At 40.9% G+C, this 57671-nt stretch carries 50 protein-coding genes (1 of these 50 running past the window's edge); 34 read left to right on the plus strand and 16 right to left on the minus strand.

Features of this window, described 5'->3' with window-relative positions; all coding sequences use genetic code 11:
* Positions 1–143: 143 nt before the first annotated feature.
* The 4 genes from WA256_RS14030 to nadC form a co-directional block, all read right to left on the minus strand.
* Positions 144–1370 carry a type II secretion system F family protein gene (locus WA256_RS14030; RefSeq protein ID WP_130166796.1) on the minus strand — a complete coding sequence of 409 codons (1227 nt, stop codon included), beginning with the start codon at positions 1368–1370 and terminating at the stop codon, positions 144–146.
* 11 nt (positions 1371–1381) lie between these two features.
* Complete coding sequence (locus WA256_RS14035) at positions 1382–2692, minus strand: O-antigen ligase family protein (RefSeq protein ID WP_335992434.1); 1311 nt, start codon at positions 2690–2692, stop codon at positions 1382–1384.
* Positions 2693–2734: 42 nt separating this feature from the next.
* Entirely contained in the window at positions 2735–3181 is a 447-nt protein-coding gene (locus tag WA256_RS14040) for a pilin (RefSeq protein WP_130166798.1), read from the minus strand.
* A 492-nt stretch (positions 3182–3673) separates the two neighbouring features.
* Positions 3674–4522 (minus strand): carboxylating nicotinate-nucleotide diphosphorylase, encoded by an 849-nt coding sequence (gene nadC / locus WA256_RS14045; RefSeq protein ID WP_130166799.1) that lies wholly within the window; start codon positions 4520–4522, stop codon positions 3674–3676.
* 187 nt (positions 4523–4709) lie between these two features.
* On the opposite strand from nadC, the gene ampD reads away from it, so the two are divergent.
* From ampD to WA256_RS14100, 11 genes are all read left to right on the plus strand, one after another.
* Positions 4710–5252 carry a 1,6-anhydro-N-acetylmuramyl-L-alanine amidase AmpD gene (ampD, locus tag WA256_RS14050; RefSeq protein WP_130166800.1) on the plus strand — a complete coding sequence of 181 codons (543 nt, stop codon included), beginning with the start codon at positions 4710–4712 and terminating at the stop codon, positions 5250–5252.
* A 21-nt stretch (positions 5253–5273) separates the two neighbouring features.
* Complete coding sequence (gene ampE, locus WA256_RS14055; protein ID WP_130166801.1) at positions 5274–6125, plus strand: beta-lactamase regulator AmpE; 852 nt, start codon at positions 5274–5276, stop codon at positions 6123–6125.
* 454 nt (positions 6126–6579) lie between these two features.
* Positions 6580–7329: a pyruvate dehydrogenase complex transcriptional repressor PdhR gene (pdhR, locus tag WA256_RS14060; RefSeq protein ID WP_036965924.1), complete on the plus strand. Its 750-nt coding sequence runs from the start codon at positions 6580–6582 to the stop codon at positions 7327–7329.
* Between the two features lie 84 nt (positions 7330–7413).
* Positions 7414–10080, plus strand: a complete 2667-nt coding sequence (gene aceE / locus WA256_RS14065) for a pyruvate dehydrogenase (acetyl-transferring), homodimeric type (RefSeq protein WP_062566172.1) — start codon at positions 7414–7416, stop codon at positions 10078–10080.
* A gap of 9 nt (positions 10081–10089) precedes the next feature.
* Positions 10090–11988, plus strand: coding sequence for a pyruvate dehydrogenase complex dihydrolipoyllysine-residue acetyltransferase (aceF, locus tag WA256_RS14070; protein ID WP_130166802.1), 1899 nt, complete (start codon positions 10090–10092; stop codon positions 11986–11988).
* Between the two features lie 188 nt (positions 11989–12176).
* The gene (gene lpdA / locus WA256_RS14075; RefSeq protein ID WP_054562783.1) at positions 12177–13601 is read left to right on the plus strand and encodes a dihydrolipoyl dehydrogenase; all 1425 of its coding nucleotides are present in this window, start codon (positions 12177–12179) and stop codon (positions 13599–13601) included.
* A gap of 199 nt (positions 13602–13800) precedes the next feature.
* Entirely contained in the window at positions 13801–14460 is a 660-nt protein-coding gene (locus WA256_RS14080) for a tRNA-uridine aminocarboxypropyltransferase (protein WP_062566192.1), read from the plus strand.
* Between the two features lie 785 nt (positions 14461–15245).
* Positions 15246–16250, plus strand: coding sequence for a Fe(3+) ABC transporter substrate-binding protein (locus tag WA256_RS14085; protein WP_062566170.1), 1005 nt, complete (start codon positions 15246–15248; stop codon positions 16248–16250).
* 77 nt (positions 16251–16327) lie between these two features.
* Complete coding sequence (locus WA256_RS14090; RefSeq protein WP_062566169.1) at positions 16328–17962, plus strand: ABC transporter permease; 1635 nt, start codon at positions 16328–16330, stop codon at positions 17960–17962.
* The gene (locus WA256_RS14095; protein ID WP_062566168.1) at positions 17959–19002 is read left to right on the plus strand and encodes an ABC transporter ATP-binding protein; all 1044 of its coding nucleotides are present in this window, start codon (positions 17959–17961) and stop codon (positions 19000–19002) included. Before WA256_RS14090 ends, WA256_RS14095 begins: the two co-directional genes overlap by 4 nt.
* Before the next feature lie 61 nt (positions 19003–19063).
* A complete protein-coding gene (locus tag WA256_RS14100; protein ID WP_054562779.1) occupies positions 19064–19963 on the plus strand; it encodes a Dyp-type peroxidase in 900 nt (299 codons plus the stop codon).
* Here the strand turns inward: WA256_RS14100 and argR are convergent.
* Entirely contained in the window at positions 19960–20427 is a 468-nt protein-coding gene (gene argR, locus WA256_RS14105; RefSeq protein ID WP_054551012.1) for a transcriptional regulator ArgR, read from the minus strand. The genes WA256_RS14100 and argR overlap by 4 nt on opposite strands.
* Positions 20428–20652: 225 nt before the next feature.
* Between argR and mdh the strand changes: the two genes are divergently transcribed.
* On the plus strand, positions 20653–21588 hold the full coding sequence (mdh, locus tag WA256_RS14110) for a malate dehydrogenase (RefSeq protein WP_054562778.1): 936 nt from the start codon (positions 20653–20655) through the stop codon (positions 21586–21588).
* Between the two features lie 90 nt (positions 21589–21678).
* Here mdh and ispB read toward each other — a convergent pair whose 3' ends face one another.
* Entirely contained in the window at positions 21679–22650 is a 972-nt protein-coding gene (gene ispB / locus WA256_RS14115; protein ID WP_054562777.1) for an octaprenyl diphosphate synthase, read from the minus strand.
* A 410-nt stretch (positions 22651–23060) separates the two neighbouring features.
* On the opposite strand from ispB, the gene rplU reads away from it, so the two are divergent.
* From rplU to WA256_RS14140, 5 genes are all read left to right on the plus strand, one after another.
* Positions 23061–23372, plus strand: a complete 312-nt coding sequence (rplU, locus tag WA256_RS14120; RefSeq protein WP_036965957.1) for a 50S ribosomal protein L21 — start codon at positions 23061–23063, stop codon at positions 23370–23372.
* A gap of 16 nt (positions 23373–23388) precedes the next feature.
* On the plus strand, positions 23389–23646 hold the full coding sequence (rpmA, locus tag WA256_RS14125) for a 50S ribosomal protein L27 (protein WP_054551015.1): 258 nt from the start codon (positions 23389–23391) through the stop codon (positions 23644–23646).
* A 162-nt stretch (positions 23647–23808) separates the two neighbouring features.
* Positions 23809–24963, plus strand: coding sequence for an Obg family GTPase CgtA (gene cgtA, locus WA256_RS14130; protein WP_054551016.1), 1155 nt, complete (start codon positions 23809–23811; stop codon positions 24961–24963).
* A 79-nt stretch (positions 24964–25042) separates the two neighbouring features.
* Entirely contained in the window at positions 25043–25522 is a 480-nt protein-coding gene (folA, locus tag WA256_RS14135) for a type 3 dihydrofolate reductase (protein WP_082401652.1), read from the plus strand.
* Between the two features lie 79 nt (positions 25523–25601).
* A complete protein-coding gene (locus WA256_RS14140; RefSeq protein WP_062566166.1) occupies positions 25602–25979 on the plus strand; it encodes a DUF3718 domain-containing protein in 378 nt (125 codons plus the stop codon).
* Between the two features lie 360 nt (positions 25980–26339).
* On the opposite strand, the gene WA256_RS14145 is transcribed toward WA256_RS14140, so the two are convergent.
* From WA256_RS14145 to lptD, 7 genes are all read right to left on the minus strand, one after another.
* The gene (locus tag WA256_RS14145) at positions 26340–28355 is read right to left on the minus strand and encodes a methyl-accepting chemotaxis protein (protein WP_063528039.1); all 2016 of its coding nucleotides are present in this window, start codon (positions 28353–28355) and stop codon (positions 26340–26342) included.
* Positions 28356–28496: 141 nt separating this feature from the next.
* Entirely contained in the window at positions 28497–29312 is an 816-nt protein-coding gene (locus WA256_RS14150) for a symmetrical bis(5'-nucleosyl)-tetraphosphatase (protein WP_335992442.1), read from the minus strand.
* 6 nt (positions 29313–29318) lie between these two features.
* A complete protein-coding gene (apaG, locus tag WA256_RS14155) occupies positions 29319–29708 on the minus strand; it encodes a Co2+/Mg2+ efflux protein ApaG (protein WP_054550996.1) in 390 nt (129 codons plus the stop codon).
* Positions 29692–30498 carry a 16S rRNA (adenine(1518)-N(6)/adenine(1519)-N(6))-dimethyltransferase RsmA gene (rsmA, locus tag WA256_RS14160; RefSeq protein ID WP_335992444.1) on the minus strand — a complete coding sequence of 269 codons (807 nt, stop codon included), beginning with the start codon at positions 30496–30498 and terminating at the stop codon, positions 29692–29694. Before rsmA ends, apaG begins: the two co-directional genes overlap by 17 nt.
* Entirely contained in the window at positions 30495–31487 is a 993-nt protein-coding gene (pdxA, locus tag WA256_RS14165) for a 4-hydroxythreonine-4-phosphate dehydrogenase PdxA (RefSeq protein WP_054562772.1), read from the minus strand. The genes rsmA and pdxA overlap by 4 nt, the downstream gene beginning before the upstream one ends.
* 5 nt (positions 31488–31492) lie before the next feature.
* On the minus strand, positions 31493–32785 hold the full coding sequence (surA, locus tag WA256_RS14170) for a peptidylprolyl isomerase SurA (protein ID WP_055021167.1): 1293 nt from the start codon (positions 32783–32785) through the stop codon (positions 31493–31495).
* Between the two features lie 36 nt (positions 32786–32821).
* Positions 32822–35068, minus strand: coding sequence for an LPS assembly protein LptD (gene lptD, locus WA256_RS14175; protein WP_054562770.1), 2247 nt, complete (start codon positions 35066–35068; stop codon positions 32822–32824).
* 103 nt (positions 35069–35171) lie between these two features.
* Between lptD and WA256_RS14180 the strand changes: the two genes are divergently transcribed.
* From WA256_RS14180 to djlA, 3 genes are read left to right on the plus strand one after another with little or no spacing between them, the layout of a single operon-like run.
* Complete coding sequence (locus tag WA256_RS14180) at positions 35172–36173, plus strand: aminoglycoside phosphotransferase family protein (protein WP_269407622.1); 1002 nt, start codon at positions 35172–35174, stop codon at positions 36171–36173.
* Positions 36170–36826 (plus strand): N-acetylmuramate alpha-1-phosphate uridylyltransferase MurU, encoded by a 657-nt coding sequence (gene murU, locus WA256_RS14185; protein WP_063528268.1) that lies wholly within the window; start codon positions 36170–36172, stop codon positions 36824–36826. The genes WA256_RS14180 and murU overlap by 4 nt, the downstream gene beginning before the upstream one ends.
* 23 nt (positions 36827–36849) lie before the next feature.
* Positions 36850–37722 carry a co-chaperone DjlA gene (gene djlA, locus WA256_RS14190; protein ID WP_062566162.1) on the plus strand — a complete coding sequence of 291 codons (873 nt, stop codon included), beginning with the start codon at positions 36850–36852 and terminating at the stop codon, positions 37720–37722.
* On the opposite strand, the gene WA256_RS14195 is transcribed toward djlA, so the two are convergent.
* Complete coding sequence (locus WA256_RS14195; protein ID WP_062566161.1) at positions 37705–38640, minus strand: DUF3530 family protein; 936 nt, start codon at positions 38638–38640, stop codon at positions 37705–37707. The genes djlA and WA256_RS14195 overlap by 18 nt on opposite strands.
* Positions 38641–38720: 80 nt before the next feature.
* Positions 38721–39374: a bifunctional tRNA pseudouridine(32) synthase/23S rRNA pseudouridine(746) synthase RluA gene (rluA, locus tag WA256_RS14200; RefSeq protein WP_082401641.1), complete on the minus strand. Its 654-nt coding sequence runs from the start codon at positions 39372–39374 to the stop codon at positions 38721–38723.
* 133 nt (positions 39375–39507) lie between these two features.
* On the opposite strand from rluA, the gene WA256_RS14205 reads away from it, so the two are divergent.
* Positions 39508–39738, plus strand: a complete 231-nt coding sequence (locus tag WA256_RS14205) for a hypothetical protein (RefSeq protein ID WP_062566160.1) — start codon at positions 39508–39510, stop codon at positions 39736–39738.
* 55 nt (positions 39739–39793) lie between these two features.
* Here WA256_RS14205 and rapA read toward each other — a convergent pair whose 3' ends face one another.
* Positions 39794–42688, minus strand: coding sequence for an RNA polymerase-associated protein RapA (gene rapA / locus WA256_RS14210; protein ID WP_335992446.1), 2895 nt, complete (start codon positions 42686–42688; stop codon positions 39794–39796).
* 299 nt (positions 42689–42987) lie between these two features.
* Here rapA and WA256_RS14215 point away from each other — a divergent pair, with 299 nt between their 5' ends.
* The 13 genes from WA256_RS14215 to WA256_RS14275 all read left to right on the plus strand — a co-directional run.
* Positions 42988–44352, plus strand: a complete 1365-nt coding sequence (locus tag WA256_RS14215; protein WP_335992448.1) for a PhoH family protein — start codon at positions 42988–42990, stop codon at positions 44350–44352.
* Entirely contained in the window at positions 44352–45734 is a 1383-nt protein-coding gene (locus WA256_RS14220; RefSeq protein WP_062566157.1) for a PhoH family protein, read from the plus strand. The genes WA256_RS14215 and WA256_RS14220 overlap by 1 nt, the downstream gene beginning before the upstream one ends.
* A gap of 194 nt (positions 45735–45928) precedes the next feature.
* Complete coding sequence (locus WA256_RS14225) at positions 45929–46291, plus strand: hypothetical protein (RefSeq protein WP_076920056.1); 363 nt, start codon at positions 45929–45931, stop codon at positions 46289–46291.
* A gap of 207 nt (positions 46292–46498) precedes the next feature.
* Entirely contained in the window at positions 46499–47536 is a 1038-nt protein-coding gene (locus WA256_RS14230) for a hypothetical protein (RefSeq protein ID WP_135923573.1), read from the plus strand.
* Positions 47533–47850 carry a hypothetical protein gene (locus tag WA256_RS14235; RefSeq protein ID WP_135923574.1) on the plus strand — a complete coding sequence of 106 codons (318 nt, stop codon included), beginning with the start codon at positions 47533–47535 and terminating at the stop codon, positions 47848–47850. The genes WA256_RS14230 and WA256_RS14235 overlap by 4 nt, the downstream gene beginning before the upstream one ends.
* A gap of 12 nt (positions 47851–47862) precedes the next feature.
* Entirely contained in the window at positions 47863–48210 is a 348-nt protein-coding gene (locus WA256_RS14240; protein WP_135923575.1) for a hypothetical protein, read from the plus strand.
* Between the two features lie 157 nt (positions 48211–48367).
* Entirely contained in the window at positions 48368–48721 is a 354-nt protein-coding gene (locus WA256_RS14245) for a hypothetical protein (RefSeq protein ID WP_335992453.1), read from the plus strand.
* A 107-nt stretch (positions 48722–48828) separates the two neighbouring features.
* Positions 48829–49326 (plus strand): DUF411 domain-containing protein, encoded by a 498-nt coding sequence (locus tag WA256_RS14250; RefSeq protein ID WP_016708256.1) that lies wholly within the window; start codon positions 48829–48831, stop codon positions 49324–49326.
* On the plus strand, positions 49326–50753 hold the full coding sequence (locus tag WA256_RS14255; RefSeq protein WP_135923577.1) for a TolC family protein: 1428 nt from the start codon (positions 49326–49328) through the stop codon (positions 50751–50753). The genes WA256_RS14250 and WA256_RS14255 overlap by 1 nt, the downstream gene beginning before the upstream one ends.
* Positions 50753–52510 carry an efflux RND transporter periplasmic adaptor subunit gene (locus WA256_RS14260; RefSeq protein WP_135923578.1) on the plus strand — a complete coding sequence of 586 codons (1758 nt, stop codon included), beginning with the start codon at positions 50753–50755 and terminating at the stop codon, positions 52508–52510. Before WA256_RS14255 ends, WA256_RS14260 begins: the two co-directional genes overlap by 1 nt.
* A gap of 14 nt (positions 52511–52524) precedes the next feature.
* Positions 52525–55689: an efflux RND transporter permease subunit gene (locus tag WA256_RS14265; protein ID WP_135923579.1), complete on the plus strand. Its 3165-nt coding sequence runs from the start codon at positions 52525–52527 to the stop codon at positions 55687–55689.
* A gap of 88 nt (positions 55690–55777) precedes the next feature.
* The gene (locus WA256_RS14270) at positions 55778–56389 is read left to right on the plus strand and encodes a PepSY domain-containing protein (RefSeq protein ID WP_240704499.1); all 612 of its coding nucleotides are present in this window, start codon (positions 55778–55780) and stop codon (positions 56387–56389) included.
* Positions 56389–57671 carry the 5' portion of a 2Fe-2S iron-sulfur cluster-binding protein gene (locus WA256_RS14275; RefSeq protein WP_045979604.1) on the plus strand. 550 nt of this gene lie beyond the right edge of the window, so only the first 1283 of its 1833 coding nucleotides appear in the window; it begins with the start codon at positions 56389–56391; the stop codon falls past the right edge of the window. Before WA256_RS14270 ends, WA256_RS14275 begins: the two co-directional genes overlap by 1 nt.

The raw sequence follows: 57671 nt of genomic DNA on the forward strand, positions 1-57671 counted from the left end.
ACAGCTTACAGCTTACAGCTTACAGCTTACAGCTTACAGCTTACAGCTTACAGCTTACAGCTTACAGCTTACAGCTTACAGCTTACAGCTTACAGCTTACAGCTTACAGCTTACAGCTTACAGCTTACAGCTTACATCTATGTTTAAATCACCGAACCTAATTGGAATATAGGCAGGTACATAGCAACAATTAAACCACCAACAAGCACACCTAATACAGCCATAATCAGTGGCTCAAGTAGGCTCGATAAGCCATCCACGGCATCATCAACCTCTTGCTCATAAATTGTAGCGACTTTAGCTAGCATGCCATCAAGTGAGCCAGACTCTTCACCAATGGCCACCATTTGTACGACCATATCAGGGAAAATCTTAGCGTTTTTCATCGCCCAGTTCATTAAGTTACCTGAACTTACCTCGGCTTTGATTTCTAAAATTGCATAACGATACACCGCATTGCCGGAAGCACCAGCAGCAGAATCAAGTGCATCAACTAAGGGTACACCGGCAGCAAAAGTAGTTGATAGAGTTCGAGCATAGCGAGCAACCGCCGCTTTATTCAAAATCATACCAATAACGGGTAGTTTTAAAATTGCTCTGTCATTGGCATCTCTGAGTTTTTTACTCTTAAGAAGTGCTTCTTTATATACAAAACCTGCAGCGACAACAGCAATAACTATCATCCACCAGTATTCCTGCATAAACTCAGAAATACCAATCACCATTAAAGTAAAAGCAGGTAACTCAGCACCAAAGCCATTAAAAATATCTTGGAATTGTGGTACCACGAATATAAGTAGAATCGAAGTTACAATTAAGGCAACGACTAATACAGCAATAGGGTAAAACATGGCTTTTTTAATTTTCGACTTTAATGCTTCGGCTTTTTCTTTATAAAGTGCTACTCGGTCAAATATTTTATCAAGGGCGCCTGACTGTTCACCTGAGGCTACTAGGTCGCAATATAAATCATCAAAATAGCGCGGATGTTTTCGAAGAGCTTGAGAAAGTGGTACACCAGCTTTTACTTCATCGCCAATTCCTTCCATTAATTTGGTAACACTTTTATTCTTTGCGCCAGAAGCAATCATTTCTATTGTTTGTATTAAAGGAACGCCTGCAACGAGCATAGTTGCGATTTGACGGGTTATTAGAGCAATATCTTTTGCTGTTATCTTCTGAACTCTTGTTCCAAATAATGGTTTCGGTTTACGCTTTACTTTAGAGGGCGTAATACCTTGCTTTCTAAGTTGAGCTTTTACAAGAGCGATACTTTCACCAGATAGTTCACCTTCTAATTTTTTACCTCTGACGCTAACGCCAACCCACTGAAAGGTGTCTATCTTTTTATGTTCTGTTTGTTTTGACATTTTCTATCCTATCACTGGAATAGTTCACAATTAGAGAGGGAAACTTGACCATTTGACCAAAAGTTTGGTCCAAATGGAAAATTACTCAAGCAGTTGAAGCTAATAGCTGAAAGAATTAAATAAGCCCCAATAACTATATATATCGAATAATAAATATTACTCATCGGCTTTTCCAGTAAGTTTTTTGTATTTGTTGAACCTAATAAAAAACCTATCGATAAAAACACAAAAGTTTGAGACATTGGCATTACTAGTGTTCCACTAACAAAAGATAGTAATAGCAATGAAATCAGAGTAAGAAATGATATTTTAAACACATTTGTGTGTTTGTTTTCTTTTATGTGTTTTATTGATTTGAAGATTACTTTATTCAAAATGTAAATCAAAGTAATAGTGAAGAGTAATCCCCAATCATGAATTAATGATAAGAATATATTGTGAGGGTGGCTCAAGCTATATTTAGTGTAACTGTATGTGCCAGCTCCATTTCCTACAAAGAGAGTTTTTATATCAAAGCCTCTAATTGTTTCAATCCATATTTCTATTCTGCCTGAACTCGTTTCCCTAAATAAACTTTTATCAAATGAGCTGGGAGGCTGAAGGTATAAGTATAAAATATATAGGGAAATAGATAAAGTTAGGGCTTTAAATATAAAGTTTAACTCTTTTCTTTTAATTATTTTAATGTAATAACCTAAAAATAAAGTAATTAGCGTTGCAAGCAATGCTCCTCTAGCAGAGCTAATAAAGATAATAAGTAAATTAAGAGTTAGAGATATAAGAGCGATACTTTGATACTTCTTGTTTTTTATAAAAAATAAGGAGTAAAAAATAAAAACCAATTGTAACTGGTTGAAAAATCTTATGTTGTAAAATCCTGCAAAAACCCCGTCTGATGGGAAAACTATATTGTCACTTAAATAAAAAAAGAAATTTAATAAAAAGTATCCTGATAAGAATATGCTAATAGCTATTGAAGTTTTAAACAATAAGCTTGAACCTCTTATAGTTTCCATTCCGAGAACTATAATTCCAAGTAGCAATATATAGTGTAAAATTAATAAACTAGAATAAAAGCTGTTCTCACTAAAAAAAACGCTTAAAAAGGCCAAGAAAAAAAGCAGTGCTAGTGTCAGCTGAAATTTACAACTAATTTTAGAGTAATTTACTTTGGTAATGAGGGGGGCACATAAGGCTAATAAAACAATCTGAGCTGCTCTTTTTTCATTGAAAAGCCCGAGGTATAAAGAGTCTAAAAAAGGGATTGAGCAGACTAATAAAAAAATTGGAATATAAAAATTTTTTAGGGAGATTGTTAACATTTTTTGAAGAAGCCCAAAATAGGGCTTCTCATATTAATTTAATTAGCTTTTACGGCAATTTTGAGGAACGTATTTATTCAAAGTAGAATCGCTTATTTCACAAGACCAGCTTACACTTCCAGTAGTGGCTGATGGAGTAAAAACAAGAGTTCCACTATCAAGAGCCGATACAGAAGTTCCTTGTATAGCTGCAGTAATTACACCATTTTCTCCAACAGTTACTGACTCTACATAAGTTGAAGAGATGTTTGAGGCTGTATCAATTCCTACTTTTGCATTGCTGCCACAATCAGCTGCAGATCCTGAAGAAATGATACATTCACTTACTGCTGTTTTAGCTGAACCTGCAAATGTAATTACTTCACTCATTTTAGCTCGCGTTGTGTAATCTTGATACGCAGGCAGTGCTACTGCAGCAAGAATACCGATGATTGCAACTACAATCATTAATTCAATTAGGGTGAAACCCTGTTGCTTTTGTTGTGTCATTTGTTCCTCTCCTAAAGGATATGATGATTTAGTAAGTTTAGCTGTAACTTCAGCGTTGTAAAACCACAGCTCAATTTACAGGATAAATCTTACAGTTTTACTTAAAACTACTTTTATTAACCTTTAAATGTTAACAAAGCAGCAAAAACTTTACTTGTTAAGCGTGTATAAATTTACTTTAGCATCAATAAATGTTTTTGGAAGCTATTTTCCTGTTCAGTAAGCAGTTTTTCAGAACTTTCCTACCTTTGTTTGATGTAAAATAAGCTTAGTTACACATATTTGTACTATTTATAGACACCGCATCCTTGCAGGAACTTATTGAATTGATTGCAATCTTGTGTAGGTTCAGGACGTGCGTATACAAAATAGTCAAAAGCGCTGAAAAGATATTGATTTTTTGTTATCTGTTCGGCTTTTTACGTATTTAATGCTTTTTTTATTTTCTTGTCAACGAATTAGGTAAAACATTAAATACGTATAAGAGAAATTTTAGCCGTTAAATCTCATTGAAAGATCGATTGATTGTAAATTTTTTGTAAGTGCGCCACTTGAAATAAAGTCAACACCGGCCTGTGAATAAGCTTTTAAAGTTTCAAGTGTCATGTTGCCAGATACCTCAAGCTTTGCTCGCTTATCTGTAAGCACAACAGCTTGTTGAATTTGCTCTACCGTAAAGTTATCAAGCATGATGATATCAGCACCTGCTGTGATGGCTTGTTCAAGCTCAGCAAGTGATTCTACTTCTACTTCGACTGGTTTAGTCGGGTGGTTTAATTTAGCTTGAGCGACTGCTTTATCAATACCACCACAGGCTGCAATGTGGTTTTCTTTAATTAGGAACGCATCAAAAAGGCCGATGCGATGATTCGCGCCACCACCACATTTCACAGCGTATTTTTGTAGCGCACGTAAACCTGGAATTGTTTTACGCGTGTCGAGTAGTTGCGTAGTCGTGCCCTCAAGCTCTTTTACATAATGAGCAGTTGTTGTTGCTGTACCTGATAGTGTTTGTACAAAGTTAAGGGCAGTGCGCTCTGCAGTTAAAATAGCACGCGCTGAGCCAGATGCTGTAAAAAGTGTGCTATTTGCGGCTACTTTGTCGCCGTCATTTACGAGTACGTCAACTTCAACAGAAGGGTCAACTTGCTTAAATACTTCTAAAATAATGTCTTTACCACAAAATACACAGTCTTCACGAGTAATTACTTTGGCATTGGCTAGCTCGTTTGCTGGAATTAGTTGCGCGGTAATATCACCGTCACTTGCGCTTTGGTAATCTAAATCTTCATCAAGGGCGAGTTTTACCAGTTGGCAAATTAAAGTGTGAGGGACTGACATGTCGAAAGCTCATTGTTTATTAATAAATTGGCGAAATTTTACTATGTTTAACCCCTTAATAGAAGACAAAGATCGGCCACAGTAAAGTATCCTTACTCTTACTTTAAGTGATTGAATCAAAGCAACTAGACCCTGAGATTTTAACCCTTTACACTATTTAACTTTATTGTCATCGTTAGTTTTTAATATGCATATAAATGAATTGGGCCAATTAAACAATGTGTTACAAAGGCCCTGTACACATTACGATGAGCGCCCTGAGGGCGAGGTGTCATTACTAGTTATTCATAATATTTCATTGCCAGCAGGGCAGTTTGCAACGCCTTATGTTGATGATTTATTTATGGGGGCAATTGATTGTACGGCACACGAAAGCTTTACTGATTTAAAAGGCTTAAGAGTATCTGCGCATTGCTTTATTCGCCGCACTGGTGAAGTTATTCAATACGTGCCTTTTGAAAAACGAGCTTGGCATGCTGGTATCTCAATGTTTGAAGGTCGAGAGCGCTGCAATGATTTTAGTGTGGGCATTGAGCTTGAAGGTACCGACAACCAAGCGTATACCCAAGCCCAGTATAATGCATTACACTTAGTGACTAAGGCGTTGATGGCAAAGTACCCTGAGATAAACCGTTCGCGCATTGTTGGCCATTGTGATATTGCACCGGGCAGAAAAACTGACCCTGGAGCGAGTTTTGATTGGCAATACTATTTTGATTTAGTGTTTTAGTTAAAGGATATAGGTAAAAGCATGATCTTAATTTCAATAATTATTGCTTTGGTAATTGAGCGTTTAGGGGCTCGAGCTAACTACTGGCAAATCGGTTTTTATGCCAATACCTATCTTAAGCACTCGAAAAAACAACTCTCAGAAAAAGGCTTATTTAATTCGCCAATTGGCTTTTTGGTTTGGTTAATGCTGCCTGTCGTTGCCGCAGGTTTAGTTTATCAACTCTCTGATTTTATTATTTGGCAGCTAGCTGTGAATGTTGCTGTGCTGCTGGTGTGTTTTGGCTGTGCTAAGCAACGTGCTCTATATAAGTCTTACTTAAATGCGTTAACCCGCAACGATCAAGAAGCGGCTACCTTATTTGCATTACAGATGGGTCAAAAGAAGACAGAAGATGATCCTCAAGGTGAAACTTTTGGCCAAACTTTAGCTTGGTTAAATTTTCGCTTTTACTGTGCAGTTATTTTTTGGTTTGTGGTTTTAGGTGTACCTGGCGCGGTTCTTTATGCGCTAGTTCGAACCTTTGCTGATAAAGTAAGAGACGACCATCAAGTGGCTTACGCTAAACGTTTTAAACTGATCCATAGCTTACTATTTTGGCTCGATTGGTTACCAGCACGGGTTGCAAGCTTTGGTTATTTAGTGATTGGTAACTTTAATAAAGGTACCAGTTGTTGGCTGAAGTATGTGCTCGACTTTACAGTGAGTAACCGAAAAGTAGTTACGCAAACTGCACTTGCCGCTGAGCAAATTGAGCAGCAACATTTTGGCTGCACTTACGAAGCCACTTGCATGATGAAGCTTGTAAAAAGAAATGTATTGTTCTTTTTAGTGATCATAGCAGCATTAACCCTGTTTGGTGGGTTGGCTTAGCCGCGATTTTTATATCGCGTTTTGATTTATAGGTGTGTACGAGTTTTGACGCGGGGTAAACCCGCTGCTACAAAGCTACTCAATTCAACTAACATCTAAAACCTGACCTCTAAAAGCTTTTGTCGCGGGGGGAAACCCGCTGCTACAAAGCTGCTCAATTCATCTAAAATCTTAAATCTGGCCTCTAGTAGCTTTGTCTATCAATCTGGTCTGACCATTTATTTTTTATTGTTTTTTCCTTCAGAAAAAGCCACTTTAATCCATACTGTTTAATCTTTAGACGAATTACGTTAGGGTGTAACTAGGCGCTGAGCGTAGTGAAATTGACAGAAATACGGGTTTTTGATAACGTATGCGACAAATTTGGTATGACCAATTTACCTTTTTGGTCAAGGCACAAGGCTAAATACCCGATATTTATGGGGTTAGCGCATAACAATGCGGACGTTAATAAATGTCTTTAAAGATTAAAGCAGCAAAATTATCTGATGTTATTTTACAACAACTTGAGAATATGATTCTTGAGGGGTCGTTAGCGCCAGGCGAAAAGCTGCCTCCTGAACGTGAATTAGCGAAACAATTTGAAGTATCGCGACCTTCATTGCGTGAGGCGATTCAAAAGCTAGAAGCCAAGGGGTTAGTAACGCGTCGCCAAGGTGGTGGAACGTTCGTAAAAAATCAGCTTGAAGAGGGGCTCACTGATCCGCTTTTTGATTTGATTAGTAAGCATCCAGAGTCACAATTTGATTTACTCGAATTTCGTCATGCCCTTGAAGGAATCGCAGCATATTATGCAGCTATGCGTGGCACAACGAATGACTTCAAAAAAGTAAAACAAAGCTTTGACAACATTGCGCTCGTTAATGACGACATTGTGCAAAAAGCAAAAGCAATTAATGCATTCCATTTTAGTGTGGCAGAAGCGTCTCATAACGTTGTACTGCTACATTTAGTACGTGGTATGCAGGCCTTGCTAGAGCAAAATGTATTGCAGAATTTAACTGTACTGTTAAAAAAACCACAGATCAGCCAGCAGCTCGCAGAACATAGACGACTGTTGATGGATGCGGTTATTGAAGGAAACCCAGAGCAAGCACGTCTTGCTAGTAATGCTCACTTAGCCTTTATCGAAGAAGCCTTGCTTGAGGCTGGCAAAGAGCATTCGCGGATTGAACGTAGTTTAAGACGCACCAAACAACATTAAGCAAGTGATTAGCTAAGTTTAGTTAACTACTTAATTTAAGATTTATTAAAATAATTAGTATTTTAAACATAAGGAAACCTCCATATGTCTGAAGTCAATAAAATTGACGTAGACGCGCTAGAAACACAAGAGTGGTTACAAGCCCTTGAGTCTGTTGTGCGTGAAGAAGGTGTTGAACGTGCTCAATTCTTACTTGAGCAAGTGTTAGAGCAAGCCCGTTTAGACGGTGTTGATATGCCTACTGGCACAACCACTAACTACGTTAATACCATTCCGGTAGATCAAGAACCTGCTTACCCAGGTGACGTAAACATTGAACGTCGTATTCGTTCAATCATTCGTTGGAATGCGATCATGATCGTATTACGTGCGTCGAAAAAAGATCTAGACTTAGGCGGCCATATGGCGTCTTACCAGTCTTCAGCGGCATTCTATGAAGTATGTTTTAACCACTTCTTCAAAGCACCAAACGATGTAGATGGTGGTGATTTAGTTTATTACCAAGGTCACATTTCTCCAGGTATCTATGCACGTGCATTTGTTGAAGGTCGTTTAACAGCTGAGCAGCTTGACAACTTCCGTCAAGAAGTTGATGGTAAAGGTCTTCCTTCATACCCACACCCTAAGTTAATGCCTGAATTCTGGCAGTTCCCTACGGTATCAATGGGTCTTGGTCCAATTGCATCAATCTACCAAGCTCGTTTCTTAAAATACCTAGACGGTCGTGGCTTAAAAGACACTAAAAACCAACGTGTATACGCTTTCTTAGGCGATGGTGAAATGGATGAGCCAGAATCACGTGGTGCAATCTCATTCGCTGCACGTGAGAAGCTAGATAACCTATGTTACCTAATCAACTGTAACTTACAGCGTTTAGATGGCCCAGTAATGGGTAACGGTAAGATCATTCAAGAGCTTGAAGGCCTATTCAAAGGTGCAGGCTGGAACGTGATTAAAGTTGTATGGGGTAGTGGTTGGGATATCCTACTTGCTAAAGATACATCAGGTAAATTACTGCAGTTAATGAACGAAACTATTGACGGTGATTACCAAACATATAAAGCAAAAGACGGTGCATATGTTCGTGAGCACTTCTTCGGTCGTTACCCAGAAACAGCAGCACTTGTTGCTGATATGACTGATGAAGAGATCTTCGCACTTAAGCGTGGTGGTCATGAGCCGTCAAAACTTTACGCTGCATTCAAAAAAGCGGAAGAAACCAAAGACCGTCCAACTGTTATCCTAGCTAAAACTGTAAAAGGTTACGGCATGGGTGAAGCGGCTGAAGGTAAAAACATCGCGCACCAAGTTAAGAAAATGGACATGACCCACGTTGAGCACTTACGTTCACGTTTAGGTCTACAAGATTTAGTTTCTGATGAAGAAATTAAAGACTTGCCATATCTTACTCTTGAAGAAGGCTCTGAAGAGTACAAGTATCTTCACGCTCGCCGTGAAGCGCTACAAGGTTACACACCTAAGCGTATTCCTAAGTTTTCTGAAAGCTTAACATTGCCAGAAGTTGACGCGTTCAAGCCACTACTTGAAGAGCAAAAACGTGACATCTCTACAACAATGGGCTTTGTACGTGCACTCAACGTATTACTAAAAGACAAAGGCATTGGTAAAAACATCGTTCCTATCATCGCTGATGAAGCGCGTACATTTGGTATGGAAGGTTTATTCCGTCAAATCGGTATTTATAACCCGCATGGCCAAAACTACACGCCACAAGACCGTGACATCGTTTCTTACTATAAAGAAGCAACATCAGGTCAGGTACTACAAGAAGGTATCAACGAGTTAGGTGCAATGTCATCATGGGTTGCTGCTGCAACATCATACAGCACTAACGATTTACCAATGATCCCATTCTACATCTACTACTCAATGTTTGGTTTCCAACGTGTAGGTGATATGGCATGGATGGCTGGTGACCAACAAGCACGTGGTTTCCTACTAGGTGCTACGGCAGGTCGTACTACACTAAACGGTGAAGGTTTACAGCACGAAGATGGTCACAGCCACATTCTTGCTAACACGGTTCCTAACTGTATTTCTTATGATCCGACATTCGCATACGAAGTAGCGGTAATCATGCAAGACGGTATCCGTCGCATGTACGGTGAAGACCAAGAAAACGTGTTCTATTACCTAACGCTAATGAACGAAAACTACCATCAACCAGCAATGCCAGAAGGCGCTGAAGAAGGTATTCGTAAAGGTATCTATAAACTTGAAACTGTGGCTGGCGATAAAGCGAAAGTACAGTTACTAGGTTCAGGTACTATCATGATTGAAGTGCGCAAAGCGGCACAAATCCTGAGCGAAGAGTATGGTATTGGTTCAGATGTATTCTCTGTAACATCATTCAACGAGTTAACTCGTGACGGTCAAGACGCTGAGCGTTTTAACATGCTTAACCCAGAAGCAGAGCAAAAGACTGCTTACATCACGAACGCATTAACAGATGCCGTGACTGTTGCAGCAACAGACTACATGAAGAACTACGCAGAACAAGTTCGTTCATTCGTACCAAGCAGCAACTACAAAGTGTTAGGTACTGATGGTTACGGTCGTTCTGATAGCCGTGAAAACTTACGTCGTCACTTCGAAGTGAATGCTGGTTATGTTGTGGTTGCAACACTATCTGAGCTTGCTAAACGTGGTGAAGTTGAGAAGTCAGTGGTTGTTGAAGCAATCAAGAAATTCGACATCGACACAAACAAAGTTAACCCGCTATACGCATAAGAGGTTCCAATGAGTATTGAAATTAATGTACCAGATATCGGTGGCGATGAAGTTGAAGTAACCGAAATCCTTGTTAGCGTTGGTGATAAGGTTGAGGTTGACCAATCGTTATTAACGGTTGAAGGCGACAAAGCATCAATGGAAGTACCTGCTGCACAAGCAGGTACGGTTAAAGAAATTAAAGTAGCTGAAGGTGATACGGTAACTACGGGTTCACTTATCATGATCTTCGAAGGTGAAGAACAAGCTGCGGCTCCTGCAGAGGCTAAAGAAGATACGCCAGCTCCAGCAGCTGCGCCTGCAACTTCTGCTACACAGGAAGTAACTGTGCCAGATATCGGCGATGATGAAGTTGAAGTAACTGAAATCATGGTTGCGGTAGGTGACACGGTTGAAGAAGAGCAATCTTTATTAAGCGTTGAAGGCGATAAAGCATCAATGGAAGTACCTGCTCCAATGGCGGGTACGGTTAAAGAGATCAAAATCGCGACTGGCGATAAAGTGAAAACGGGCTCTCTAATCTTCGTTTTTGAAACAGCTTCAAGCGGTTCAGAAGCGCCTGCTGCAGAACCAGCACCAGCTGAAGCAGCGCCGGCAGCAGCGGCATCAAGCACTAAAGAAGTAAACGTGCCTGATATCGGTGGTGACGAAGTTGAAGTAACCGAAGTGATGGTTGCTGTTGGCGATAAGGTTGAAGAAGATCAATCAATCTTAAACGTTGAAGGCGATAAAGCATCAATGGAAGTACCAGCACCATTTGCCGGTACTGTTAAAGAAATCAAAGTAGCTGCTGGGGATAAAGTATCAACTGGCTCACTTATCTTTGTATTTGAAGTAGCGGGTAGTGCACCAGCTGCAGCGGCACCTGCTCCTGCAAAAGCTGAGGCAACTCCTGCACCTGCAGCAAAAGCGCCTGCAGCTGAAAAGCCTGCATCAGCACCTGCAAGCAACGAAGGTTTTGCAGATAACAAAGCGTATGCACATGCATCGCCTGTTGTACGTCGTTTAGCGCGTGAGTTTGGTATTAACCTAGCAAACGTAAAAGGCACGGGTCGTAAGAATCGTGTTGTGAAAGAAGACGTACAAAACTACGTGAAAGATCTTGTGAAGAAAGTTGAGTCAGGTCAGCTATCTGCAGGTAAAGGTAATGCCGGTGGCGGTGAGTTAGGTCTTATCCCTTGGCCTAAGGTTGATTTTGCTAAGTTTGGTGAAATCGAAGAGAAGAAACTTTCTCGTATCCAGAAGCTATCAGGTGCTAACTTACACCGTAACTGGGTGCAAATCCCGCATGTTACACAGTTTGACGAAGCTGATATCACAAGCCTTGAAGCATTCCGTAAAGAGCAAAATGCCCTTGCTGAGAAGAAAAAGCTGGGTGTTAAAATCACACCACTTGTATTTGTGATGAAAGCAGCGGCGAAAGCATTGGCTGAATTCCCAACGTTTAACTCTTCACTGTCTGAAGACGGCGAAAGCTTAATCTTGAAGAAATACATCAATATCGGTGTTGCAGTTGATACGCCAAATGGTCTAGTTGTTCCAGTGTTCAAAGATGTTGATAAGAAAGGCATCATTGAACTTTCTCGTGAGTTAATGGATATTTCTAAGAAAGCACGTGACGGCAAGCTAACTTCATCTGATATGCAAGGCGGTTGTTTCACAATCTCAAGCCTTGGTGGTATCGGTGGTACAGCGTTCACGCCAATTGTGAATGCGCCAGAAGTTGCTATCTTGGGTGTATCTAAGTCAGAAATGAAACCTAAGTGGAATGGCAAAGAGTTTGAACCTAAATTAATGGTTCCATTATCAATGTCATACGACCATAGGGTTATTGACGGTGCACTAGCAGCACGCTTTACTGTGACGCTAGCAAGCTACATGAGCGATATTCGTCAATTGGTGATGTAATCGTCTCATAATTTATAAGAATCAAATCCCAGCAAGTTGTTTTTTGCTGGGATTTTTACCATTGGCAATGATACAATCTTTGCCATAGAACAATCTTGGTATAGATATCTGCTCTCCCTTTCTGCCTTGCAGAAACATGGCAGTTAAACTTAGGGGCAGTGTCCCGTTCAAACATTTAAGGTAATAGCATGAGCAACGAATTAAAAACTCAAGTTGTTGTACTAGGCGGTGGTCCTGGTGGTTATTCTGCGGCTTTCCGTGCTGCTGACTTGGGCTTAGAAGTTACACTGGTAGAATCTCGCAACACATTAGGCGGTGTATGTCTAAATGTGGGTTGTATTCCTTCAAAAGCACTTTTACACGTAGCTAAAGTGATTGATGACGCAGCTGAAATGTCATCTCACGGCGTTACTTTTGGCAAGCCTGAAATCGACCTAGACAAAATCCGTGATTGGAAAGAGTCTGTAATCGGTCAACTAACTGGCGGCCTAGACGGCATGGCTAAAATGCGTAAAGTGAAAGTAGTTAGCGGCTACGGTAAATTCACTGGCAGCAACACACTTGCTGTTGAAGGTGAAGACGGTACAACAACAATCACTTTTGACAATGCTATTATTGCAGCGGGTTCTCAACCTGTTAACTTACCTTTCATCCCTGAAGATGACCGTGTAATTGACTCAACTGGTGCGCTAGAGCTTAAAGACGTTCCTGAGAAACTACTAGTTTTAGGTGGTGGTATCATCGGTCTTGAAATGGGTACTGTATACCGTGCACTAGGTTCTGAAATCGACGTAGTTGAGTTTGCTGATCAATTAGTACCAGCAGCTGATAAAGACGTTATCAAGATCTACCAAAAATACGTTAAGAACAAGTTCAACGTAATGCTTTCTACTAAAGTTGTTGGCGTTGAAGCGAAAGAAGACGGTCTATACGTTTCATTCGAAGGTAAAAACGCACCAGCTGACGCAGTACGTTACGACAAAGTACTTGTTGCTGTTGGTCGTACACCTAACGGTAAATTACTTGACGCTGATAAGGCAGGCGTTAACGTTGATGAGCGTGGTTTCATCAATGTTGATAAACAGCTTAAAACAAACGTTGATCACATCTTCGCTATCGGTGATATCGTTGGTCAACCAATGCTTGCACACAAAGCGGTTCACGAAGCTCACGTTGCTGCAGAAGTTATCTCTGGTCAGAAACACTTCTTCGATCCTAAGTGCATTCCTTCAATCGCATACACAGATCCAGAAATCGCATGGGTTGGTGTAACTGAGAAAGAAGCTAAAGAGCAAGGTTTAAGCATCGAAACTGCTGTATTCCCTTGGGCTGCTTCTGGTCGTGCAATCGCTTCAGCACGTACTGAAGGTCAAACTAAGCTAATCTTCGATAAAGACTCAGGTCGCGTTATCGGTGGTGCTATGGTTGGTATCAACGCAGGTGAAATGCTTGGTGAAATCGGCTTAGCAGTTGAAATGGGCGCAGACGGTGAAGACCTAGCGTTAACTATTCACGCTCACCCAACATTAAACGAATCAATCGGTCTAGCTGCTGAAATCTTCGAAGGTTCAATCACTGACCTTCCAAACAAAAAAGCAGTTAAAAAGAAGTAAGTTCTTTTGACTAATCGTTTTAAAAACCCAGCTCCGGCTGGGTTTTTTGTTTTTTAACTATAAGCTTTAAGATCTAGCTGCTTATAGCTTGCAGCTTAATACTTAGATCAATATCTATTCCCCATATTTTTAGCTACAATACGCGCCGTTTAATTATCTGGTAAATACAGTGGCTACTATCTCAAATAATTCAGTGTTAATGCTTCGTGCTCAGCAAATGACTGAGTCTCGTCGTGAATTCAAAGCGCGAGGAGCAAAGCTAACGCGTTGTGAGCGTTGTTTATTAGCGGAACACTATTGTATTTGTGAAGGCGTTGAGCAAGCTCAGTGTGATGCCGCGGTCTGTTTACTTATGTACCATAATGAGAGTTTTAAGCCGTCAAATACTGGTCGTTTAATTGCTGAAATCGTGCCAGATAACCATGCCTTTAAGTGGGATAGAACAAATCCAGATGACGCCTTATTAAGCTTGTTGGCAGATCCTCAGTATCAGCCTATGGTTATTTTTCCTGCCAGCGATGTTGATGATGAAGAGCGCGTGATCACCGAAGTAACTTCTGTTGAAGGTAAGCGTCCATTGTTTATCTTTTTAGATGGGACTTGGCGCGAAGCAAAGAAAATGATCCGTAAAAGCCCTTATCTAGATAATTTTCCTGTGCTTTCAATTACGCCTGAAAAGCTATCTGATTATCGATTACGTGTTGCCCCGCATGAGCATCAGCTAGGCACCGCTGAGGTGGCTATTATGGTACTTGCCCTTGCGGGTGAGAAAGATGCTACACAAAAGCTTGAGCAACATTTTATTAAGTTTAGAGATGCCTATCTGCTAGGTAAGCGTAATAAGGGACGACCGGAGTAATAATTTATTGTAGGCAAAAGAAAAGCGCGTACTATCTCTAGTCGCGCTTGCGGAATCTTCTTAATTTTTTGCATCCTGCAATTGAATCTAATCAACTCCCTAAACTTTGCCAATCCATGCTATTACACTTTACTTATTGGTTCTGTGTAATATAAGGCAATCCCGCCTTGTTTCCTTGTCAGTCCTTTACATCCTTGCTGGTAAATACTTTACCACTCCCTTACGTGCCATCCTGACACTATCCCTTTATTTGCAAATCCGTTGCGATGCCCTAACGGCCTGTCCTTTATTCCACTTTTTGAACTTCCTGTATAACAACGTCCTGTTGTCATGCCATTCCACATCATCCTGATGTTGTCCGTAGGTTGTCACTCCATTGCGTTACTCTTCCTGAGCCTGTCCTTGATTCCTTATTCTCCTAATGAACCTTATTCCGCGGTATTATGAGTAATGCTTCCTTATCCATCTACTCATTAAGCTTCTTGCTTAGTTGATGTAAGTAATTATAGAGAAATGGGCAAAGCTGAGTAGGTCAAAATCTTACTTAATCTGCTGGTTATTTTATTGTCATTTAAAGTATGTTGTTATATTTCAAATGTTTATCTTGTTTTGTGCAGTGTTTGCTGGTGGTTTTTACTCAATAACTGCCATGTGGGTGAGATATGTCTTACATGTAAATTCCTAAATGGCAGTTAGGTTGATTGAAATATAAGTTTAAACGGGTGCACTTTGCCCTAACTCTAGGTAAAATATTTTGATAATTGTTACTATTTAGGTGCTATAAAATGAAGAAAACAGCCTTAGTATTACTTAGCGCATTATTAAGCGCGCCTACATTTGCTGCAGATGTAGTAAATATTTACTCGTTTCGTCAACCATTCTTAATTCAGCCTATTTTGGATGATTTCACTAAGCAAACAGGTATTAAAACTAACGTGGTTTTTGCCAAAAAAGGGTTAATTGAACGTGTAAAGCGTGAAGGTAAGCACAGTAAGGCTGATTTAGTATTAACCTCTAATTTTAGTGCGCTGATTCAATTAGAGGACTTAGGCTTAACGCAATCAATTAATAGTGATGTGGTTAATGCGAATGTGCCAAGCACTTTTCGCGATGGCGACGGTCAATGGATAGCACTTACTAAACGTGTACGTAATGTTTACTCTGCAAAAGAGCGTGTTGGTGCACTTGCTGAATTAACTTACGAAGATTTAGCAGACCCAAAATACAAAGGTAAGATCTGCACTCGATCTGGTAAACACCCTTACAATTTAGGTTTAGTTGCTTCTATGGTTGCTCACCATGGCGAAGCAAAAACTAAGCAATGGCTTGAGGGCGTAAAAGCCAATTTAGCACGTAAGCCGCAAGGTAATGACAGAGCGCAAGTCAAAGCCGTAAAAGAAGGTTTATGCGATCTGGCGTTAGGCAACAGCTATTATTTTGGCAAAATGATGCAAGATGAGCAGCAAAAATCATGGGCTGAAGCGGTTTATATTAACTTCCCTAACCAAACAAACCGTGGCTCTCATATCAATGTATCGGGCGTTGTTATGACCCGTTATGCTAAAAACCCTGAAAATGCCTTGAAACTGGTTGAGTATATGACCGACAATAAGGCGCAAAATATGTATGCTTCAGTTAATATGGAATACCCTGTAAAGCAAGGGGTTGCATTATCTGAGATGGTTGCATCATGGGGGGAGTTTAAAGAAGATAGCCTTCCTCTTGATGAGATCAGCAAATATCGCCCTGTGGCACTGAAGCTGATTGACGAAGTAAAGTTTGATTTATAACGAGGATATTTCTCGTAACACATTTTTATAAAAGCTGTTTTTTAACAGCTTTTATTTTATCTGGTATTAATCCACTTATGCATGTGAAGTTTTCGCTGTCGCGTTGGCAGCTTATAGCCTGGCTTATTGGCCTGTTGCTTGTTACGCCATTAGGCTTTTTATTATTTGAATCTCTGCAAGGAGATTCAGATGTATTTCAGCACCTTTTCGATACTGTGCTGTGGGATTATACCCGTAATACACTCATACTCATTGCAGGGGTAGGGCTGTTAAGTTGTGTAATTGCATTGCCGCTAGCTTGGCTAACCGCATATTGCGAGTTTCCTGGGCGTAAGCAATTTGAATGGGCATTAATGCTGCCATTAGCAATGCCAACTTATCTCATCGCCTATGTGTATACCGACTTACTTGATTACGCAGGGCCAGTACAAATCACCCTTAGAGACTGGTTTGGTTGGCAATCACCAGACGATTACTGGTTTTTTGATATTCGTACATTAACTGGGGCTATTATTATGATTGCCTTGGTACTCTATCCTTACTTATTCCTTATTTTTAAAACGGCACTCAGAGAGCAGTCTTTTAAACTAGTACAAGCTAGTCAGCTGATGGGTCTATCACCATTACAAAGCTTTTTACGCGTTAGTTTGCCTCTTGGTCGTGGGGCGATTGTGGCAGGGGTTACATTAATCAGTATGGAAGCTATGGCTGATTTTGCTACCGTCAATTACTTTGCTGTAAGTACGCTCACTACCGCTGTATACGATACGTGGCTTGGCTATTACTCATTAACTGCTGCGGCGAAAATCTCAGGCATTATGTTACTGATTTTGTTTTTAACCATCATGGTTGAACGCTTTAGTCGTCGTAATCAAGCCGTGTATGAACGTCAGTCAAGCGTAAACAGCGCAACCTTGTATCGCTTAAAAGGCGGTGCGGCGTGGGCTGCAAGCTTGGCTTGTACCGTTGTGCTAATACTGGCTTTTATCCTGCCGGTTGGGGTGTTAGTTAAATACGCCATTGTTTATGCAGATGAAGCATGGAATGGGGCATTCTTTAATTACGCTTGGCAAAGCTTCAAAGTGGCTATTGTGGTGAGTATTGCAACTATCCTATTGAGCTTATTGGTATTGTTTTATCAACGCATTGCGAAACAAGCTTACCCTTTGATCCCAGGACGTTTAGCAAGTACTGGCTACGCCTTACCTGGTACTGTGTTAGCTATTGCCGTATTGCTCCCATTAACTCAGTTAGATGATGCATTAAACAATTGGCTTGAGCCTTTTGGTTTATCACCAGGGTTACTTCTGAGCGGCACTTTATTTGCGATGATTTTTGCTTATGTTGTACGTTTTTATGCGATTGCGCATGGCGCGCTTGAAAGCAGTTTTTTACGTATTAGCCCTTCATTAGATATGGCTAGCCAATCAATGGGCAAAGGGCCCTTACAAACCTTGTGGCGAGTACATTTACCACTGTTAAAGCGCGGCATTCTAACAGCTGGCTTGTTAGTGTTTATTGAGTGCATGAAAGAGTTACCTGCGGCTTTATTACTCAGACCTTTTAATTTTGAAACCCTGGCAACTCATGTTTTTCAATATGTTAGTGATGAGCAATTGGAGCTTGCGTCAATTTCAGCCTTGTTTATCGTGTTAGTTGGGTTAATCCCTTTGTATTTCGTTAATCGTTCGATGGAGCAAAATCACTCATGAGTCATTTGATAATTAAAGACTTAGCTTATCAGTACAATGCGACTCAGGTGTTGAGTGAACTAAACCTCAATGTAGAACAAGATGAAATCGTCTGTTTGCTTGGCGCAAGTGGCTGCGGCAAAACCACCACTTTAAAGGCAATTGCCGGAATTTTACAGCCTGAGCAAGGCTATATGAGTATTGATTCAAAAGTGGTCAACGATAGTGGACTGTTTGTTGCACCGGAAAAACGTAATATTGGCATGATGTTCCAAGACTATGCGTTGTTTCCTCATTTAACGGTAAGCGACAACATTGCGTTTGGGCTAAGCAATATGAGTAAAGCGCAAAAGCGCGAGCGTGTAGATGAAATGCTTAGCCTTGTTAAACTCGATGGTTGTGCAAAGCGATATCCGCATCAGCTTTCTGGTGGACAGCAGCAACGAGTGGCAATAGCCCGTGCACTTGCTTACAAACCAAGTTTATTATTACTTGATGAGCCATTCTCGAATATTGATACACAAGTGCGTTTTGAGCTTATTGCCGATATACGTCGCATTATTAAAGCTCAGCAGGTTTCTGCGGTATTTGTTACCCACTCGAAGGAAGAAGCTTTCGCGTTTGCCGACACGCTTGCGGTTATGCATGGTGGAAAAATCGCCCAACAAGGCTCTCCTGAGCAGTTATTTAGCCAACCTAACTCAAAGGTGGTTGCAGAGTTTCTTGGTACGGGCATATACTTAACGGCAAAAGTATTAACGCCAACTGAATATGAGACGGCGTTTGGTGTGATTCACTCATTGACACCGAACAATGCAGATTGTCAGCAAGGTCAAGTGTATATAAGACCACATCATATTCAGTTGTGTGAAGCTGCGCACAGTGACGCAAACAGTTTAACTATCTTGCACAGGCGCTTTATCGGTACGCGTTATGTATATCGAATCAATATTGCAGGGCAAGAGTGTGAAGTTGCTGCAGAGCAAGACCGCGTGTTAGCTGTTGAGCAGCCTGTAAAAATAAAAATAATGCCGCACACAGTCAATTTTTTTCATGATTAGTAATAAATAACAATCTTGAATCCTTGGCTTTGTGCAAATAACGAGAAGCTAAGGATTCACTATGGCGCAAGCGCAATCTGGGATTTGTGCTGAAGCAAACTTACATGGTTTGCACCTGTTTTTTAATGTTTACGATGGCCATGATGAGTCATTACGTAAAAAACTAAAACGCGTTAGCGTAATTCAAGATGAGTTTGCTGATCAGTTCTCAGAAGCCATGCTATCGTGTGTGGTTGCCCTTGGTGCTCAGTATTGGCCGCATATTTTGCCCGAGTTTATCCCTAGTCAATTGCAAAGCTTTCCGAATGTGACCCATAGTGAGCATGTGATTAGTGCTCAGCCATTTGACTTGTTTGTGCAAATTCGCTCAGACCGTGAAGATGTAAATCATCTATTTGCTCTGCAAATTCTAAAATTATTAACACCGGATGTTGAGCTGGTGGAGCAGGTCCGTAATTTTCGGTTTTTAGATGGACGTGATTTTAACGGCTTTATTTATGCAGGCGATACACCTCATGGCCGTCAAAAGCGTAGTACAGCACTTATCGATAAACCGGGTCACTTTGAAGACCAAGGCAGTTATATTCATGTTCAGCGCTTTGTGCATGATTTGAGTGTCTGGCAGCATTTATCGTTGTCTGAGCAAGAGCAAATCATGGGGCGCACGCGTCTAGATAACACCTTGATTGTGCCTGCTGTAGAAACCAGTCATGCGGTTCGTAGTGAATTAAAAGATGAGCATGGCCAGCCACTATTGCTAAACCAAAGCATGCCATTTGGTGATGTGCATAAGCAGGGAATTTTAATGGTTTCGTGTGCTGCGCAAGGGGATGCGTTTGAGCAGGTATTAAAGAGTCGTTTGGGGCAGGGCGATTGCTATGATCATTGGCTCGATTTTACTCAAGCCGATATGGGATCTGCGTTTTTCGCCCCGTCAGTAAACTTCTTAAAGCAACTTTAAACGGTATCAAATAAAGTGCGCACGCGATCAAGCGTCACATCGATTTCAGAAATCTTCGCAGGGGCGATAAAAATAGTGTCGTCGCCTGCAATGGTACCGAGTACACCATCCGCCTTACCGAGTGAATCAAGTAAACGAGCAATTAATTGTGCTGCGCCTGGACTGGTGCGAATAATAATCATCATTTCGTTATGCATAATATCAATAACAAGCTGACGCAGTGGGCTTTTCGCTGTTGGCACACCCATTTCAGCCGGTAAACAATAGACCATTTCTTGTTTTGCATTACGAGTACGTACTGCACCGAACTTGCTTAACATGCGAGAGACTTTACTTTGACTAATATTATCAAAGCCTTGCTCTTTTAATGCTTCGACAATCTCACCTTGTGAGCCGAAGTTTTCTTCTTTTAATAGCGCTTTAAACGCTTTGATCAGTGCTTCTTGTTTGTCTTGTGGTTGCATGTTGCCGTTTCTTTATTCATAAAATGTAGGGTAATTCTACACAACTCTGCATATTTATGCAGTATTAGTTTACAAAGTCGTCCAAAATGCTGTGTCTTTACAGGCAAGTTTACAACTATGGTCGAAATTATACGCGAAATAAGCAGGATAAATTTGTTTTTAGTCGCTAATTTCATTATCTTTAGGGCCACAAATATTTCCTACCTCAAATTACGGAGAATTCCAATGAAAGTTGCTGTTTTAGGCGCAGCTGGCGGTATCGGCCAAGCATTGTCTTTATTATTAAAAACAAGTTTACCTGCAGGTTCTGAATTATCGTTATACGATGTTGCCCCTGTTGTTCCTGGTGTAGCGGTTGATCTTTCTCACATCCCAACAGACGTTAAAGTTGAAGGCTTTGGTGCTGACAGCCTAGACGCAGCATTAGCTGGTTGTGATATCGTTCTTATCCCAGCGGGTATGCCACGTAAGCCAGGCATGGACCGTGCGGACCTTTTCAACGTAAACGCAGGTATCATCAAAACATTAGCTGAAGGCATCGTTAAAAACTGTCCTAAAGCGTTAGTAGGTATCATCACTAACCCAGTAAACGGCACAGTGCCAATCGTTGCTGAAGTATTCAAAAAAGCGGGTACTTACGATGCTAACCGTGTATTCGGTATCACAACGCTTGACGTGATCCGTTCAGAAGCATTTGTTGCTGAACTTAAAGGTTTAAGCGCAACTGACGTTAAAGTTCCAGTGATCGGCGGTCACTCAGGTACTACAATCCTTCCTCTTCTATCTCAAGTTGAAGGTGTTACTTTCACTGACGAAGAAGTTGCGGCATTAACTCCACGTATCCAAAACGCAGGTACTGAAGTTGTTAACGCTAAAGCGGGTGGCGGTTCAGCGACTCTTTCTATGGGTGCTGCAGCAGCACGCTTCTGTATGTCTTTAGTTAAAGGCTTACAAGGTGAAGAAGTAGTTGATTACGCATACGTTGCAGTTGAAAACGGTGACGCAGCATACTTCGCACACCCAGTTCGTCTAGGTAAAAACGGCGTTGAAGAAATCCTTTCTTACGGTGAGTTAAGTGCATTCGAAGAGCAAGCTAAAAACGACATGCTAGCTACACTTAACAAAGACATCCAGGAAGGTGTTGATTTCATCAACGGTTAATTCCGACAGATGATAGGCGATTTTTTAAATCGCCGAAAAACAAAAAAGCCTGCAAATGCAGGCTTTTTTAATGGCTCGAATAAATAGCGTTTAGTGATCGCGGGCAACGGCGATACGGGCCAAACTCTCTAGTGCTTGTTTGTACGGTGTATCTGGTAAGAACGCAATACAAGCAATTGCTTTGTCAGCTTCTTGCTCAGCTTTTTGCATTGCAAACTCAAGGGCCTTAGTGTCAGCTAATGCCGCTAGAATGCTCTCTAAGTGGTCCATACCATTACCAAGCTCAATTGCTTCGCGTACTAGCTTAACTTGCTCTGGTGTGCCTTTTTGCATTGCGTAGATAAGCGGTAGGGTAGGTTTACCTTCAGCTAAATCATCGCCAATGTTTTTACCAAGTTGCTCGGCATCAGCGTTGTAATCAAGAACATCATCCACTAATTGGAATGCAGTGCCAAGATGCATACCGTATAAGTTTAATGCTTCAAGGGTTTGTTCGTCTTGCTCGGTAATAATTGCAGCAAGGCCGGTTGCAGCTTCGAACAATTTTGCCGTTTTGCTGTAAATAACCTGCATATAGCTTTGTTCTGTCGTGTCAGGGTCATTACAATTCATTAGCTGTAATACTTCACCTTCAGCGATAACATTGGTTGCATCAGCTAAAATTTGCATGATTGGCATTTTACCTAGGCCAACCATAAGCTGAAATGAACGTGTATAGATAAAGTCACCCACCAAAACGCTCGCTGCATTACCAAACTCTGCGTTGGCTGTAGGCGTACCACGGCGCAAATGTGACTCGTCGACAACGTCGTCATGCAATAAAGTTGCGGTATGAATAAATTCGATGATAGTGGCAAGCGTAATATGGTCTTTGCCCTCATAACCAAGTGCTTTTGCCGCTAAAATGGCCAACATAGGACGAACGCGTTTACCGCCACTGTTTACTATGTATAAACCGAGTTGGTTAACCAATGCGACATCTGAGCGCATTTGGGCATGTATAAGTTGATTGACGTCATCCATTTCATTTTCGATTAACGTCTGGATAGCTTTTATATCCATTGATCTCCGAGCCAATATTTATGGGTATACGGGGCTGATTGTACAACAAAAAAAGCGCTTGCTCGATATTTTGTGATGATTCAGTAAAAAAACACTGTAAAGTTTTTTATTTGAGATCAATTTTGCCAAGATAAATTTATAACCTTGATTAATAAGTGATCAGCTTTTTGAATTTTCAAGGTGCGTATTATTAGCGTAATTTAATTGTCATGAGATCGTAAAAACCGCTTGGCATGTGGTGTTTTTAGGATAGAATAGGGGAAAATATTGAATTGCTCTCAATGCAGCTATTTTTTATTCATTTTATCGAAAAAGAGGCTTGCTAGTTTTTGCACATTAGCGTAAACTTCGCGCCCTATTGAAGAATATTTTAGTTGCGTCGATTTGAGGGCGCACAGACGGAGTTAATTATGTACGCGGTTTTCCAAAGTGGTGGTAAACAGCACCGTGTGACTGAAGGTCAAACAATTCGTCTTGAGAAATTAGACGTTGAAACTGGTGCAGCAGTTGAATTTGATTCAGTACTTTTAGTTGCTGATGGTGAGAAAATCGAGATCGGTGTACCGTTCGTAAACGGTGGTAAAGTAACAGCTGAGGTTGTTTCACACGGTCGCGGTGAGAAAGTTAAGATTGTTAAATTTAGACGTCGTAAGCATTCTCGTAAGCAAATGGGCCATCGTCAATGGTTCACTGAAGTTAAAATCACTGGCATTAGCGCTTAATTAGAGGTACTGAGAAATGGCACATAAAAAAGCAGCTGGTAGTACTCGTAACGGTCGCGATTCAGAAAGCAAACGCCTAGGTGTTAAGCGTTTTGGTGGCGAATCAGTTCTAGCGGGTAGCATCATTGTTCGTCAACGTGGTACTCGTTTCCACGCTGGCGCAAACGTAGGTATCGGTAAAGACCACACTATCTTCGCAAAAGCAGATGGTAAAGTTCAATTCGAACAGAAAGGTCCTTTAAACCGTAAATACGTAAATATCGTAGCTGAGTAATCATCTCGATATTTGAAAAACCCCGCCTTTGCGGGGTTTTTTGTTTTAAGGCACATAATAGTGCGTATAAATATATACCTAAGCGCCTTGGCATTGGGTGCTGAATAGGGCACTTAGGTATATAATAGAGTTATTAACAAGCCAATCTTAAAGTGAGTAATCATGAAGTTTGTAGATGAAGTAGAAATTCGTTGTGACGCGGGTGATGGCGGCAGCGGTGTCGTATCTTTCCGACGTGAAAAATATGTACCAGATGGCGGTCCTGATGGCGGCGACGGCGGCGATGGCGGCAGCGTTTATCTACAAGCCGATGAAAACTTAAATACGTTAATTGATTACCAATTTGAGCGTTTTCATAAAGCAGAGCGCGGCACAAATGGTCAAAGCCGTAACATGACTGGTAAAAAAGGCGCAGATTTAACGCTTAAAGTACCTGTTGGTACACGTATCATTGATGTTGATACTGAAGAGTCATTAGGTGATCTGACTAAGCATGGTCAAAAGGTTGTTGTTGCAAAAGGTGGTTTCCATGGCTTGGGGAACGCACGTTTTAAATCAAGTACAAACCGTGCGCCACGTCAAAAAACACTAGGTACACCTGGTGAAGTTCGCAGCTTACGCTTAGAGCTAATGCTACTTGCTGATGTTGGCTTACTTGGTTTACCAAATGCTGGTAAATCAACGTTTATCCGCAGTGTTTCTGCAGCTAAACCAAAAGTGGCAGATTACCCGTTTACGACGCTTATTCCTAATCTTGGTGTAGTACGCCCAGATGCGAATAAGTCATTTGTAATTGCTGATATCCCAGGTCTAATCGAAGGGGCTTCGGATGGCGCAGGCCTTGGTATTCGCTTCTTAAAGCACTTAGAGCGTTGTCGTGTATTACTGCATATCATTGATGTTATGCCTGTTGATGGCACAAATCCAGTTGATAATGCCTTTGCGATTATTAATGAGCTACACCAATATAGTCCTAAGCTTGCTGAAAAGCCGCGCTGGTTAGTATTTAACAAAATTGACCTATTACCAGAAGATGAAGCTGAAGCGCTGTGTAATGAAATTGCCGAAGAGCTAGGTGAAGAGGTTAATGTTTACCGTATCTCTGCTGCAAATAAGCAAAATACCCAAGCACTATGTCACGACATTATGGCGCTACTTGATAGTATGCCGAAAGAGAAATTCGCTGAAGAAGAGAAAGAAGAAGTTGAATTTAAGTGGGATACTTATCATCAGAAAGCAACATCTCAAGACGATGATGATTGGGATGACGACTGGGATGATGATGACTACGATGTAGAAGTTATCTACCAACGATAAAATTTAAAACTGAAAAGGAGCCATGCGCTCCTTTTTTATTAATAAGAAAAAAGTATTAAGGTTTAGTGTGAAAATTTCAATGATTGCTGCTATGGCAAATAACAGAGTAATTGGCCAAGACAACCAAATGCCATGGCATTTACCCGCCGATCTGCAACACTTTAAAAAAGTAACCATGGCAAAGCCTGTGATCATGGGCCGTAAAACATTTGAATCAATAGGTCGGCCTTTACCGGGTCGTCAAAATATTATTATCACGCGTAATGCTGATTACACAGCTGAAGGTATTGAGGTGGTTACTTCACCAGAGGCTGCGCTGGAATTGGTTGCTGATGTTGAAGAAGTAATGATTATAGGTGGCGGAAATATATACGAACAATTTCTATCTCAAGCAGATCGTCTATACTTAACATTCATCGACCTTGAAGTGGCCGGTGATACGCAGTTCCCAGATTACGAAAGTGTTGCTAATTGGACAGTTGCCGAGCAAGAAAAGCATCAGCCTGATAACAAAAACCCTTACTCGTATACTTTTGTAACCCTGTACAAAAACTCGTAACATTATTGCGGTAAAATTAATTAGTTGGTACAATATTACACAATCTTGGTAAGAAGAAAGTATTACATAAGGGCAAAATATGATGAAGTTACCAAATATGTTACTTGCAGCGGCTGTTGTTTCAGCGTCAGTTGCGTATACAGCACCAGCAAAAGCTGATGATCAATTAGCGGTTTCTATCTGTGAGTACATCGCAGCTGATGATAAAAACCGTTTACGTAGTAAGCTTAAAAGCTCACGTGTGAAAATTCGTAACATCTTTGATGCTGTAAAATGTAACGGCAACAATATGCTTCGTCATGCAATTGAAAGCGGCGCTGCGGATGCTGGTGAATACATCGTTAAGAACTTATCTAAAAGCTCTTTAGAAGACGGTGCAGACATCGCATGGGCAGAATCAAACGGCCACGGTGGTTCTCCACTAATCGCTGTTATTAAAGACCGCGCAGGCCTTTAATTGAAACGCAAATAGAATTTAAGAAACCGCACTCGTTGCGGTTTTTTTATGCCTGAAAAACGCTTCGTTAACTTCATACCTACTCGCAATAATTCGTTATTATTTTGTATTAAATAATGCGCCTGCATGGGTGCGGGAGGCAGGAAAATATTAAGAGTAATCACCTCAAAAGATCATTTAATTAAGCAAATTGATATAAATAGATAGAAAAAAACCGTGTTTGCTTTTACAAACACGGCTTATATATTTGTTAGCTCGTAGCTCGTAGCTCGTAGCTCGTAGCTCGTAGCTCGTAGCTCGTAGCTCGTAGCTCGTAACTCGTAACTCGTAACTCGTAACTCGTAACTCGTTTACAGCTTCTTAAACTTTAAACGCATCCACCGATAAACGTAGTTCTTCCGCTAATTTAGCAACTTCTGAACTTGAAATATTGGTTTGGTTTGCGCCTTCAGCTGTTTGTTCAGCAATTGCTACTATCGACTCTAAGCGTTCGCTAATTTCTTGTGAAACTTGCTGTTGCTCATGAGCGGCTGTTGAAATCTCTTCACTTACGTTATGAGCTTGCGCAACTGCTGCAGTGATTGAATCAAGGGCGGTATTTGCAAGGTCTGATTGCTCAACACATGACTCAGCTTGTTGTTTACCTTTCGACATTGCTGATACAGCAGCCTCAGCGCCAACCTGAAGCGATTCAATCATCGCTTGGATCTCTTGGGTCGATTCTTGAGTCTTGCTCGCTAGAGAGCGCACTTCGTCAGCAACTACGGCGAAGCCTCGGCCTTGTTCACCGGCACGGGCTGCTTCAATGGCTGCATTAAGTGCAAGTAGGTTTGTTTGCTCTGCAATGCCACGAATAACATCTAAGATGCCACCAATTGATGCGCTATCTTTGTGTAGCTTATTGATAACTTGTGAAGCATCATCAACTTCACGGGCAAGTTGTTCGATAGTCGCTTTGTTTTGCGAAGAAATACCTTTAACACGGTCAGCTTCTTTATCAGCGTTCTTGATTTCGCTAAGTGCCTGTTGAGCACTGCTGCTTACCGCTTGTGATGTACTGCTCATTTCCGTGGTTGCTGTAGCAGCTTGTTCAACTTGTGCTTGTTGGTTACGAATAGCTTGGCTTGATTCTTCAGTGATTGCTGAAGTTTCTTCAGAGGCCGCAGCAAGCTGGGTTGAGCGAGAGATAATGCCTTGAATAAGTGTACGTAAACTTTCGATTAGCGTATTACAACTACGTGATAACTCACCGAATTCGTCTTTAGCTGAGTCGTCTAGGCGTTGAGTCATATCACCGCTAGCAACAATATCAAGGATACGGTTTACTTCAGAAAGTGGTTTAGTAATACGGCTAACAGTAATTGCTGCAACAGCAATTGCAATTAAAGTGGCGATAACCATGGCAATCCAAGTCCAGATGGTTGCCGTAGATACGTTACCACTTACATCTTGCTGTAAGTCAAAGGCAAGTACCGTTGCTTGGTCAACAAGCTCTTTAAGTTGTTTTAGGGCCTCAGTGGTTGATTTTTCTGCATTGGCTAGCTCAGCTTGAGTTTGTGCAATTGCATCAATTAAACGCTTTTTATTTGCTGATAGGCTGTTGTTGCCACGTACGTTATTTACAAGGTTTTCAACATAACTGTTTAGGTCGTTATATAAATCAGCATTACTTTCAATGATAGCAGGGCGGATTAGGCCAAGGCTTCGCTCTACTTCTTCTAGATAATAAACTTGTTCGTTTTTAACGATATCTAACGTGTTAAGAGTTTTAACCGTTAGCATATCGGTACTGTTAGTCACTACCGACTGGAAGTTGTTTTCCATGTTGTTAGCAGCTTGGTAGGCACGTGAATTGTTTTCTTCAAGGCCATCAATATCAATTATATCAAGCACAACAGAGTTAGCATCTTCTGCGCTGATCTCAATATCTTCAAGCTGGGTGCGCAGCGTATTGTTAAGTTCAAGTTGAGTTTGTTTATCTTTAAAAAGGTTATCGACAGACTTGGCAAAGCGCTTATAAGTTTGCTCAACTTCTTGACTGCTTTGTTTTAATTTAGGGTCGTTACTCACTATTTGTTGTAGGTCTTGATAAGAGCTATCGTAACGTTTTTTCTGCTCGGTAAAGTTCTTGCGAATAGTTGCTAATTCATCTTGTGATGTGGTGTAAAAGCTAGCTTGCGCTGATTTACTCATCAGGATGAATTCAACCTGCAATTCATAACTTTTATCGAGAGCCGGTAATGACAGCTGATTAACTCGCTGTGTCGATTGATCAATGTTGGTAATTCTGATCAACGAGTTACCACCAATAAATAGCAGGAGTAACGTAATAACAATAAAGCCACCCCAAATACGCTGTCTAACGGTCAAGTTCATATGTAATTCCAGAAAATAGTACTAATCATCACTTATCGGCAAGGTTGCCAATTAGTTAAGTATTTAAATTTAATTAGCTTTAAATTAAATTAACTTTAATTGTTATAAATCTAACAGATGTTCAGCTATTTTTCAGTTTATTTAGATAAAAGAGTGGGATTTTTCGACAAAACAGTCTTTTTGACTGAGTTCCATGAGGCTCATCGCGCCTCCCCATACACAGCCAGTGTCGAGGGCATGAATATTTTCGGCTTTAACTTTACCTTCTAAAGCAGCCCAATGACCAAATGTGATCTGTTGCTTGAGCTTACTTATACTCGGGTGCTCAAACCAAGGGATTATTGAGCTATCTTCACTAATGCTGGTTTTATTGCTGAAATCGAGTTCACCAAGCAAATTAACGAAGCGCATGCGCGTGAAGTAATTAACGATATAACGAAATTTAGCCTCGTTAGGTAGCGTTGATTGCCATTCTAATGGGTGGGGGTCATACATATTGGCAAAGTAATGATGGGCATCATTACCTTGGTAGCAACTTTCGGCAAAGCGAGCGCGTTTTAATGCTTTTTTTATTGACCAATTTGGGTTTAAGCCAGCATGGCTTATCAGCATGTCATAGCGTTCAAGCCAAATAGCTAATGGCTGTTGTTGCAAAAAGTGAATATATTCAGGGAGCTTTGGGCTGTCAAAAACATCTGCAAGCTTATCTTTTGGATTTGCTGGTTTATTTAGATAATGACAAGCAATTAGGTGTAAATCATGATTACCAAGAGTAATAGTTACACTGCCTTGCATAGTATGAAGGCGCTCGAGGCAAGCGAGTGAATCAGGGCCTCGAGCAACAATATCGCCAACTAAGTAAAGGTGATCTTGGCTTGGGTTGAAGTTGACACGTTTTAGTAACGCATCAAATTCACTGTAACAACCTTGTAAGTCACCAATTGCGTAGTCAGCCATTATTACCTAGTGCAAAATGTTTGGGCGGGCTAAACGAAACACCTCGATTGGCGCTTCAAACTCAGTGCCAAATTCGTTACGCATGGTGTAATGACCTTGCATCGTCCCAACAGGGGTATCAAGCACTGCACCACTGGTGTACTTGTAGCTTTCACCTGGGGCAATGGTCGGTGTTTCACCCACAACTCCTTCACCTTGCACTTCCACTTCTTTGCCGTTGGCATCGGTAATTAACCAGTAACGACTCAATAGCTTAGCACTGCATAAACTGTGGTTTTTAATGGTGATTGAGTAAGCAAAAACGTATTTATCTTGTTCAGGCTCTGATTGACCTTCTACATAGAAGGTCTCAACCGACACCTTAATTGGAGAACCTAAATTACTGCTTGTTGTCATAAATCCAATTAGCTATATCAATAAATTGTTGTAAAGACAGGCTTTCAGCACGCAGAGTGATATCAATGCCTATGCTTGTTAGTTCTTCAGCTGTAAGTAAGTTAGATAAACTATTACGCAGAGTCTTACGGCGTTGATTAAAGGCTTCTAAACATACCGTGTTTAATAGCCTAGTGCTTTTAGCTGAACGTTGCTCAGGCTTTTTAGGGATCAAGCGAATAACCGCTGAATCTACTTTAGGTGCTGGTTTAAAGCACTCTGGCGGCACATCAATCACTGGCATTGCGTGACAGTAATATTGTGTCATCACGCTTAAGCGACCAAATGCTTTACTGCCCGGGCCTGCGACCATACGTTTGACCACTTCTTTTTGCAGCATAAAGTGCATGTGCTCTACGTTATCTGCGAACTCAAATAAATGGAATAACAGCGGAGTCGAAACGTTGTATGGTAAGTTACCAAAAATCTTTAACTTTTCGTCAGACTTGATCAAAGAGCTAAAATCGAATTTCATTGCATCGCCTTGATGCACTGTTAACTTTGGCCCTAAGAATGGGTGGCTCGTTAAACGTTCTGCTAAGTCTTTATCTAGCTCAACAACCGTTAGGTGGCCACTTAAATCAGCGACTGGCTCAGTGATTGCACCAAGACCTGGGCCGATTTCTACTAAATTGTCTTCAGGTTTAGGATCGATAGTCGTGACGATTTTGTCGATGATCATGTCATCGTTTAAAAAGTTTTGACCAAAACGCTTACGAGCGCGGTGTCCTAAATGTACTTTATCTGTCATTGATTCTGTGCTTTTTCATGGGCGAGCTTAATTGCTTCGCGGATCGCTAATTCAAAACTACCTACATCAGCAGTGCCTGTGCCGGCTAAATCGAGAGCCGTACCGTGATCTACTGAGGTGCGAATAAATGGCAGGCCAAGGGTGATGTTGACCGAATTGCCGAAACCTTTGTATTTTAGCACAGGTAATCCCTGATCGTGATACATTGCAAGCACGGCATCTGCTTGCGAAAGGTATTTATCTTGGAACAGGGTATCAGCAGGCAATGGTCCAATTAAGTTCATGCCTTGATTATTTAACAGCTCTAACGTTGGCGCTATGGTATCAATTTCTTCAGTGCCTAAATGACCATCTTCGCCAGCATGTGGGTTTAGACCACATACGAGGATACGCGGTTTTTCAATACCAAACTTAGTTTGTAAGTCATGGTTTAAAATGGTGGCAACTTTACTTAAACGTTCAACGGTGATTGCGCGCGATACATAAGCAAGCGGTATATGCGTTGTAACAAGCGCCACACGTAAGCCTTCTGTAGCTAACAACATCACTACATCGGCAGTATTCGATTGCTGCGCAAAATACTCAGTGTGACCGCTGAATGAGATACCAGCTTTGTTGATAATCCCTTTATGCACAGGGCCTGTAACAACAGCTGCAAAGGTACCATCCATATTTTTTTCACTGGCAATGCGCAGTGTATCCAGCACATATTGACCATTGGCGTCATTAAGTACGCCCACTTCAACATCAGAGCCTAAATCTACTTGGTGTAAGTAAACGCTGCCTGCAGGGGCAATGCTTGGTGCTTGGCTGTCATCGAAGTCAATTAAATTGATATCTAAACCAAGCAACTTAGCTCGCTGTTTTAACAGCGCGCCATCAGCAATCACCACCAGTTGGGCATCCCACTGGTGCTGGGCTAACTTGATAAGTAAATCAGGGCCAATACCGGCTGGCTCACCTGGGGTAATTGCAATTCTAATGGTCATAATTTTTATTCTGTTGGGAAAATATCAACGTGCGCTTGTTCACGCATTTCTTGCTGCCAGTTGAAACTTTCTTCTTTAAATTTACGATTAAACAGTAGTTGGTGAGCGCGGTTACGCTTAGCTTGCTCTGTTTTATCAGCTACACGCTTATCAAGTAGCTGTACAATGTGCCAACCAAACTGTGTTCTGAATGGCTCACTGATTTCATTTTTATCTAGAGAAAGCAGGGTATTTTTAAATTCTGGTACATAAGTGCTTGGATCAGTCCAATCGTACTCACCACCTTTTAATGCAGAACCCGGGTCTTCAGAGTATTCTTTAGCAAGTTCACCAAAGTCAGCTTTGCCTTCACGTAGCTCTTTAGCAAAACCTTTTAGCATGTCACGCGCTTTTTCTTCGCTTAAGATGATAGAAGGCTTAATTAAGATGTGACGTGAACGAACCTCTGTTGTTTCAACAACTTGGCGACCACGAACATCTTGCACTTTAATGATGTGGAAACCAGCACCTGAACGAAGCGGGCCAACGATATCGTCTTTTTTATGGCCTTTTACCGCTTCAGCAAATAGTGATGGCATTTCGTTGATGCTCATCCAACCTAGCTGACCACCTTCAAGGGCTTTTGAACCGCTAGAAGATGAAATAGCGATACGCTTGAACTCTTTGCCTTCTTTTAAAAACTCGATAACTTTATCTGCACGAGTTTTAGCACTGGTGATTTCATCAGCTGTTGCATCACTTGGGATATCAATCAAGATATGACCAATATCATACTCTTCGGCATTCTTGCCTTGAGTTTCCATGATTTTAAGAAGGTTATCGATTTCTTGTGGGCTAATGTAAATACGGCGGTCAACGTTCGCACGCATTACTTGTTGCGTGGTGATTTCTTTACGAATTTCTTCACGGTAAGCTGGGTAGCTCTCGCCTGATGCCTCGATAGTGCGACGTAAATCAGCGATTGTACCGCCTTGCTCACGAGCCATATTTTCAAGTGTTTGGTCTAACTGAGAGTCAGAGATTTCTAAGCCCATGCGCTCAGCAAGTTGCATCATCAGAGTTTGGTTTACTAAACGCTCGATTGCTTGAATGCGAAGCGTATCATCAGAAGGTAATTGCTGACCTTGCTCTTGCGCTTGAGTTTTTACGCGATTGATAATGGTGTCTACTTCACTTTGTAAAATAACACCTTGGTTAACTACACCAACGACTTTGTCAATTTCGACAGGTTTTGCGAAAACGCTTTGGCAAAGGCCAACTGTTAATAATGCAGATGCAAATAATTTTTTTAAATTCATACTTTTTCTAATACTCTTGCTAATAGTACTGCGGTACTAGTTATTAAGAAAATACGGTCTACGATAGCCAAAAATACCTTGTTGTAATAATTTTTGTGCATCATAACGGCTTTTACTTCCAAGCCCTTTTAATACGATATTGAAGCCAATACTGGTATCAAAGGTTGCTTGCTCTTGACCAATCGCCTGGTTCAAATCTGTTTCGATTTGACGACGGCCTGTGATTTGAAACGCCCAACAGCACGATTCATACTGAAGACCGCTGAAAACCTCAATACTACGACCACTTTCTAAATCGCGGTGATAGCTGCCAACAAACTGCCAATCCTGCGATAGCGGAATGCTGGTAAATAGACCAACTTGCTCGATTGTATTGCCTGAGACATCATTTGCATAGCGATGGTTCAATTGTACGAGCTGTTTATCGTCACCTTTATAATCTAAGGTGATATTTGATTGAATAATTTCTTTACCATCAGTGTCGTATTGAATACCACCTGATAGATACCAGCGACGGTGCCAATGTAACATGGTTTGCGCTGCGAACAAGGCATTGTAGTTAGTATCAACATTAATACCTTGTGATGTAGGCTTTGCATCATCACTTAAATAGAAGATTTGGCCTGCGCTGAAATTAAATACTTCTTCGTTTTCATTGCTAAATAAGCGAGTAGTCGCACCTAACGTAAATTGGTTCGCAGTGGCAATACGGTCGATACTTGAGAAACGACGGTCTCTAAATAAACCAAAAAAGTCATCTTGTAATTTTGCCGTATCGTAAAGGCCAATATTTGATTGGTCTTTATTTGGTGTATACAAGTACTGAATTTGTGGCTCAAGAGTTTGAATACCATCTTTGAAGAAAAACGCAGTATCACGCTCAAAATTTAATTGGCTGTATAAACGCACTTTTGGCAGGGTGCGGGTGACTTTTTCGTCGTAGTCTGTCCCTGCTAAATCACCATGCTGGTTATATTCAGTATGTAATACGCTGAACTCAGATAAAAATGACCATGCGTATTCCTGATAACCAAAGCTTGCTTTAGGTTCTATGTGAACACGGCTTGCTTCATCAATAACTGCGTCATCATTCGTGAAATAACTAAGCTCACCATCAAGGGTTAAATCAACACCATAAAAATCATACGCATCAGTTTGCGAAAAACTAATTTGTGGCAGTGCCGCATACGATTCGCGGTGATCACCAAGTACTTCAAAACTCTGTAGCTTAATATTGGTGCGCCAAGTGTCACCTAAGTGGGTGAGTGAACCTGTACGGTATAACTGAGTATCTGTGCGAGTCGCGTAGCCAGAATTTAAATCGGTTAAGTAATTATCATCACTAACGTTAGTAATATCGATATTACCGCGCCAGTTCTCACCAAAGTAGCTTTGCTGCTGCCAATGGAATAGATAACGCGAGTCAACATTTGGCTCTTCATCATCTTTATCTAGGTACTCAACGGCAATGAGACCGTTGTTTTGCTCAGTTAAATAACGAAACTCACCAATCATTTGCAAGCCGCGCTTCGACATATAGCGCGGCGTAATGGTGGCATCGTAATTTGGAGCAATATTCCAGTAATACGGAGTGATGGTTTCAATACCGTAGCGGCCTGAACTTGAGAAGTTAGGTGTTAATAAACCTGATTTACGACGGTCATCTAACGGAAACGTAAAATAAGGAACATACAGCACCGGCGTATCAAATACCCGTAATACGGTATTGTGAGTTTCGCCCCAGCCATCTTCACTTGATAAGTCAATTTCGTCAGCTTCAATTGCCCACACAGGTGTTTCGCCCGGGCAGGTAGTAAAGCTTGCGTTCATCAGGTTTAGGCCAGACTCGTTGACTGTTAGTTTTTCTGCGCCACCATGACCAAGTTGGTCGGTGAGCTTATAATCAGCACCAAGCAAGCTTAATTCAGAATTATTTAAATCCGCATTGAGCCCAGAACTATTAATTTGGCTTACTTTATCGCGATAAACGATAGGGCCGGTTGCATTAAGTAACCCACGTTGTTTGTCAATCAGTGCACTTTGTGCGGACAAATTCATCGTTAGGGTGTTAATATCTACATTACCGGTAAATTCTGCGCTTTGGGTACCCAATAGTTCAATATCATCGGATTTGATATCGATCATATTAAGTTCAAGGCCAGGGAGCGGTTGCCAAGCTCTGGTTTGCATTGAAGTGCCACAAAAATTGTGTGTCAGTTCAGTTTCGGCGAACGATGGTGCGCTAAGTACGCTTAGCATCATTATGCCCCAGGTTTTGCTCATTTAATGACCTTAATGCTCTTTGGTTGGATATAAGCTAGACATAATAAAGGAAAACAATGGCAAATACAGTAATTGACTTAGTGAAAAATAGATATCTTACTAAATGAATCGTTATAAAAGTTTACAGCAGTTTTTGAATCCTCATTTTAAAGAGGATGAATATCAATTAGCCGCCATCACAGGGGATGCGAGTTTTCGCCGTTATTTCCGCGTAAATACAAGTGATCAGAGCTATATTGTCATGGACTCAGATCCAGATAAATTAGATAACACGCCTTATATAGAACTCAATAAAGTGTTTTCTCAGCATGGGTTTAAATTACCAAAAATTCTTCAAGCAGATGAAAAGCAAGGCTTCTTCTTGCTGAGTGATTTAGGCAATACTCATTTGGCTGATTTACTGGGCGACGAAGACCGCACTTTACACTACAAACATCTAATAAAGTTAAGTGCACAATGGGCGCAAATCCCGCCAGCCCAATACATGAAAGTATTTGATGGCGAGTTTTTACAATTTGAACTGAGCATTTTCAGAGATTGGTTAGTCGATAACTTTATTGGTGAGCAACTTTCTGTTGATGAACAGCAAATGTGGCAACAAGCTTGTGAGTTATTAGTTAACAATGCCCTTGAACAACCAATTGTTACGGTGCACCGAGACTTCCATAGCCGCAATATTATGCGCACAGGGCAGCAATGGGCAATTATCGATTATCAAGATGCGGTACAAGGGCCAGTGTGTTATGACCTTGTGTCGTTATTAAGGGATTGCTATTTCAAGTTACCAGAGCAAGAGCTAGATTACCTTTTACATTACGCTTATGACGAATTCAGCGAGCAACAGCTATTGCAAGACACCTCATTTGAGATGTTTAAGCGCTGGTTTGACTTAACCGGCGTGCAGCGTCATTTAAAAGCTGCAGGTATATTTTGCCGCTTAAAATTACGTGACGGTAAGTCTGGTTATTTGAATAATGTGCTGCCAACCCTTACATACATTAGTAATGTCAGTAAAGAATACCCAGAGTTAACAGCCCTTGGCCAGTGGATAGAGCAGACTATTATTCCACAGACTAAGCAGCGATTAACGAAAGAGTCCAAATGAAAGCAATGATCCTAGCGGCGGGGCGTGGTAAACGAATGATGCCGCTAACCGAAACGCAACCAAAGCCGATGCTAAAGATTAACGGCAAGCCATTATTAGAGCATCATATTAATAACTTACGTCAAGCAGGCATTACCGATATTGTCATTAACCTTGCTTGGCAGGGCGACAAAATAACAGAGTATTTTGCTGATGGTTCGCAGTTTGGTGTATCGATCACTTACAGCCAAGAGCAGGCTGGGGGGCTTGAAACCGCCGGGGGCATCATTCAAGCATTGCCGTTATTGGGCGAGCAATTTATTGTCATCAATGGTGATGTGTTTACTGATTATGATGTGACTTCGTTGATGCAGCTTCATCTGCAAGTAGGGGAGGCGCATATTGTCCTTGTAGAAAACCCTGCGCATAATCCTGATGGTGATTTTGCACTGAGTCACTTAAGCCCAGATAGTCAAAAGTATACTTTTTCCGGTATAAGTCGCTATCATGCTGATTTCTTTAAAGGTCTCAGCGCAGGTATTCGTCCACTTGGGCCCATTTTGCGAGAAAAGCTCAGTGAACATCAAGTTTCGACTGAGCTTTATTTGGGGCAATGGGATGACATTGGCACACCTGCCAGACTCGACGAAATCAATCAACGTTTCGCTTTGTAATAACAACAGAGGTTTGCCAAATTATGTGGGGAAAAGTACTCGGTTTTTGTTTTGGCTTTATGTTTGGCAAATTTATAGGAGCCTTACTGGGCCTATACCTAGGCCATATGTTCGATCGCAGCTTAAAACAAGACTTTGATAAAGCAGGTGGTTTTTCTGGTTTGTTTAAAGGCGATGATATTAACGAGCGCCAAGCACTTTTCTTTTCTAGCTGTTTTGCGGTGATGGGGCATATTGCCAAATCGAATGGTCGCGTTAGTGAAACGCATATTCGTGCGGCAAGTTTGTTTATGGACGAAATGGGCTTATCGGGTGATGAGCGCAGAGAAGCACAAGATGCCTTTCGTAGTGGTAAAGAAAGCGATTTTTCATTAAAAGAAACCGTTCATGACTTTAAAGAGCGCTTTGCTCGACGCCATGATTTATTGCAACTGTTCCTCGAAATCCAAATTCAAATGGCCTTTTCAGATGGCCACCTTGCAGAGCAAGAAAAGCAACTATTGCAAGAGGTGAGCAAGCAGTTAGGTATTTCACGTACTCAGTTCGCATTTTTATTAAAACGCTACCAAGCCGAATTTGCATTTCGTCAGCAACAACAGCGTTTTTATGAACAGCAGCGTCAACAAAGCCAGCAAAATCGCAGCAGTCATAGTGAACAAAGAGGGCACAGTGTGCCACCGAATAATGGTATGAATCGCGCCCAAGCGTTGGCTCTATTAGGCTTAAACAGTGATGCTTCTGCGAGAGATATTAAAGTAGCCTATCGAAAGCTCATGGCTCAGCATCACCCCGATAAGCTGGTATCGCAAGGTTTACCAAAACATATGATGGAAGTTGCGGTAAAGAAAAGCCAAGATATTCAAGCGGCTTATGAGTATTTAAAAAAGGCGGCGTAAAAAGCCGTCTACCTCTTTAAGCAGCCGCTGGTGCTGCTCAGGCTCTGAAGGCACACCAAATAACTCTCTTTGACGGTAGTCATATTTAGCGTGTTTTCTTACCCAGCGTTTTCTGTCTTTTACACTTTGCAGGGTGTCAGGGTTACCCTCACTATAAAAAATATCCAGTAAGGGTGGGCTGATAGTTGAAAGCGTCGCATTGAGATGCTGGTTACGAACACTGTTAGGTAAATAACTACCTAGGCTAATAAAAGCGTTTAGTTCGTTATTTGGAAAGCTAGCATAATGCTCTATCAATAGCCCCGCACTGGCACCTTGTGCCACCACAATAATATTGCCGCCTTCATCCATTGCACTGTTATACAAGGCATTGAATCTGGCAATTAGCTTTAATTTGTAATCATCAAGCACGGCTTCACTGATATTGGGCTCACCCGTAACAAAATGCGGCGCTTGTTGCGTTTGGGCTGGTGGAGCAGAAGCTGCTTGCTCATCGCTTTGTTCATTACTTTGTGTTGTTGACTCAGGTTCAGAGCTCTCAGGTGACTCGGGCGTTGTCATATCGGCAGGATGCCAATCAATGTCAGGCATGGTCATGGCAAGGGTTGCATAGCCAATTTCGTTTAACTGCTTGCGCAAAAAGTTAATACCAGCATTATTAGTGGGTAAGTGCTGCCAATCAGGAATGATTAGCACAATTCCGCGTTGACTCGCTGTCATCGATTGGCGATATAAGCTAATGAACTCATCTTCACCGGCAAGCAGAGTGCGTACTTCATCGCTTGGTAAAAAGCGTTGAATATCGTTAGTGACCAAACTTGACCAAGGGGTGGGTTTAATAAAATCGGCAGCATTCACATTACCCATCAACGCAAAACAGGCTGCGTAAAGTAAGCGATGTGCGGATTTTAAATTCATGCCGATATTACCTGAGTCTTTAATTAAATCAGTTATTGATTAACTATCGGCAGTATTTATTAAATATTTAGCGAATTGTCTTAAAACTCAGGAGCGGCTTCAAAAATCAATGTTTCACCGCTGGCTGGGTGAGCTAAGGTAAGCATTTCAGCATGCAGTTGTAAGCGAGGAGCCATGGCGAATGCCTCAGGGTGAGCATATAGCTTATCGCCTAAAATAGGGTGACCCAATGACAGCATGTGCACACGTAGTTGGTGAGAACGCCCAGTAATTGGGGTCAGCTCAACACGAGTTGCATTCTGTTCATACTCAAGCACTTTAAAGTGGGTTAATGACGGTTTGCCATTATCGTGATCAACCATTTGCTTTGGTCGGTTCGGCCAATCACAAATAAGTGGCAAATCTACCGATCCTGTTTCTTGCTCAAGCTTACCAAATACGCGAGCAATGTAGCGTTTTGCAGTTTTTCTATCTTGAAACTGAATGCTTAAATTACGATGCGCTTCTTTGTGCATAGCTAAACAAATAATGCCAGAGGTAGCCATATCAAGGCGATGAACAATTTTTGCCGTTGGAAAAACGCGGTTAATGCGAGCAATAAGGCAATCGGCGTGTTTTGGGTCTTTTCCCGGCACAGTAAGTAAACCACTTGGTTTATTCACAATAAGCAAGTCATCGTCTTGATAAACAATACTTAAATAAGGTGTCATTGGGGGATTATAATTGAGTAACACAGCTAGCCTCGATGATATGCAAGGACGCTATTTTAAAGGAGTATAAGCGCATACACAATGCCAGTGCTGGTTTTCGAGTAGCAGCTAAGATACAGTAAATTCAGCTATGGAGTTTAAATAAAAGGACAAGTGAATGTTTCGCCTTGGTTTAATTCGCAGTAAACCTTGTACACGTTGTGGCCTAGAAGTAAATGACCTAGAGCCAGAGTGCCCGCACTGTAAAGGTTTTTCAGACCTACAAGCTGTATATTTGAAGCAAGCTTACAAAGACGATTTAATAAAAAGAAACAATAGCTTAGCTAAGTTATTTTGCAAGCTAGCGGCAGTGGCCGTAATTATTACCCTTGTGGTGTTTTTTGCATAAAAAACGCGATGTGAAAGCACATCGCGTTTGTGGTTTTGAGTTTAGCGCTTCAACGTTAGTGTGAAACGACAATTAAACGAATTGCATCCAGTTTAACTTGGGCTTTTTCGATGTAAGTCGTGAGTTCGCTACGCTGTTTATCAAAGAAGCTAAGCTCTTCATCACGAATATTCGGGTTGATCTGCTTAAGTGCCGTTAAACGAGCTTGTTCTTCACCGAGTGCAGTTTGCATTTTCTCTAGTGATTCAGCACGCAGTGCTTCTAGCTTGGTTTGTGCCATGTCTTGTGCGCTGGTGATCATTGGGTGAATGGCACTTTGTAGCGCGCTGGCTAATTTACTTGCCGTTTGGCGACCAACCGCTGATAACTGTTGATTGAAAGCATCAAAAGCAACATTTTCAGCCAGATTGTTACTGCCCTTATCTAATAAGATACGAATAGGCGTTGGTGGCAAGAAGCGGCCAACTTGAAGTGCTTTAGGCGCCATCGCCTCCGCAATGAAAATAAGCTCAACAAAGAAGGTACCAGCAGGTAGCTTTTTGTTTTTCAGTAACGCCACAGAGGCAGTACCAAAGTCATCATCACAAATCATGTCTAAGCTGCCTTGCACCATTGGGTGATCCCAACTGATGAAATGCGCGTCTTCTTGCGAAAGCGAGGTGCTGCGATCAAACGTTACTGTGATGCCATCATCTTTTAAGCATGGGAAAGATGGATTTAGCATGTGCTCAGTTGGTTTTAAGATAATGGTATTTTCACCTTTATCTTCTTGGCTTACACCAAAGGTGTCGAACACATTGATCATATAACTTGGTAGCGTGAATTGATCGTCTAACTCTTCGATATCAGCTACAAGGCATTCTGCTCGGCCCTGGCCACTTGAATGCAGCTCTAGTAAGCGGTCACGACCACTTTCCATTTGCTTACGAAGCTTGGCATTTTGACCTGCCACTTGTTCTAGTAGTGGGTCTAGCTCTTCTTCGTCGCAATTGTGTGCACCAATAAACTCAAGCAATTCTTCGCCATACTCTTTATACAGCATTTGCCCTGTTGTCGAGGTTGTTTCAAACGCATCTAAGCCTTCGTTGTACCAACGAAGTAACACCTCTTGTGCGGTGTTTTCAAAATACGGCACGTGAATGTTTACGTCTTGAGTTTGACCAATACGGTCAAGACGACCAATACGTTGCTCAAGTAAGTCTGGGTTTAGTGGTAAATCAAACAATACTAAGTGATGCGAGAATTGGAAGTTACGACCTTCAGAACCAATTTCAGAACAAAGTAGAATCTGCGCGCTGTCGTATTCATCGGCAAAGTAAGCCGCAGCACGGTCACGTTCAACAATCGACATGCCTTCGTGGAAAACAGAAGCTTTAATTGCTTCACGCTCACGTAAAATCTGTTCTAGGCTAAGTGCGGTTTCGGCTTTAGCACAGATAAGCAATACTTTTTCGTGTTTAAGGGTTTTTAAGGTTTCGATTAACCAATCAACACGTGGGTCAAATGCGCCCCAGCTAGCATTTTCACCTTCAAACTCTTGGAAGATCTTTTCAGGGAATAGAGCGCGAAGTGCCGTTAGTTCAGCATTTTGAATGCCGCCCATGTTACCCAGTACCGACATCGCCGTTTTATATTGTTTAGGCATTGCCATAGGGTATGCATGAAGCTTACGGCTTGGGTAACCATCAATACCGCTGCGGCTATTTCTAAATAAAATACGACCCGTACCATGGCGGTCCAGCAGCATTGATAAAATTTCGTTGCGCGCCGTTTCATCACCTTGCTCCGCTTTCGCTAAAAGGTCAGTAATGTCGGTTTCTTTTAATAGCTCTTTTAATGTGGCACGAGATGCATCATCAAGGCCTTGTTCACCCAGTAATTGATTAGCAGCTTCAGCAACCTCTTTGTAGTTACTTTCTTCTTCAACAAACGCATCGTAGTCGTAGAAACGATCTGGGTCGAGTAATTGCAAGCGGGCAAAGTGACTGCGGTGACCAAGTTGATCTGGCGTTGCAGTTAATAAGATAAGGCCCGGAATGTCTTGGCTTAACTCTGCCATGCGTTGGTATTCAGTGCTTGGCTTACCATTATTGATACTTAAATGGTGCGCTTCATCAACAACCAATAAATCCCAATCAGCTAGGGTTGCTTGCTCAAACCAGCGTTTTTTCTTGCTTAAGAACTCAAGGCTAGTAAGTACTAACTGTTCTGTTTCGAATACGTTTGGAGAGTCTGCGAATGCTTCATCACAACGTTCTTCATCAAAGATTGAAAAACGTAAGTTAAAGCGGCGTAGCATTTCTACTAACCACTGATGCTGTAAGTTTTCAGGCACAACAATCAATACGCGGCTAGCACGGCCACTGATGATTTGTTGATGTAAAATCATACCTGCTTCAATGGTTTTACCTAAACCCACTTCATCAGAAAGTAATACGCGTGGTGCAAAACGTTTACCCACTTCTTGTGCAATATAAAGCTGATGCGGAATAAGGTTTGCACGCTGACCAATTAAACCTTTTAAAGGAGATTGTTGGCGCTCAAACTGGTGCTGCCAAGTTTGGTAGCGCAGCGTATAGCGGTCAAAGCGGTCCACTTGGCCTGCAAATAAACGGTCTTGTGGTTTATTGAATTTGATAAAGTGATCTAAAAAGGTTTCTTTTAACTGCGCTTTTTCACCATTATCAACGCGAATGCCGTGATAGCATAGTAACTCGCCTTGCTCTTCAACAGACTCGACTTCTAATTCCCACTCTTCAACGCTGCGAATAATATCACCTGGATTAAATGCGACACGAGTAACAGGTGCTTCTGTTAAAGAATAAACTCTGTTTTCTCCACTGGCTGGAAATAAAATGCTGACCTGACGGCCTTCAAGGGCAACAACGGTGCCTAATCCTAAATCTGACTCGGTATCACTGATCCAACGCTGACCTAAGGAAAAATTCATGTATGTCTCGTCTATGAAGAAAAAAGGCGGCTATGTTACCTGTAACGCCATGCTACTTCAAGGCAGTAAACTAGCCGCACACAATTAAATTTAGTCAACCTTTTTAAGCCATTATTAATGGTAAAAATTGTATGTATTTTAACCAGTTAAATAATTGTATATTTGTTTGTCATAAAAAGGACTTTTGTCGTAAATAGACTAAACTGAGTATATACCTGACGAATAAACCATAGCTTCATCCGCCGCTTGTTTAGTTTATTGGGTATAGCATAAAAATCATAAAACGTAAGGAAAGTGCTATGGAAAAAGCTTCGAACCTTGATAGTAAAATGTATGTGCTCGATACCAATGTGTTACTCCACGAACCCCTCGCTTATTTATCTTTCCAAGAACATGATGTTGTTATCCCCATGACAGTATTAGAAGAGCTCGATCACATTAAAGATAGGAAACATGACGTTAGCCGTGACGCCCGTGTTGCTATTCGTGGTTTAGATGAAGTGTTAAAGGACGCTTCGCCAGAGCAAATGTTGCAGGGTGTCGCGCTCCCTAGTAACAAAAAGGCTAAAACAGAATCTCGTGGCCGCTTAATTATCGTTAATGACCATTTATTTGCAGACAGTATTTCGGGGTTACCGGGCAACGAAAACGACCACCGCATCATCAATTGTGCTGTTCATTTACAGAAGCAACACAGCGATAGCAAAGTGGTGCTTGTCATTAAAGACATCAATATGCGCCTAAAAGCGAAAGGGGCAGGGCTTAAATTTGTTGAAGACTACAGAACTGACCAATTAATTGACGACATTGCTTTGCTAACTAGCGGCTATAAAAAAATTGAAGGTGATTTTTGGCAACAGGTTGGAGAATGCGAAACAGAGCAGCAAGGCCGAGATACCTATCATCATGTTGCAAAAAGCACGATTAGCGATGTGTTCTGTAATGAATATATTTTAGATGAAAGCGACCACTTTGCGGCTCGAGTAACAAGCTACGATGATAAACAAATTACTTTAAAGGATATCAGTGTTGAGCGCTTGATGAGCCATACCGCTTGGGGTGTTAAGCCAAAAAATGTTTATCAAGGGATGGCACTTGATGCGCTACTTGACCCAAGTATTGAATTGGTGATTTTAACTGGTCCTGCCGGCTGTGGTAAAACCTTACTTGCTCTTGCCAGTGCCCTTGAAATGATTATTGAAAAAGGCATTTACGATAAAGTGATTGTTACTCGTAATACCCCAGAGATTGCTGAATCAATTGGCTTTTTACCTGGCACTGAAGAAGAGAAAATGGCGCCGTGGTTAGCTGCCATTACCGATACGTTAGAAGTGCTGCATAAAGGAGATGAGAATCCGATTTCGAGCCGTAATTACATTATGGAAAAAGCTAACGTACAGTTTAAATCAGTAAACTTTATGCGTGGCCGTAGTATTCAAAACGCGGTTGTTATTTTACAACCCCGAATTGGGGATATTTTAAAGTTTTTACCCCCTTGTTTTTATTGGCCTGTAGAAAAAGTAAAAAGAATTTCCAAAAAAATTGATTACCTTAGCTACTCTGAGCAGTCTCTCAACAATAAACCTTTACTCAAAATTTGTAATTTACAAGAAAAGTACAACACAAAGCCTAGCAACGATTCAATCTTTTGGGAGGCTGCGTAATGAAAAGCTCTATTGATAATCGAAATCCTCGTGTACTAGACACATCTGCATTAGTACATGATCCAAAATCTATTTTTAGCTACAAAGATGATATTTACATCTGTCTAACTGTCCTTGAAGAGCTTGATAACCTGAAAGAAAGAACTAATAAATCGGTAAGTGCCGATGCCCGTATGTGCATTAGAATGCTTGAAGACATTATAAATGGACATACAGCCGAGGAAATGGAAATAGGTATTCCTTTACCATCTACCGAAACAGCCCAGAGAGGAAAGCTTTTCATTGGAATTGACACTCAATTGGATCTGGCTAAGGAGTTAAAGCACGGGATAGGAAGTGATGCTGATAACAGAATAATTAATTATGCTTTATATCTTCAAAAAGAACTCAATAAAGACGTAATAATTGTTAGCCGTGACATTAATATGCGCTTGAAAGCTCGAACCGTAGGGGTCATGGCAGAAGACGTTGCCGTAGATAATCAAATATCAGATATTGATCTTTTATACACAGGGGTACAAGCCTTTAAAGGAGATCTTTTTGATCGAATTAAATCAGACAAAGACTTCAAGGTTTCAGGAGAAGTTTATACTTTCCCAATAAGTCTATTTAATGATGAAGTTCAGCCAAACATGTATTGGTACGATGAAGCTGGACACATTGGGCGAATTTCAGAAGTAACAGATACTGAGGTATTCACAAAGCTATTGCCTCGTAAACAAGAAAAAGTATGGGGCATTTTGCCTAAAAATCAGCGTCAGTCGGTAGCTTTAAGCCAATTAACAGACCCTTACTATGATTTAAATATCATCCTTGGTCCTGCTGGCTCCGGAAAAACTTTTTTGGCAGTTGCTTCGGCGCTGCATCAAGTATTGGAGTTGAAAAAGTACAAAAAAATCGTTGTGGTGCGCTCCAGAGACTTTATGGACGACGATCCGGGATTCTTACCGGGGGATTTAACTGAAAAATCAATGCCTCTTCTGGCAGGTATTACTGACGCATTAATTTCGATGCACTCGGATGATAATCATGAAGGAAATGTCTACGCTACAGTCGAGCATGTGATTGAAAAAGCCAATATAGAATTTACTAGCATGGCTTATTTTCGTGGCCGTTCAATAGACGATGCTGTTTTAATCATTGATGAAGCTCAAAACATGACTAGAGCGCAAATCAAGGGCATGTTAAGCCGTGGTGGGAAAAATTGTCGGACAATCGTATTGGGCAACCTAGCCCAGATTGACGATAAGTTTGTAACACCTGCTTCTTCTGGTGCAAGTGCGGCTGTTAATGTGTTTCGTCATTATGAAAAAGGATCAGTGCTGATTTTTGATGAAGTAGAGCGTAGTAGCTTGGCTGAATTCACTGAAAAGAATATGTAGGCATCAAACTACCATTCACATTTCCTTATAATATTGCGACAATGGCCACTGCTTTTTGCAGTGGCTTTTCAGAGAAGCCCGTTCCCACGAAAACAGGACGAAATGGATTTACTCTGAACTAAAAGATTAAATATTCACATAAAAACTGAGTGACATAGGTGCGTGGCCTAGCGTTGCCGTTTTTTGGTGTATTGATGTCTTTTAATAAAGAAGACCTGCTAGTAAATATAAAAAGGCAGGCAAAACGATTATCTAAATTATTAACTATTCCCCTTGGACAAGCCCAAGAAGGGGCAGCTATTTGTCTATATGGCTGTGACAGTTACAGCGATTTACTAGTAAAAATAAAAGCTGAATCCTTTGATAACCCATTGATAGCACTGTCTGCACTCTCACCAAACTCGGAAATATTTTTAGTAAAAATATTAGCTAGCCACCTAGATAGCATTATTGGAAATTTTGAAAAAAAATTTCCCGGCTCCAATATAAATGAAGAGATGGTCGTATCCTTGTTTGGGCTTAGCTTTTCAGAGTTCAAACTCAAAATATCTACCTAAAGTTGTACAAATACGTAAGTTGTCATTTTGTTTTTTGGCGATATTATAATAAGAAGGCTGAACGGACAGCCTACGCCTACACATGTTTTTCGCCTTGAAAACGTGAACAGTGAAGCGGAGCATCCGTAAAAATTTGGTTATTTGAACAATAAATAAAGCAATGTGTTGGTAGGCCATTGTTTATTAAAAAGTTGTTTGGAGAACTAAATGATCTCACTTTATCAATTAAAGAATAAACTCAATAAACAAGCAAAAGAGTTTGCTGAGTTATTAGAGTTTCCTGATCTTTACGCCCAAGGCCTGTGGGCTAGAGGTGTTTATAACTGCCCTCATTTTTCTGATACCCATAATAGCCTCACTGAAGCATTTGAACAGAAAAAACTGGATTCAATTCTAAAGCACGATTCCCTGAAATATTTAATGATCAACGAACACGATGATCAAGAAATTATTGAATCGCTTCATAAAGAAATTGAGTCAATGGCAAACCGTATTGAAAGCCTGATGCTGGTAGATATTGAAACTTTAGATTTAGTTTCATTGATATACCAAGTTTTAGGGTTACCTGAAGATGCCAAGTTTATTGTTAATACAGGCGCAGACTTCCGCTTAGAGTGGCGACCATACTTTGATGCCTTTGATGATCCGTTGATAGTTCAATATGCAGATTTAAAAGTTCATGGTTGTTATTTCAGGCTCATAGCTTCAAAGTTTCCGGTTGAAAAGCTTTCCTTGGATGACATTAAAAAATACATGTACATCAATCATGTAAACCATAATGGTGAGTTCGAAGGCTGTATTTCTGAAGGAAATACATTTTCTAAGCATGTGCACTGGCTGGTGTTGACACTTGAATTATTCAGTAGCGGCAAAGTAAATAAGGCTCAGTTCAATCCAACAACCTTCAAAATCGAAGGTATGCGCTATTTGGTATACGGCTTCCCTCTGATTCCTTCCTTTGTATCTGATTGGCACAAACCTAATTTGTGTTTACGTGTTAAAAATCTAGATGGCGATCAGAAGTTCATTGTTCGTATCGATCAGCAAGATCTTGTTTTTTATGCGAGGCGCGTTGATACCAATTTTTTTAACACCATCGATTATGAAAAATACATTTCGTTGTATCAATCTAGTGTTCTGTCACATTTTGATGCTGACAACAATTTACTTAAAGTTGATGGGGTTAAATATCTAAGTTTCTTTCGTCCTTTTTCTGTAGAAGATATGAAAGGAGTTCAAGCATGAGACCTAGAGTAAAACTAACCAACGCAAAACTTATCTCAATTCAATCTGATACAGAGGAAAAAGTTGAACGGGTGCTTTACGGCACATTTGCTGACGAAAATGAAAATGGTAAAGAAGGAGATGCTTTATTCACGATAAAGGTTCTGGAAATCAATGGTCAAGAAAGTAAGTGCTTTGGTGTTGACTTTTATATCTTAGATGCTGTACCAAAAGAGTTTGATGTAAATGCATTTGAGTTTAATTTAATGCATGAGTGTATGTATTCTCCTAATAAGTTATTAGAGCTGCGAAATATGCTCCCGGCTAGTTATTAGTAAGGGAATACGTTGGATAGAATATATTTAAAGGATGCCTACATAGTATCTGTTTACGACTATAAAGAATTTGAAAAAATATTTCTTGGCGAGTTTTTATCAGGGGTGGTTATTGAAGATGAAACATTCAGGTTCCGGCCATTTCAGCAAATCGTGACTTCAAAGGTTGTTAGCAAATCTGCTGATGAGGATAAGTTAGAAATATACACACATAGTGAGAGTTGTTATGTGATTGATGCTGACCATAAGTTAATTGATATTTCGTTTGTTGAACTGGTTGTTATGAGGGCGGGAGCTTATTCGGTAGATCGAGTTTTAGAAATGAGAGAGCAACTTAAGTCTCAAAATAAAAGCCATTGAATAACGAAGATAAAAAGTCTGATGAGATTATTATTTGTCACTTACCTCTTTGAAAAAATTGACGTTAGTCAAATATTCATAAATGTTTACATGACATCAATTTACTTATTCGAAAATTTGTATTAGCATAGACAATGTATATTTTTATGAGAATTTTATGTCTAAAGCATTTTCAAAAGTCTTAGTAATAACGCTTATGCTGTTTGCCTTTGTAGGGCAAGCATTTGCGTATTCTGCTATGCCGTGCGAAATGTCATCAGGTTCTCACGAATCACACATGAACATGAACATGGATCATGGTGATATGAATAAAAGCAGTAATGGTCAATCAGAAGATTGTTGTGACGTTGAATGTGTTTGTCCTGCAAATGCTTGCTCATCTACGACAGTCCTAAATTCCAGTATTGATTCGACAGATATTCAAATATTGAGTGAATCTGTAGCTGCTCTGCAATCTAAACAACCTCATTCAATTTCCACTTCCCTTTATCGTCCACCAATTTTTGCCTAATACAGGATTAGTGCGTCTAAATTTCGCGCACATGTAATTAATTTTTCTGTTAGTCAATATAGCGTCGTAGCGCTATAGCTATTTTCCAGCGATGTCTGGGGGCAAAAATGATCAATAAGTATTTAAAAATAGCAGTTGTAATGCTGCTTTCACCTGCGTTTGCAAACGCCAATGAACATAAGCATGCACACAATAACGACGTAACACCTTTGGAGTTAATCGTTTATAAAACCCCTACTTGTGGGTGTTGTAAAAAATGGATAACTCATATTGAAGACAAAGGGATCGTTGCGCATTCCAAAGATTTCCGAAACATCGGCAATATCAAAACTAAGTATGGTATTAAACCTAATTACCGTTCATGCCACACGGCAGTGAGTAGAAATGGATTTGCCTTTGAAGGCCATGTACCCGCTAAGTTTATTCAGCAGTTCTTGTCAGAAGAGCACCCCAATGCGATTGGATTATCTGTCCCAGCAATGCCTGTTGGCTCTCCGGGTATGGAAGTCGGCGACCGCTTTATGTCATATAACGTATTAATTTTATTTAAAGATGGAACGAGTAAAGTATATGCAGAAGTTAAGGCTTATGAGGAGCAATTCTAATGAGATTAAATGTTTCAAGCCTTACTCTACTTTCAACTTCGCTAATGCTCGGCTTGTCTGTATTCTCAGCTCAAGCTGAGAAAGTAGTGTCACTTGAACAAGCTATCACCTTGGCTCAGCAAAATGATCCTTGGCTTCATGGGAGTCGGTTAAAACAAAGCGCGGTTGAAAATAGAAGTATCGCTTCAGGTACTTTGCCTGACCCCAAAGTATCACTAGGGATAATGAATTTACCAACAGATACTTGGGACTTAGATCAGGAAGGAATGACTCAACTAAAGGTTGGTGTTTCTCAAATGTTTCCTAGAGGTGATAGTTTAAAGATTAAACAAGAGCAATTAAAAATTGAGTCAACGAAATTTCCACTGCTACGAGAGGATCGTAAGGCTAAACTGATAAGCCAAGTATCACAGTTATGGTTAGATGCTTACTTAGCCCAACAAACCATTAAATTGATTGAAGCGGATTGGGCGCTCTTTGAGCAGATGGCGGAAGTTACTAAAGCTAGCTACTCAAATGTTGTTGGTAAAACCAGACAACAAGATGTTATTCGTGCTCAATTGGAAATCGTGCAGTTAGATGACCGATTAACTTCGCAAAAGCAGAAACTAGAAACAACAATCGCTCGCCTTAATGAGTGGCTTCATATCTACGATGCTGCTGGCTTGAATGAATCATTCAACTTTGATACGCAACCATTAGAGTTTAGGGTTTCTAAAAAGTTGCCTACAATTCATTTGAACAATTCAACAGTCCTAAAAGCATCTAATTACTCAAGAAATCTATTGGCTCAGGAGCTTTCGAATCACCCAGCCATACTTGCAATTGATATAAAACGCAAAGCTTCAGAAAAAGCAGTTGAGTTAGCTAAACAGCAATATGAGCCGCAATGGGGTGTTAATGCTAGTTATGCCTATCGTGACAATATGCCCTCTGGTGATAGCCGAGCTGATTTATTTTCTGTTGGAGTAACGTTTGATTTACCCTTGTTCACCGAGAACAGACAAGATAAGCAAGTTGCAGCTTCTATTGCAGATTCAGAGACTATTAAAACCGAGAAACTATTACTGACAAAGCAAATGATCAGTATGGTGGAAAAGGAGCTTAGACAGCTTAAGCGTTTATCTGATAGGCAATCTATCTATCAAGAACAACTCCTTAAACAAACTCATGACCAAGCAGAAGCGTCATTGACAGCTTACACAAATGATGATGGCGATTTTGCCGAAGTTGTTCGAGCAAGAATCGCAGAATTAAATGCCAGAATATCAGCCTTAAGAATTGATGTTGACGCACTTAAAACAGTTGCTCGTATCAACTATTTCTTTGCGCGTTCTCAATCTAACTCAAATGCTGAACATAAGTCGATGCAAACTTCACACAAAACTAATCAGCACTTATCCAATCAGCAATTTGGAGAAAAATAATGTCAACGAATACTAAAACAATTATTGCCATCATCATTGGTGCTGCACTAGGCGCAGGAGTATTGAGCTTATATCAAGGTGCAGGTTCAAACAGTAATAGAGATGAAACAACATCAGCAGAGAAAAAGCCTCTGTATTGGGTTGCACCGATGGATTCTAATTACCGCCGGGACAAGCCCGGTAAGTCGCCTATGGGGATGGATTTAATTCCTGTGTATGAGGAAGAATCATCTGGTGATGATTTTGGTCCCGGAGCAGTAAAAATTGCGCCTCATGTAGTGAATAACCTAGGGGTTCGCACTGCACCTGTTGAGCTGAAAAATATGCATACTGAAATATCAACGGTTGGTTACGTTCAATATGATGAAGATAAGCTAATTCATATCCACCCACGTGTTGATGGTTGGATTGAAAAACTCTATGTCAAAGCGGCAGGTAACCCTGTAGAGAAAGGGCAGCCTCTTTATACACTGTATTCTCCTCAGTTAGTTAACGCGCAAGAAGAACTTTTAATAGCTTTAAAGCGCGACAATAGTTCCTTAATTTCGGCGGCGAAAGATCGCCTTAAAGCGTTACAGCTTTCAGCAGATTTCATTCAAAAGCTAGAAAAGACTAGAAAAGTTCAGCAAACCATCACCTTTTATTCACCACAAGCAGGTGTTGTTGACGGTTTGAAGATTAGAGAAGGCTTTTATGTCAAGCCGGGAAACACCTTATTAAGCATTGGTCAACTAGAGCAAGTTTGGGTTGAAGCAGAAGTGTTTGAACGTGACGCAGCCTTAATTAAAGAAGGACTGCCTGTATCAATCACACTTGACTATTTACCCGGTGAGGACTGGGCTGGTGTCGTTGATTATGTTTATCCAACATTGAATAGTAAAACACGCACACTCAGAGTGAGACTGAAGTTTGACAACCCAGACTATCAATTAAAACCAAACATGTTTGCACAAGTCTCTATTCACGCTAATCAAGCTGATAGCACGATACTCGTACCTAAAGAAGCCGTCATTCGCACAGGTAAACAAGACAGAGTTGTACTTGCCTTGGGGGATGGGCAATTTAAGTCTATCGAAGTGACAATTGGCCGGGTTGATATCGATAGTATCGAAATCTTAGAGGGTCTTAATGAAGATGATGTTGTGGTGACATCTGCTCAATTCTTGATTGATTCTGAATCAAGTAAAAACTCTGATTTTAAACGAATGACTCATGACGAAGTGCCTAGCTCTGTTTGGATGGAAGGCGAAATCAACAGCGTCATGGCGGGACATCGTATGGTTAATATTACTCATGGGCCTGCTGAGGCTTGGGATTGGCCTGAAATGACAATGGACTTCGATGTGGGTGCAAAGGTAGATATTGATTCACTGAAGTCTGGTCAATCTTTGCACTTTGAAGTGAGCAAAACCGAAGACGGTGGATATGAAGTTACTGGAATTCATATCATGAGTGAGCCTGCTGATATGAGTGAAGAAGTATCATCAGCAACAGTATCAGGTTTAATTAATGCGATTGATATTGATACACGGATTCTAAATATTAGTAGAGGCCCAATAGATAAATGGGATAGGCCTGCTGCGACGATGGATTTTATCGTCGCGGACAATATAGAAATGGTTGATTTCAATGTCGGTGATAATCTCACTTTCACCTTTGAGGTAAGAGATGACTTAGTGATAACTGAAATTTCCCTTGAATCTGATGATCAACACGAGCATGAACAAAAAAGTGCTGTTGACCATTCGAATCATTAAGTGGGAGAAAAATAATGATTGAATCAATTATTAGGTGGTCTATCGGCAATCGTTTCTTTGTTTTGTTGATTACCTTAATTATCGCGTTTGGTGGTTTGTATTCATTACAAAAAACGCCAGTAGATGCACTCCCAGATCTTTCTGATGTGCAGGTGATAATTAAGACGAGTTATCCGGGACAGGCACCACAAGTTGTGCAGGATCAAGTGACATTTCCTCTTACTACAGCGATGTTATCAGTGCCGGGGGCGCAAACTGTTCGTGGTTACTCATTCTTTGGTGATTCCTACGTCTACATTATTTTTGATGATGATACTGATTTGTATTGGGCTAGAAGCAGAGTACTTGAATACTTAAGCCAAGTAGCATCAAGCCTGCCTGATTCGGCAAAACCTCAATTAGGACCTGATGCAACAGGTGTGGGTTGGGTATACATTTACGCTTTAACAGATAAGTCTGGAAACCATGATCTAAGCCAATTAAGAAGCATTCAAGACTGGTTCTTAAAGTATGAACTACAAACTGTTCCGGGCGTGTCCGAAGTTGCCGCCGTTGGTGGTATGGTTAAGCAGTATCAAGTGCAAGTAGATCCTGACAAATTGAGAGCTTACGATATTCCTCTAAGTTTAATACAAATAGCCTTACAAAAAGGGAACAAAGAAACTGGCGCATCCGTTGTGGAAATGGCTGAAGCTGAATATATGGTTACCGCAACGGGGTATATTCAATCAGTTAGTGATATAGAGAAAATTCCACTTGGTATTAACGAACAAGGCACGCCGTTGCGTATTGGTGATGTTGCCAACGTTAACCTTGGTCCTCAAATGCGCCGTGGTATCGCAGAACTTAATGGCGAAGGCGAAGTTGTTGGTGGCGTTGTCGTTATGCGCTTTGGTGAAAACGCTCAACAAACCATAAATGGGGTAAAAGAAAAGCTTGAGTCGCTCAAATCTTCTTTACCAGAGGGGGTGGAGGTTGTCCCTGTCTATGACAGATCGAAGTTAATAGATCGTGCTGTTGATAACCTTTGGAGCAAGTTGCTAGAGGAGCTTGCAGTCGTGGCTATTGTCTGTGTTGCTTTCCTATTTCATCTTCGCTCATCAATTGTGGCAGTTGTTACTCTACCATTAGGTATATTGGTGTCATTCATCATCATGTATATGCAAGGCATCAATGCCAATATTATGTCTTTAGGCGGTATCGCTATTGCTATTGGTGCGATGACTGATGGTGCAATAGTGATGATTGAAAATATGCATAAACATATGGAGAAAACACCACTAACAGATGAAAACCGTTGGCAAATTGTAGCTAAGGCTGCGAGTGAGGTAGGCCCTGCATTATTTTTTAGCTTGCTGATCATAACTGTCTCATTCTTACCTGTGTTTATCTTAGAAGCGCAAGAAGGAAGAATGTTTTCACCGCTCGCCTATACAAAAACCTATGCAATGGCTGCATCAGCAGGCTTGGCAATAACATTGGTGCCTGTTTTGATGGGCTACTTTATTCGAGGCAAAGTCGTCTCTGAAAAGAAAAACCCGTTAAACCGATTATTGATTGCTATCTACATGCCTGTTTTAAAGCAAGTCATGAAGTTTCCAAAATCGACAATAGTCGCAGCAGTATTAGTGACTATCGTTGGTTTTTGGCCTGTCGATAAAATTGGTAGTGAATTCATTCCGCCATTGGATGAAGGCGACCTTATGTATATGCCTACTACATATCCCGGCATTTCAATCGGTAAAGCAAGAGAGTTATTGCAGCAAACGGACAAGCTTATTCGCACTGTGCCAGAAGTTGAAAATGTATTCGGTAAAGTAGGACGAGCTGAAACCGCAACTGACCCTGCGCCTCTAACCATGATTGAAACCTTTATTCAATTGAAGCCACGGGAGGAGTGGCGAGAAGGCGTGACAACTGAGTCGTTAAAAGCTGAGTTTGATAAGTTGGTTAAATTTCCGGGCTTAACCAATGCTTGGGTCATGCCAATCAAGACCCGCATTGACATGTTAGCTACAGGTATAAAAACGCCTGTCGGTATTAAAGTCGCCGGACCAGAACTTGATGTAATTCAGGATATCGGCCAACAAATAGAACAACTCTTGCCAGAAGTGACAGGCACAGCGTCAGTTTACTCTGAACGAGTTGCAGGTGGACGATATATCAAGGTTGATATTTCACGAGATAAATCAAGTCGCTTTGGGTTAAATATCGAAGATGTCCAACAAGTAGTTTCTACTGCGATTGGCGGTATGAATGTGACACAAACGATAGAAGGTCAAGAGCGTTACCCTGTTAATCTGCGCTATCCGCAAGATTATCGAGATTCTCCTGAGCAGCTAGCACGATTACCTGTTGTAACACCAAGTGGTCAACGCATTGCACTAGGTGATGTTGCTGATATTCGAATAGAGAATGGCCCACCGGGTATTAAAAGTGAGAATGCCAGAATCAATGGTTGGACTTTCATTGATATTGATAGCGTTGATGTAGGTACTTATGTTGAAAATGCTAAAGAACACTTAGCAAATAACCTGACATTACCAGCAGGCTATTCAATTACTTGGGCCGGACAATACGAATATATGGAAAGAGCGAAAGAAAAGCTCACCTATGTATTGCCTTTAACACTCGCCATTATTGTTATTCTGCTTTACCTGAATTTCAGAGCGTTTAGTGAAGTGGCTATCATTATCGTTACCTTGCCGATGGCAATGATCGGTGGCTTATGGTTGATGTATCTAGAAGGGTTTAATTTCTCAGTAGCTGTTGGTGTGGGCTTTATCGCTCTAGCTGGTGTTGCGGTTGAGATTGGCGTGATAATGCTGGTTTATCTTAATCAAGCACTTGCTGAGCTTAAGGAAAAAGCGGTGGAGCGAGCAGAACTCATCTCAGATGATGCATATCAAGATGCATTATTGCACGGTGCTGGCTTACGAGTTCGTCCAGTAATGATGACGGTAGCTACAATCATTATAGGTTTAATGCCTATTTTATATGGTACTGGTACAGGTTCTGAGGTCATGAGCCGCATTGCTGCTCCTATGGTAGGCGGAATGACAAGTGCTGTGCTGCTCACGCTTATTGTACTCCCTGCAATTTACTCAATCATTAAAAAGCCTGAAGTAAATGCCTTTAACAAAGAGCTTTCTAACGTGGAGCCTGAGAATAATGCTTAGCACGGCTAGAAAATATCACAAATGGCTAATGGCATTTGTCGGAATACAATTCCTCTTCTGGTCTATTACAGGCGTGTATATGGTGACTATGGATATTCACTATATACACGGCGAAACCTTGGCTAAGAGTGAGGAACCCAAAATAGATTTAGCAAGTATGGATTACTCCATTGTAAAGCTAGCTGCGGATTATCCTAAAGCTAGCCAAGTTACACTTACTCAAAGTATGGGCCGCCCTTTGTATTCTTTTATTAATGGAGAAAATGGAAAAGTAGCAATAGATGCTAAAACTGGAGCTGTTCAGGCCCTTGTAGATGAAACCAAGGCTAAAGAAATCGCACAATACCATTATGCGCTGAATCATCAAATCGACAGCATAAGGTTGATTAAGTCAGCGACAAACTTGCCTGCTGAGTTGTCCCCAAGGCATTTACCTGTTTGGAGAGTGACGTTTGAGCAATTCTCCACACCGACATTTTATATAAGTCAACAAACAGGATCACTTGTTGCCAAGCGTCATGATTACTGGCGATTGTTTGATTGGATGTGGCGGTTCCACATTATGGATTACTATGATGGAGAAAACGTATCTAACTGGTTTTTGTTCTTGGTCGCAACTCTAGGTCTAATGGGAGCAATTACTGGCGCAGTATTGACTTATTACCGAGTGCTTTCCCCAAATAAAAAGGGAGTCATTTGATGCGACTATTTAAGTTAAATACAACGATACACAAGTGGCTTTCTTTATTTGTTGGTTTACAACTGCTTATTTGGTTGGGAACGGGCCTTTACTTCAATTTGATGGATCACAGTAAAGCCAGTGGTAATGAACTTAGAGTTCATTCTCATCATGAAGGTAGCATTACAGGCTTTGACCTATTCCCTATTAAAGACATTACTAGTAATGCTCCGCAGGAAGTAAACCTTATATGGGTTTTACATCAGCCTTACTATCATTTTGTGTTCGATAAGGGGCAGCATAGCTATCAAGAACGCCACTCAAAGCTATTTGATGCTGTAACAGGAAAGCCATTTAATTTGTCTGAAGAACAAGTACTAACTTTGGCAAAAAACTCCTACTCAGGACAGGGTAAGTTAACTACTCCAGTGTTATCTCAACCTCCGTTTTCTGATCACGTAAGGCAGCAAAATCCTATGTGGCAAGTTGCCGTTGAGGATGAGAACAATACAACTATTTATTTAGATAGTATTACAGGTCAAGTACTTCGCCATGCCAATGATGATTTCAGATTGAAAGATCTGATGATGAAGCTTCACTTTATGGACTATGGCAATTCTGGAGGATTTAACCATTGGTTGATCATTGCATTTGCTTTTGCAACGCTATTCCTTTCAATTACTGGTGTTACTTGGCTGATACAACAGTATAGAAGTGGTTTACTGAAGCTAGGTTGGGGCACTAACAGGCAAAAAGTGGCAGTGACGTTTTCCAATGAAAATACTATTACTGACATCTCAGCAGTTGGTCGCTCAACTGTATTAGAAGGGCTAGCTAGTTCACATGTATACCTTCCTTCAGGTTGCGGTGGTGGCGGTACTTGTGGCAAATGCGTGTTCTTAAGTTCAACTAAATTACCTATCACACTATCTGAACAGGAACATTTATCTCAGGAGCAACTTAAGGAAGGTTATCGGCTTGGATGTCAGCATAGGTTCTCTGAAATTAGTTCGATTGAAGTTAATACTGATCGCAATATTGAAAATCATGAGCTAGTTGTGGTTGCGACTAATTTCATTACTCCTTTTATCAAGGAAGTGAAATTTAAGCTGAAATCAGGCAAACAGTTGGCATTTAAAGCTGGTGCATATATGCAATTTGATGTGCCAGCAGGGATGAATAGCTTACGTCCAGATGATATGCCAGAGTGCTATGAAAAATACTGGGATAGCTACTATCATGGAAAATTTTCTCATAACGGTGTAACTCGCCACTACTCATTAGTTAACTTTGACGAGGAGTC

It is taken from the genome of Pseudoalteromonas sp. CH_XMU1449-3 (assembly GCF_037027245.1).
Lineage (GTDB): Bacteria > Pseudomonadota > Gammaproteobacteria > Enterobacterales > Alteromonadaceae > Pseudoalteromonas > Pseudoalteromonas shioyasakiensis.

Excerpts from the sequence above, each read along its gene's own strand:
- rsmA (WP_335992444.1), bottom strand. The coding sequence starts at position 30,498 with ATGACAGATAAAGTACATTTAGGACACCGCGCTCGTAAGCGTTTTGGT.
- apaG (WP_054550996.1), bottom strand. The coding sequence starts at position 29,708 with ATGACAACAAGCAGTAATTTAGGTTCTCCAATTAAGGTGTCGGTTGAG.
- mdh (WP_054562778.1), top strand. The coding sequence starts at position 20,653 with ATGAAAGTTGCTGTTTTAGGCGCAGCTGGCGGTATCGGCCAAGCATTG.
- murU (WP_063528268.1), top strand. The coding sequence starts at position 36,170 with ATGAAAGCAATGATCCTAGCGGCGGGGCGTGGTAAACGAATGATGCCG.
- WA256_RS14215 (WP_335992448.1), top strand. The coding sequence starts at position 42,988 with ATGGAAAAAGCTTCGAACCTTGATAGTAAAATGTATGTGCTCGATACC.
- ispB (WP_054562777.1), bottom strand. The coding sequence starts at position 22,650 with ATGGATATAAAAGCTATCCAGACGTTAATCGAAAATGAAATGGATGAC.
- surA (WP_055021167.1), bottom strand. The coding sequence starts at position 32,785 with ATGAATTTAAAAAAATTATTTGCATCTGCATTATTAACAGTTGGCCTT.
- ampD (WP_130166800.1), top strand. The coding sequence starts at position 4,710 with ATGCATATAAATGAATTGGGCCAATTAAACAATGTGTTACAAAGGCCC.
- WA256_RS14100 (WP_054562779.1), top strand. The coding sequence starts at position 19,064 with ATGGCGCAAGCGCAATCTGGGATTTGTGCTGAAGCAAACTTACATGGT.
- WA256_RS14145 (WP_063528039.1), bottom strand. The coding sequence starts at position 28,355 with ATGAACTTGACCGTTAGACAGCGTATTTGGGGTGGCTTTATTGTTATT.
- WA256_RS14180 (WP_269407622.1), top strand. The coding sequence starts at position 35,172 with ATGAATCGTTATAAAAGTTTACAGCAGTTTTTGAATCCTCATTTTAAA.
- WA256_RS14035 (WP_335992434.1), bottom strand. The coding sequence starts at position 2,692 with ATGTTAACAATCTCCCTAAAAAATTTTTATATTCCAATTTTTTTATTA.
- WA256_RS14265 (WP_135923579.1), top strand. The coding sequence starts at position 52,525 with ATGATTGAATCAATTATTAGGTGGTCTATCGGCAATCGTTTCTTTGTT.
- WA256_RS14030 (WP_130166796.1), bottom strand. The coding sequence starts at position 1,370 with ATGTCAAAACAAACAGAACATAAAAAGATAGACACCTTTCAGTGGGTT.
- WA256_RS14255 (WP_135923577.1), top strand. The coding sequence starts at position 49,326 with ATGAGATTAAATGTTTCAAGCCTTACTCTACTTTCAACTTCGCTAATG.
- WA256_RS14195 (WP_062566161.1), bottom strand. The coding sequence starts at position 38,640 with ATGAATTTAAAATCCGCACATCGCTTACTTTACGCAGCCTGTTTTGCG.
- WA256_RS14230 (WP_135923573.1), top strand. The coding sequence starts at position 46,499 with ATGATCTCACTTTATCAATTAAAGAATAAACTCAATAAACAAGCAAAA.
- WA256_RS14220 (WP_062566157.1), top strand. The coding sequence starts at position 44,352 with ATGAAAAGCTCTATTGATAATCGAAATCCTCGTGTACTAGACACATCT.
- folA (WP_082401652.1), top strand. The coding sequence starts at position 25,043 with ATGATTGCTGCTATGGCAAATAACAGAGTAATTGGCCAAGACAACCAA.
- ampE (WP_130166801.1), top strand. The coding sequence starts at position 5,274 with ATGATCTTAATTTCAATAATTATTGCTTTGGTAATTGAGCGTTTAGGG.
- WA256_RS14140 (WP_062566166.1), top strand. The coding sequence starts at position 25,602 with ATGATGAAGTTACCAAATATGTTACTTGCAGCGGCTGTTGTTTCAGCG.
- pdhR (WP_036965924.1), top strand. The coding sequence starts at position 6,580 with ATGTCTTTAAAGATTAAAGCAGCAAAATTATCTGATGTTATTTTACAA.
- rplU (WP_036965957.1), top strand. The coding sequence starts at position 23,061 with ATGTACGCGGTTTTCCAAAGTGGTGGTAAACAGCACCGTGTGACTGAA.
- aceF (WP_130166802.1), top strand. The coding sequence starts at position 10,090 with ATGAGTATTGAAATTAATGTACCAGATATCGGTGGCGATGAAGTTGAA.
- WA256_RS14150 (WP_335992442.1), bottom strand. The coding sequence starts at position 29,312 with ATGGCTGACTACGCAATTGGTGACTTACAAGGTTGTTACAGTGAATTT.
- cgtA (WP_054551016.1), top strand. The coding sequence starts at position 23,809 with ATGAAGTTTGTAGATGAAGTAGAAATTCGTTGTGACGCGGGTGATGGC.
- WA256_RS14080 (WP_062566192.1), top strand. The coding sequence starts at position 13,801 with ATGCTTCGTGCTCAGCAAATGACTGAGTCTCGTCGTGAATTCAAAGCG.
- nadC (WP_130166799.1), bottom strand. The coding sequence starts at position 4,522 with ATGTCAGTCCCTCACACTTTAATTTGCCAACTGGTAAAACTCGCCCTT.
- argR (WP_054551012.1), bottom strand. The coding sequence starts at position 20,427 with ATGCAACCACAAGACAAACAAGAAGCACTGATCAAAGCGTTTAAAGCG.
- aceE (WP_062566172.1), top strand. The coding sequence starts at position 7,414 with ATGTCTGAAGTCAATAAAATTGACGTAGACGCGCTAGAAACACAAGAG.
- WA256_RS14260 (WP_135923578.1), top strand. The coding sequence starts at position 50,753 with ATGTCAACGAATACTAAAACAATTATTGCCATCATCATTGGTGCTGCA.
- djlA (WP_062566162.1), top strand. The coding sequence starts at position 36,850 with ATGTGGGGAAAAGTACTCGGTTTTTGTTTTGGCTTTATGTTTGGCAAA.
- WA256_RS14250 (WP_016708256.1), top strand. The coding sequence starts at position 48,829 with ATGATCAATAAGTATTTAAAAATAGCAGTTGTAATGCTGCTTTCACCT.
- lptD (WP_054562770.1), bottom strand. The coding sequence starts at position 35,068 with ATGAGCAAAACCTGGGGCATAATGATGCTAAGCGTACTTAGCGCACCA.
- pdxA (WP_054562772.1), bottom strand. The coding sequence starts at position 31,487 with ATGACCATTAGAATTGCAATTACCCCAGGTGAGCCAGCCGGTATTGGC.
- WA256_RS14095 (WP_062566168.1), top strand. The coding sequence starts at position 17,959 with ATGAGTCATTTGATAATTAAAGACTTAGCTTATCAGTACAATGCGACT.
- WA256_RS14245 (WP_335992453.1), top strand. The coding sequence starts at position 48,368 with ATGTCTAAAGCATTTTCAAAAGTCTTAGTAATAACGCTTATGCTGTTT.
- WA256_RS14225 (WP_076920056.1), top strand. The coding sequence starts at position 45,929 with ATGTCTTTTAATAAAGAAGACCTGCTAGTAAATATAAAAAGGCAGGCA.
- WA256_RS14090 (WP_062566169.1), top strand. The coding sequence starts at position 16,328 with ATGCATGTGAAGTTTTCGCTGTCGCGTTGGCAGCTTATAGCCTGGCTT.
- WA256_RS14040 (WP_130166798.1), bottom strand. The coding sequence starts at position 3,181 with ATGACACAACAAAAGCAACAGGGTTTCACCCTAATTGAATTAATGATT.
- WA256_RS14085 (WP_062566170.1), top strand. The coding sequence starts at position 15,246 with ATGAAGAAAACAGCCTTAGTATTACTTAGCGCATTATTAAGCGCGCCT.
- rpmA (WP_054551015.1), top strand. The coding sequence starts at position 23,389 with ATGGCACATAAAAAAGCAGCTGGTAGTACTCGTAACGGTCGCGATTCA.
- WA256_RS14205 (WP_062566160.1), top strand. The coding sequence starts at position 39,508 with ATGTTTCGCCTTGGTTTAATTCGCAGTAAACCTTGTACACGTTGTGGC.
- WA256_RS14235 (WP_135923574.1), top strand. The coding sequence starts at position 47,533 with ATGAGACCTAGAGTAAAACTAACCAACGCAAAACTTATCTCAATTCAA.
- WA256_RS14270 (WP_240704499.1), top strand. The coding sequence starts at position 55,778 with ATGGATATTCACTATATACACGGCGAAACCTTGGCTAAGAGTGAGGAA.
- lpdA (WP_054562783.1), top strand. The coding sequence starts at position 12,177 with ATGAGCAACGAATTAAAAACTCAAGTTGTTGTACTAGGCGGTGGTCCT.
- rapA (WP_335992446.1), bottom strand. The coding sequence starts at position 42,688 with ATGAATTTTTCCTTAGGTCAGCGTTGGATCAGTGATACCGAGTCAGAT.